Origin of the sequence: Streptomyces sp. NPDC097619 (genome assembly GCF_040302735.1) — a bacterium.
In the GTDB taxonomy this organism is placed as follows: domain Bacteria; phylum Actinomycetota; class Actinomycetes; order Streptomycetales; family Streptomycetaceae; genus Streptomyces.
Genome location: NZ_JBEOSD010000018.1, coordinates 1 through 56827, shown reverse-complemented (window position 1 = coordinate 56827; position 56827 = coordinate 1). Strand labels below are relative to the sequence as shown.

Sequence of the window (56827 nt, the reverse complement as noted above, 5' to 3'; positions counted from 1 at the left end):
ACCCCTCCGACGCCTTCACCGCCTACGGGAGCCTCTGCCTGCTGGTCTGGACGGTGCCCTTCGCGGGGCTCGTCTCGGCGGCCGTGAAGTCCCAGATGGCCAAGGCCGACGTGCACTTGTGGCGTCGCTTCCGCGCCCGGTACCACCTGCCCGCCCTGGCCGTCCTGCTGCTGGGCGCGGGCCTGCTCGTCCCGTACGCGGCCGGATTCACCACCGACCCCCTGTGGCGGTTCGGCATGCCCCTGCTCGCCGCCCTCACCCCGTGGGCGTCGGCCCTCTGGCTGATGCTCGCCACCTCCCGGATCAGAGGGTGAGCCCTCTCGGATCGGAAGGTGAGCACCCCCTGGCCGGAAGGTGAGCACCCCTCGGGTCAGAAGGTGAGCACCCCCCGGGCCACTCGGCCCGCGTGGGCGTCCTCGGCGGCTTCGGCGAACTTCTCCACCGGATAGGTGCGCGTGACCAGTTCGTCGAGGAGCAGCCGCCCGCTCCGGTAGAGCTCCGCGTAGCGGGCGATGTCGCGTTGGGGGCGGGAGGAGCCGTAGCGGCAGCCGAGGATGGACTTGTCCAGGTACATCGAGGACACCTGGAAGGCGGCCTCCTCGCGGAAGCCGGGCACGCCGAGGAGGACGGCCTGCCCGTGCCGGTCGAGGAGGTCGACGGCCTGCCGGATCAGCTTGACGTTGCCCACGCACTCGAAGGCGTGGTCCGCCCCGGTGGGCAGCACCTCCCGGACGGCGGCGGAGGTGTCCTCGACCGAGGAGGCGTCCACGAAGTGGGTGGCACCGAAGAGTCGGGCGGTCTCCTCCTTCGCCGGATTCGCGTCCACGGCGACGATCGGGCCCGCGCCCGCGAGCCGCGCGCCCTGGAGGACGTTCAGCCCGATGCCGCCGGTGCCGATCACGAGGACGGAGTCGCCCTGGTCCACGCGGGCCCGGTTCAGTACGGCGCCGACCCCGGTCAGGACCCCGCAGCCGATCAGGGCGGCGCTGGTCAGCGGGACGTCCTCGGGGATCTTCACGGCCTGCACGGCCTTCACCAGGGTCCGTTCGGCGAAGGCGGAGTCGGAGGCGAACTGGAAGAGCGGCCGGCCCGCCCGGGAGAAGGGCTGCCCCGGCATGCCGATGGCCTTGCGGCACATCGTGGGGCGGCCACGGTCGCAGTCGGCGCAGGCCCCGCAGTTGGCCAGGGTGGACAGGGCCACGTGGTCCCCGGGGGCCACGTGCGTCACTCCCGTACCGACCGCCTCGACGATGCCCGCCCCCTCGTGCCCCAGCACCACCGGCACCGGGAAGGGAATGGTGCCGTCGATCACGGACAGGTCGCTGTGGCAGAGCCCGGCCGCCTTCACCGCGACCAGCACCTCCCCCGGGCCCGGATCGCGGATCTCCAGATCATCGACCACGAGCACCTGCTTGCCGTCGAACACGACGCCTCTCACCGCGACTCCTTAGGCAGGCCGAGCACCCGCTCGGCGATGATGTTCCGCTGGATCTCGTCCGAGCCGCCGTAGATGGTGTCGGCCCGGCTGAACAGGAACAGCCGCTGGTAGCCGTCCAGTTCGTACGGCTCCTCCGGACTCCAGGGCGCCCCGGCCGCGGTCGCCGCCGCCCCGTGCACGGCCACCGCCAACTCGCCCAGCCGCCGGTGCCAGCCGCCCCACAGCAGCTTGGCCACGCTCGGGGCGCCCGGCCCGCCGGAGCCGCCGAGGGTCCGCAGGGCGTTCCAGCGCATGGTGCGCAGTTCGGCCCACTGCCGCACCAGCCGCGCGCGGAGGGCCGGGTCCCCGGCCCGGCCGCCGCGCAGGAAGTCCGCCAGGACCTCCTCCAGTTCGGCGGCGAAGCCGATCTGCTGGACGAGGGTGGACACCCCGCGCTCCAGGGCCAGCAGCCCCATCGCCACCGTCCAGCCGGCGCCCTCGCCGCCCACGGTCTCCGCGGCCACGGCCCCGTCGAAGAAGACCTCGTTGAACTCGGCCGTCCCCGACATCTGCCGGATGGGCCGGACCTCGATCCGCCCCGGCTGGTCCATCGGGACGAGCAGGAAGGACAGCCCGCGGTGGCGCCGCGAACCGGCCTCGGTGCGGGCCAGGACGAAGCACCAGTCGGCCTCCTGGGCGAGGGAGGTCCAGATCTTCTGGCCGGTGACCCGGAACAGGCCGTCGGCCGGGTCCCGCACGGCGGCCGTACGGATGCCCGCGAGGTCCGAGCCGGCCCCGGGCTCGCTGTACCCCTGGCACCACAGCCGCTCGCCGCGGGCGATGCCGGGCAGGTGGCGGGCGCACTGTTCGGGGGTGCCGTGGGCGAGGAGGGTGGGGGCGAGGAGGTTCTCCCCGATGTGGCCGACCCGGCCGGGCGCGCGCAGCCGGGCGTACTCCTCCGCCCAGACCACCTGCCGGGTCAGGCTCGCCGAGCGTTGCCCGTACGCCCCCGGAGGCGCGTCCCAGCCCAGGCCGATCCAGCCTCCGCGGCCCAGCTCGCGCTCCCAGGACCGGCGGACGGGACCGCCCTGGTGCTCGCTGCCGGGCCCGCCGAGGCCGGCGGCGGCCGCGAACGGGCCGGTCAGCCGGGTCGTCAGCCAGTCCCGCGCCTCCTGCCGGAAGCCCTCGTCCCGCTCGCCGGATCCGAGTTCCACGCGTACCCCTTCCTGCACGGTGATCGGTGACACTGCACGGTCCTGGGTGACGGGTGGCACTGCACGGTGATCGGTGACGGGTGACACTGCCCTGTCACGCGTGACACCGCCCGGTCACGCGTGACGCAGCGGGCCGGCGGCCGGAAACCCCGACTCCACGCCCACGCCCACGCCCACACCCGCCCCCATGCCCACACCCACGCCCCGCGCAGCGGCTAGGCGTTGGGGCGGGCCTTCTCCGCCGCGGCCTTCGCCATGGCCTCCAGCTTCGCCAGCATCGGCATCGGGTCGGTGCCGACCGTGCCGGGCAGGAAGTCGGCGATCTTCTCCGGGGTCCAGGCCCCGTCCGCGTACCCGGCGCGGAGCTCGCGGGGCTGCGCCCAGACCGCGATCTTGGGTCCGGCGATCGTGTAGACCTGCCCGGTGATCCCCTCGCCCCGGGCCCGGTCGGAGAGCAGGTAGGTGACCAGGGCGGCCACGTCCTCCGGTTCGCCGATCTCGGCCAGCTCCATGGGGACGTTGGCGGACATCCGGGTGCGGGCCACCGGGGCCACGGCGTTGGCGGTGACCCCGTACTTGTGCAGGCCGAGGGCCGCGCTGCGGACCAGCGAGATGATCCCGCCCTTGGCGGCGGAGTAGTTGGCCTGGGCCACGGAGCCCTGGTGGTTGCCGCTGGTGAAGCCGATGAGGGTGCCGGAGCCCTGCTTGCGCATCACGGCCGAGGCGGCCCGGAAGACGGTGAAGGTGCCCTTGAGGTGGGTGGCGACCACCGGGTCCCATTCCTCCTCGGACATGTTGAACAGCATCCGCTCGCGGAGGATCCCGGCCACGCAGACCACTCCGTCGAGGCGTCCGTACTCGGCGAGCGCGGTGTCCACGATGCGCTGACCGCCCGCCATCGTGGAGATGTCGTCGGCCACGGCCACGGCCCGACCGCCGGCGGCCACGATCTCCTTGACCACCGCCTCGGCGACCTCGCTGGTCGGTTCCCCGCCCTCGATGGAGACGCCGTAGTCGTTCACGACGACCCGGGCGCCCTCGGCGGCGGCGGCCAGGGCCACCGCCCGGCCGATGCCCCGGCCCGCGCCGGTGACCGCGACGACCTTGCCTGCCAAGAAGTTCCCCACGTCCCGCCCCTTCCCGTTTTCTGACGGACCGTTAGATTCTAGGGGCCACCCGGTCCGCCCGCACAAGACCCGAGGAGCCCCCATGTCCTTGCCGCAGGAGTTCCACGAGATCGCCAAGAGGGTCAACAACTGGGGCCGTTGGGGGGCCGAGGACGAGACGGGGACCCTCAACCTGATCACCCCGGAGGTGGTCCGCGAGGCCGTCGCGGAGGTCCGTACCGGCCTGCGGTTCCCCCTCGCCCTGCCCCTCAAGGAGGACGGGGTCCAGGCCGGCCTGATCCCCGGCCGGATCAACCCGCTGCACACGATGGTGCAGATCAACCAGGAGCTCTTCGGCCCCGGCACGGTGGCCTGCAGCGACGACGCCGTGACCATGGGCCTCCAGGCGGGCACCCACTGGGACGCCCTCACCCACGTCTCGCACTCCGGCCGGATCTACAACGGCCGCCCCGCCGCGACCGTGACCCCGCACACCCGGGCGCAGTACAGCGGCATCGACAAGGCCGCGCCGATCCTCTCGCGCGGGGTGCTGCTGGACGTGGCCCGGGCCAAGGGCCTGGACCGGCTGCCCGGGGACCACGCGGTGACCCCGGAGGACCTGGCGGAGGCCGAGGAGTTCGGGCGGGTGCGGGTCCGGGCCGGGGACGTGGTGCTGGTCCGCACCGGGCAGGTGCAGGTCTACCTCGCCGGGGACAAGCACGGGTACGGCTTCCCGTCCCCCGGGCTGTCCGTGCGCACCCCGGAGTGGTTCCACGCCCGGGACGTGGCGGCCGTCGCCAACGACACGCTCACCTTCGAGATCTTCCCGCCGGAGATCGAGGACCTGTGGCTGCCGGTGCACGCCCTCCACCTGGTGGAGATGGGCATGCACCAGGGCCAGAACTGGAACCTGGAAGCGCTGTCCACAGCCTGTGCAGAACTCTCCCGGTACGCGTTCCTGCTCTCCGCGATGCCCGAACCCTTCGTCGGCGGCACGGGCACCCCGGTCGCCCCGGTCGCCGTCCTCTGACCGGGACCCGCCCGCCACCTCTCCCACCTCCCACGCACCCCTCACCCCTCACACCTCACCCCTCTCCCCCTCGCCTTCTCGGCCCGGAGCCACCGGCCGGGCCCGGCGCCCCGCTCCGCTCCCGGCGGGCCGCCGGGCCGCTGTCGCAGCGGTCGACCACAATGCGGGGCATGCCCGAGACACCGAAGACGCCAGAGACGGCAGAGGCACCGGAGACGCCCGAGGCGAAGCCCGCGCACCGTCACCACGCCCTCGACTACGTCGAGTTGACCGTCACCGACCTCCCCTCCGCCCGCCGCTTCTACGCGGCCGCCTTCGGCTGGGAGTTCAACGACTACGGCCCCGGCTACGCGGGCATCCGCGGCCCCGACGCCCCCGAGGTCGGCGGCCTCCGCCTGGACGAGCGGGACGAGCGGCCCGCCGGGCGCGGCGGCCCCCTGGTGCTCCTCTACTCCGAGGACCTGGACCGCTCGGTGTCCGTCGTGCGGGAGGCCGGCGGCACGGTGGTCGCCGGCCCGTACGCCTTCCCCGGCGGCCGCCGCTTCCACTTCACCGACCCCGCCGGCAACGAGCTCGGCGTCTGGTCGCCCCGCTGACCGGTGCCGTACCCGCCCCGTGTCACGATCACGGACCGTCGTCCTTGACCCTGCCCCTGGGGCAGACGGGAGCGTGGAGGCCATGGAGGAGAGGGAAGAACTGCTCGCGATCGGCGCGTTCGCCCGGCGGGCGCGCCTGTCGCAGAAGGCCCTGCGGTTGTACGACCGCCAGGGCCTGCTGCCGCCGGACCACGTCGACCCCATCACCGGCTACCGGTTCTACCGGGAGGGCCGGCTCGGCGCCGCACGCCTGATCGTTCGGCTGCGCGGGCTGGACATGCCGCTGGCGCAGGTCGCCGAGGTCCTGGCGGCCCCGCCCGAGGAGGCGGCCGCTCTGGTGGCCGCGTACTGGGACGGGGTCGAGGAGCGCGTCGCGGCCCAGCGGGAGCTGGCTTCCCACCTCCGCATCCACCTGCTCGGAGACGAAGGGAACCTGGACATGTACGAGATCCTGCAGCGCGAGGTGCCGGAACAGCTGGTGCTCACGGAGCAGCGGCACGTCACCCCGGAGGAGCTGCCGGAGTGGATCGGCGCCGCGATCGGCCGACTGGCCCCGGTCGCGGAGGCCCACGGCGGCTTCTTCGGGCACCCGTTCGTGGTCTACCACGGGGAGGTCGACGAGGACGGCGACGGACCGGTGGAGGTGTGCGTCCCGGTGGACCCGGCCCGCGCCGGCACGTACCCGGTGCCCTCCCGCACCGAGCCGGCCCACACCGCCGCCTACACCCGCATCACCCGCGCCCAGGTCCGGTACCCGCAGATCCTCTCGGCGTACGACGCCGTCCACGCCTGGGCCGCCCGCGAGGGCCGCACCGCCACCGCCGCCCCCCGCGAGGTCTACTTCGCCGACTGGGCCACCCTCACCCCCACCGACCCGGCCTGCGACATCACCGTCCCCGTCACCCCCGCCTGAGCGGCCCGTACCGCCGCCGGTACGGGGGTCCGGCGGCGGACCCGACGCCCGCCCCACCTCTCGGCCCTCCGCCGTGAGCCGCCGGACGTCGGACCTCGGACCTCGGACCTCGGACGTGATTCGTCAGTCGTCAGTCGTCCTTGACGGTCAGGCCCAGGTGGGCGGCCAGGGACGGGGCCAGGTCGAAGAGCTGCGGGGTGCTGATCACGGCGCCCCGCAGCGCTTCGAAGCCCGAGGTGATGCCGAGGGCGCGGGCCTCGCGGAGGTCGGTCTTCGCGAGGCCCGCGCCGTCGAGGCGGACGGACTCCAGGGTGCTGCCGGGGAAGACCACGTCGTTCAGGGCGGCCCCCGCGAAGTCCGCGTCGCGCAGCAGGCAGTCCACGAAGGCGACCTCGCGGAGCCGGGCGGCGCGGAAGTTCACCGAGTCGAACTTGCAGTTCCGGAAGACCACCCGGCGCAGTTCCGCTCCGTGCAGCTGGATGCCCGCGAACAGGCCCGCCGCGCAGTCCACGTCCAGCCAGGCCGTCTCCGCCAGGTCGGTGCCGACCGCGCGGAGCCCCCGGCACCAGACCGAGTCGAGCCGGGCCCGCCGGTAGCGGCCGCCGGTCAGGGTGACCTCTGACAGCGCCGACTCCACGAGCCGGAGCCGCCCGCCGTCCAGGTCCTCGTAGTGGGCCCCGTCCACGTGCACGCAGTCGTGGGCCCCGTCCCGCTCCGGCTCCCCCGCGCAGGGTTCAAGGTGGTGCGCGTAGGGCAGGTCGGCGAGTTCTCGGGGCGGGGCGACGCGCATCGGGGTCCTTTCGGAAGCTACCAGGACGGGCCGCGGAGACAGGCTCCGTGGAGTTCCAGAGTGCAGCACTTGACGCTGCCGCCGCCCTTCAGCAGCTCCGTCAGGTCCATGCCCAGGGGGTTGAACCCCCGCTCGCGCAGCCGGGCGATGAGTCCCGTGGCCGCTTCGGGCAGCAGCACGTTCAGACCGTCGGAGAAGGCGTTGAGTCCGAACACCGCGGCGTCAGCGGCGGTGGCGGTGACGGCGCGGGGGAACATCCGGCGCAGCACCTCTCGGCTGCCGGGGGTGAACGCCTCCGGGTGGTACATGACCTCGGTCGGGGACAGTACCGCCAGCGCCGTGTCCAGGTGGTAATAGTCGGGGTCGGTCAAGGTCAGGCCGACCACCGGCAGACCGAAGAACTCCTGGGCCTCAGCGTGGGCGCGCGGATCCGTGCGGAAGCCGCTGCCCGCCAGGACGGTGCCGCCGACGCGCAGGAAGTCACCCGCGCCCTCGTTGATGTGCTCCGGCCAGAGGATCTCCTCGAAACCGTTGCGGGAGAACCAGTCCAGGTAGGCGGGTCCCTCGGCGGTCCGCTCCCGGTGCCGGAAGCGCGCACCGAGCACCTTGCCGTCGAACACGGTGGCGCCGTTCGCCGCGTACACCATGTCGGGCAGACCCGGCACCGGTTCGATGACGTCCACCGTGTGCCCCAGGGACTCGTACGTCTCCTTCAGCAGCTCCCACTGGGTCAGGGCCAGCGCGGTGTCCACGGGCTTGGCAGGGTCCATCCAGGGGTTGATTCGGTAGGAGACCTCGAAGTGCTCGGGGCGGCACATGAGCAGGCGTCGGGGCAGGGCGGTCCGGGCCGGGCCGGGGGCGGTGCGGGACTCCGGGGCGGCGGTCACGGTCATGTCGGTTCCTCCGGTGCGGGTCGGGCGAGGGTCGGGCGAGGGGCACGGGGGTGACGCGGTCGGGGTCAGAGGGGCGGCACCACCACCGCCGTGCGGATCAGGTCGTCGGCCACGGACCAGCGGCCGCTCATGGAGTCGAGGAGCCGGCCGTCGGAGTGCTCGTGCGTGCGGTGCAGCACGACCTCGAAGGACTCCCGGTCCGGGTCCAGGATCAGACTGGCGTCGTGGAAGCCCAGCCAGCGTCGAGCCAGCGGGAACCACGCCTTGTACACGGACTCCTTGGCGCTGAAGGTGACGCGGTCCCAGTGCACCTGCGGCAGGCGCGCGTACAGCAGGTCCAGTCGTTCGGCCTCCTCCGGGCCGGCGACGGCGGGCAGCATGCCCTCCGGGAGGGCCTCGTGCGGCTCGGCGTCGATGCCGAGCGAGAGCACGTCCCCGCCGTACGCCACGGCCGCGGCCCGGTAGCCGGCGCAGTGGGTCATGCTGCCGACGACGCCCGGGGGCCACTGCGGTTCCCGGCGGGGGCCGGGCAGGACCGGTACCGGCGGGACCCCGAGGCCGCCGAGGGCCCGGCGGGCACACTGCCGCACGGTGCGGAACTCCCGGCGCCGGGCCTCCACGGCTCCCCGGACCACGGCCTCCTCCTCGGGGAAGACGGCCTCCCCGTACAAGAGGTCGCGGAAGGTCTCCGCGGAGACGGCCGAGGGCGGGAGCAGCGCGGCGAAGCCCGTGGGGTCGGGCCGCGGGGCGGGCGGGGATCCGGCGTCCGATCGGGCCCTCCGGTCCGGCGGCCCGGTCCGGCCCCCCTGCGGGGCCGGACGGAGGAGGAGCGGACCGGTCGGTGCGCCGGACCGGACGCTCGTGGGCACCGGGCCGCTCATGGCGTACCGCGCCAGGCGACGGCCGTCGCGCGTCCCTCGGCCAGGAGCCGTACCACGGCGGCACGGAGACCGCGGGCGGCGCGGCGCGGCCGGTCGGCGGACCGGGGCACGGCGCGGGGCTGCGGCGCCGGGTCCCGGGCCGGGCCGGTGGGCGGGCGGGGCCGGGCGGGGGGTGTCATCGCTCCTCCGTACGGGGGCGGGGATCCGGGGTGCCGGGATCCGGTGGGGGCGGGCCGGGGCACGGGTCCGCGGGGCGGGTCGGTCAGAGGACGAGCCGGACGTCGTAGTGGTCCAGCCAACGGTCGAGTTCGAGCAGGTAGGACAGGCTGATGGCAGGGGTGGCGGCGGTGATCGGTCCGGGGAGGGAGCCGAGGTCGCCGCCCGTGACGGCGGTACGGACCGTCTCCCGGTCGAGGAGGTCGAAGACCCGCGCGTGGGGATCGGCGAGCAGGTCGAGGACCTTCCCCCGCATCCGCTCGACGAGCGCGTCGTTGCGGCCCGCCGGATAGGCGCTCTTGGGGCGGTCGACGACCGCGTCGGGGAGGATGCCCCGGGACGCCTCCCGCAGCAGGGCCTTGGGGGTGCCCCCGTGTCGTTTGAGCGCCATGGGGACGTCGAACAGGTACTGGGCCAGCCGGTGGTCGGCGAAGGGCACCCGGACCTCCAGGCCCACGGCCATGCTCAGCCGGTCCTGTCGGTCGAGGAGCCCCGGCAGCCAGCGGGTGATGCCGAGGTGGAAGACCTCCCGTTCGCGGCGTCGGGCCGCGTCCTCGCCGGCGAGCCGCGGCACTTCCGCGAGGGCCCGGCGGTAGCGCTCCGCCTCGTGGCCGCGGGGGTCCACGAGGCGCCGGACGTCCTCGCGGAGCAGCACGTCCGGCCGGCTCCGGCCGTGGGTCCAGGGAAAGGAGTCGTGCCCGGTGAAGTCCGGATCGAGCTGCCACAGGTAGCCGCCGAACATCTCGTCGGCCGCCTCGCCCGACAGGGCCACCGTGCAGTGCCTGCGGACCGTCTCGAACAGCATGTACATGGAGGTGTCCAGGTCTCCCCAGCCGGGGAGGTCCCGGGCGTGGAGGCCGATGTCGAAGCGTTCGACGAGGTCGTCCACGGTCACGTCGGTGACCTCGTGGCGGATGCCGAGCGCGTCGGCCACCAGGGCCGCGTAGGGGCCGTCCTCGCTCGGCCGCCAGGCGTCGGATCCCGCTCCTCCGGCGGAGGGCGGCGAGACCGCGAAGCTCGCCAGCTCCCCGTTGAGGGCCCGGGCGGCGAGGGCGGTGACGGCGCTGGAGTCGATGCCCCCGGAGAGCAGGGTGCCCACGGGCACGTCGGCGACGACCTGGTGTCCGACGATGTCGTGCAGCAGCTCGCGCACGTGGTCGCTGGTGGCGGTGAAGTCCTCCGTGTGCGGGCGGGCCTCCAGCTCCCAGTAGGCCCGTTCGCGGACGCCGTTCTCCCCGGCGACGAGCAGGTGTCCCGGGCGGAGCTCGCGGACCCCGCGGAAGGTGCCGTGCCCCGGGGTCCGGGCGCGGACCACGGCGGTCAGTTCGGCCACGCCCTCGGCGTCGAGTTCGGCGGGCAGCCCGGGGTGCGCGAGTAGGGCCTTGGGTTCGGAGCCGAAGAGCAGGCCCTCGCCGACGCGCGCGTGGTAGAGCGGTTTGACGCCGAACCGGTCCCGTACGAGGAGGAGTTCGCGGGTCCGCTCGTCCCAGATCGCGAAGGCGTACATGCCGTCGAGGCGGCGGGCGCAGTCGGTGCCCCACTGGAGGTAGGCGGTGAGCAGGACCTCGGTGTCCGAGCGGGTCTCGAAGGACCAGCCGTGGGTGCCGAGTTCGGCGCGCAGTTCACGGAAGTTGTAGATCTCTCCGCTGAAGGTGAGGGCGACGCGTCCGCCCGCCCGGTCGGTGCGGACCATCGGCTGGGCGCCGCCGTCGAGGTCGATGACGGCGAGTCGGCTGTGTCCGAGCGTGGCGTGCGGGGACGGCCACACCTCCTGTGCGTCGGGGCCCCGGGGGGCGAGGGTCTTGGTCATGCGCTCGACGACGGGTCCGCTGTCGGTCAGGTCGCGGCTCCAGTCGGCCCAGCCGGCTATTCCACACATGGTCGGCTCCTTCCGAGCCTGTTCTCGGCGAACTCCAGGGAATGCGGGAGCGCCTGGTCGAGGAAGGCGAGGTCGTGCCCGCCGGGTCGTTCGCGGTAGTCGGTGTCGAGGCCCGCCTCGGTCAGCCGTCGGGCGGTGCGGCGGTTCATGCCGAGGATGCGCGGGTAGTCGCCGGTGCCCACGTCGGCGTAGACGGAGAGGGGTGGGTCGGCGGGGCGGTGTCCGGCGAGGAGGGCGGTCAGTTCGTAGCGGGCCCGGACGGGGCTGCCGGACGGGCCCCAGACGCGTTCGTGGGCTTCGGTGGAGGGGATCGCCGTGTCCCGGGCCGTACGCAGTTCGGCGTACGGGTCGCCGGTCCGCAGGGGCGCTTCGAAGGCCCCGGCGTGGCTGAGCGCCGTCGAGAACACGTCGGGGTGGCGGAGGGCCTGCATGAGGGCCGCCGCCCCGCCCATGGAGAAGCCCCCGATACCGCGGACTCCGGGTCGCAAGGTGTCGGCGTACCGGTCGTCGACGAAGGGGACCAACTCGTGCACGAGGTAGTCCTCGTAGCGGACGCCCCGGTCGTCGTTGACGAACCAGCGGCGGCCGCTCTCGGGGAGCACCACGAGGAGGTCACGGCCGGCGAGGTGCTCCGCCAGCCGCGTCCCGGTCAGCCAGGTGCTGCGGCTGCCGCCGAAGCCGTGCAGGAGGTAGAGGGCGGCGAGGGGTCCGGTGCGGTGGTGCGGAACGAGGACGTCGGCGCGTTTGGAGCACCCCAGGGCGGAGCTGGTCCATTCCCAGGTCCGGAGGGTGTGGTGGGGCAGCCGGCGTTCGGCGAGGAGAGTGTGCACGAGGGCTCACCGGGCCGCGACGGCGTCCGGCCGGAGGGCCGCCGGGGAGCCGGGGCGGGGGTCGTCCGTCCCCGCGGCCGCCCGGGCGGTGAGGGAGCCTCGGTCCACCTTGCCGGTGGAGGTGTACGGGAGCGCGGGCAGCAGCACGATCCGTTCGGGGACCATGTAGCCGGGCAGGTGGTCTCGGCAGTGGCGGCGCAGGGACCGCTCTTCGGGGGCCGTGTCCGGGACGGCGGTGGCGAAGGCCGTGAGGCGGCCGGTGCCGTCCGGCCCGGGAGTGGTCACGCAGATCGCCTCCGCGATCTCGGGGTGGCCGTCGAGGACGGCCTCGATCTCGCCGAGTTCGATCCGGTGTCCCTTCAGCTTGACCATGGTGTCCTCGCGGCCCAGGAACAGCAGTCGCCCGTCGGGGAGCCGCCTCACCCGGTCGCCGGTGCGGTGGTGGCGCCTGCCGTCCCGTTCGACGGTGACGGCGGCGGTGCGGGCGGGGTCGTTCCAGTACCCGGCGGTCACGGAGGGTCCGGCGACGCAGAGTTCGCCGGTGGCCTCTCCGGTGTCGGGAAGTGCGGAGCCGTCCGGTCCGAGGAGGAAGGTGTCCGCGTAGGGGCAGGGGCGGCCGATGGGCGGAGCGGCGGGGGCGTCTTCGGCGAGGTCCTCCGGACCGAGGCGGTGGTGGGTGCACACGTTCGTCTCGGTGGGGCCGTAGAGGTTGTACAGGGCCGCTCCGTCGGGGAGGACCGCAGCCAGGTTCCGCAGGTGCCGGGTGGGGTATTCCTCGCCCGCGAAGGCCACCACCCGCAACCGGCCCGCGGCCGGGGTGTCGGCGGCCTCGGCCATCCGGCGCAGCGCGGTGGGCACCGAGTACCAGACGGACACGTCCTGCTCGGCGACGAACCGGAGCAGGGCGGCGCCCATCCCCTGCAGGCTCTCGGGGACCAGGGCGACCCGTCCCGCGCAGGCGGCGGCGGCGAACAGGTCGAGGATCGAGAGGTCGAAGTGGAGCGGGGCGTGGGAGGCGAGGACGTCGGCCGGGGTCAGCTCGAACTCCGTCACGGCCCAGTCCACGAAGGCACGGGCGTTGGCGTGCGTGAGGGCCACGCCCTTGGGGGTGCCGGTGGATCCGGAGGTGTAGAGCAGGTAGGCGGTGTCCCCGGGGGCGACGGCGGTACGGACGGGACCGGCTCCCGCGTGGCGTCGGAGCGCCTCCGCCCAGGTGGTGACCGTACGGCCGGGGGCGGGTGCGGGTGCGGAGGTCGGCACGCTGTCCGGGCCCACGTGGAGGACGGACAGCCGGGCGGCCTGCTCCGGAGCGCGGGCCCGCAGGGCCTCGGCACGGTCGGGGGTGGTGACGAGCCACTCGGCCCCGCAGTCGGCGAGGACGGTGGCGGCGCGCAGGGGCGGGGCAGTGGGGTCGAGGGGGACGTACGCGGCGCCGGTGCGGAGGACCGCGTGGATGGCCGCGACGGCCTCGACGGACTTGTTGAGCCAGATGGCGACGCGAGCCCCGCGCAGGGGGCCGGAGGCGGTGAGGGCGTGGGCGACGCGGTCGGCGGTGTCGTCGAGTTCCGCGTAGTCGAGGGTGCCGTTGCGGTCGCTGACGGCGGGGGCCCCGGGGTGGGCGTGGGCCGCCGCTTCCAGGAGGGCGGTCAGGGTTCCCTCGGTGGTGGTGGTCACGGGTGGGTTCACCTCAGTCCGAGCTTGGCGGCGACGACGTCGCGCTGCATGTCGGAGGTCCCGGAGGAGATCCGGGTCCCCAGGGCGTCGCGGAGCCGTTCCTCGATTCCCGCGTCCTCGGTGTAGCCGTGGCCCCCGAAGATCTGCATGGCGTCCTGGAAGGTGGCGACGGCGGCTTCGCTGACCTGGAGCTTGACGAGTTCGGGAAGGGGGGAGGATCGGCGGTCGCGGTCCGGGCCGGGCCGGTCGAGTTCCCAGGCCGCCGTTCTGAGCAGGGCGCGGGAGGTCTCCAGCCGCAGCCGCATGTCCACGATCCGGTTGGAGACGGACTGGAAGGAGCCGATGCGGCGGCCGAACTGCCGTCGGGTACGGGCCCGTGCCGCGCAGTCCTCGATCTGTCGCTCCATGGCGCCGAGGAGGGGGGCGAGCAGGAGGGTGCGCTCCCAGGCCATCACGGTCGCGAAGACCGCGGAGCCCTGTTTCTCGGCGCCGAGGCGCCGGGCGGCGGGGACTTCGACCCCGTCGAGGACGAGCTGTCCCCAGGCGCAGGAGTTCAGGCCCATCTTGCGCTGTTCGGTCTCCACGCGGACGCCGGGTCGTCCGCGCTCGACGAGGAAGGCGGTGACGCCGGTGAAGCCGAGGCGCGGGTCGAGGGTGGCGTAGACGAGGAAGACGTCCGCGTCGGGGGCGTTGGTGACGAACCGCTTGCGGCCGTCGAGAACGTAGTGGTCTCCTTCGCGGCGGGCCCGGGCGTCCAGTCCGAGGGCGTCGGAGCCCGTGCCCTCCTCGGTGATGGCGTGGGCGCCGACGAGGCGTCCGGAGGCGAGTCCGGGGAGGTAGTGGGCGCGTTGCTCGGGGGTGCCGTACCGGGCCACGGGCACTCCGACGGCCCACATGTGGGCCCCCGCGGAGATCAGGAGGCCCAGGTCGCGGCAGCCGTGACCGAGGGCGTCGAGGGCGAGGGCGCAGGTCAGCGCGGAGTGGCCGAGTCCGCCGTGTTCGGCGGGGGCGTTCAGGGCGAGCACTCCGGCCGCGGCGAGTCCGTCCCAGGTGGCCGGGGGCGGGTCGGTGCGCAGCCGGTCGCGCAGGGCGCGTTGTTCGGGGGTGGGGTCGAGGTCCATGTCCGGCCGCCTAGGCGATCGCCGCGCGGTGCAGCTTGCCGAGGGCCTGTTCCACTTCGGCTTCGGCGGCGGAATCGTCCTCCAGGAGGCCGCCCAGGTACTTCTCGTACGAGCCGAGGTCCATCAGGCCGTGGCCGCTGAGGTTGAACAGGATCGTCTCGGCGGTGCCGGTCTCGCGGGCGCGGACGGCCCGGTCGATGACGTGTCGGATCGCGTGGGCGGACTCGGGTGCGGGGATGACCTGTTCGGCGCGGGCGAAGGTGACGCCGGCTTCGAAGACCTCGTTCTGGCCGTAGGCCACGGCGTCGACGATGCCCTCGTGGTACATCCAGCTGATCGCGGGGGCGGCGCCGTGGTAGCGGAGGCCGCCGGCGTGGATGGGTGAGGGGATGAAGGTGTGGCCGAGGGTGTACATCTTCGACATGGGGGTGTTGCCCAGGGCGTCGTGGTGGTCCCAGGTGTAGACGCCTCGGGTGAGCTTGGGGCAGGACTTGGGTTCGACGGCAACGAGGCGGGTGCGTCGGCCGGTCTCCAGGGAGTCCTTGTAGAAGGGCATGGCGAGCCCGGCGAAGTTGCTGCCCGCGCCGAGGGCCGCGACGACGGTGTCGGGGTGTTCGCCGAGGGCGGCCAGCTGGGCGAGGGCCTCCTGACCGATGACGGTCTGGTGGAGGAGGACGTGGTTGTCGCCGCTGCCGGCCGAGTAGCGGACCCCGTCTCCCTCGTTGGCGTACTCGTGGGCCTCCGAGCTGGCCACGGAGAGGCTGCCCGCGCAGTCGGGGTCGTCGGCGAGGAGCGAACGGCCGGCTTCCGTGGTGACGCTGGGGCTGGGCAGGACGCGCGCCCCGTTGAGTTCCATGAGGGTGCGGCGCTGGGGCTTCTGTTCGTAGCTGCAGCGCACCATGTAGACGGTGCACTCCAGGTCGTAGGCGTGGGTGGCCATGGCGAGGGCGGTGCCCCACTGTCCGGCGCCGGTACCGGTGACCAGCTCTCGCACGCCCGCCTTCTTGTAGTAGTACGCCTGCGGGATGGCCGAGTTGAGCTTGTGGCTGCCGGAGGGGCTGGCGCCCTCGTACTTGTAGTAGATCTTCGCGGGCGTCCCGAGGAGGCGTTCCAACCGGCGGGCCCGCACAAGTGGGGTGGGGCGCCACCGTTCGTACTCGGCGCGGATCTCGGTGGGGATCTCGATGTAGGGCCGGTCACTGACGCTCTGCCGGTAGATGGAGAGCGGGAGTTGGGGGCGCAGGCCCCTCTTGCCGAGCTGCTGTGCGGGCTTGCGGTCCTGGGGTACGTAGCCGGCCAGGTCGGCGATGACGTTGTACCAGTGGGTCGGGACCCGGACCCCGGTGGCGGACCGGGGGTCGAGGCTGGTGTTCACGGTGCTCTCCTTGGGGGGCGGCCTGCGGCCGGCTCGGGCGTGGTCAGAGGGCGGCGGGTACCGGCGCGACCCCGGCGGCCGACAGCTGGGACCGCACCAGGCCGATGAGGCTGCCGACGTCGAAGAGTTCCGCGGTCATCACGGCCTCGTCGTCGATCTCGCAGGAGAAGCTCCGTTCCAGCTCGGTGATGACGCGGAGCAGGGTGAGGGAGTCCAGGCTGATGCCGGTGGAGTAGAGCGACGCCTCGTCGCCGATCTCGGCGGGGTCCAGGTCGAGGTCGAGGACCTCCACGAGGATCTGCTTGACGCGGATGTCGAGGGATTCGGACATGGGGGTGCCTCCGGGTGGCGGCACGCGGGGTGCCGGGGTGTGGGTACCGGGTGGGGGTGTCGGGTGCTCAGGCGGGGAGCGGGGCCGGTGCCGCCCCGGACCCGGTGGGGTCACGGCGGACGACGTGGGCGACGAGACGGCCGTCGCGGGCGGTCACGACGGCCTGCGCGACCTCGGGGTGGGCTTGGAGGACGGCTTCGATCTCCCCCGGTTCCACGCGGTGGCCCCGGATCTTGAGCTGGTGGTCGGTGCGGCCGATGACGACCAGTCGGCCGTCCGGGAGCAGTCGTCCAAGGTCGCCGGTCCGGTAGCGGCGTCCGTCGGGATGTTCCGGGAAGCGGGCGGCGGTGAGGGCCGGGTCGCCGAGGTAGCCGTCGGCGAGGCCGTCGCCGGTGATGTGGACCTCGCCGAGGGTGCCGGCCGGGACGGGGGTGCCGTCCTCGTCCAGGACGAGGATGCCGGTCCCGTCGATGGCGGTCCCCACGGTGACCTCCTCCCCCGGGAGCAGTTCGAGTCCGGTGCACCAGACGGCCGCCTCGGTGGGCCCGTACTCGTTCCACAGCCGGGTGCGGGGCTGGAGCCGGTAGTGGTCTGCGAGGAGCTGCTCGGGGCAGGGTTCTCCGGCGACCATGATGTTGCCGGCGCCGTGGGCGGGGCCGGGAAGGCGCTGCAGGGCGGCGTGGTAGAGCGAGGGGGTCATGGCCGTGTGGGAGACGCGGCCCCGGCCGGTGAGGGCGGCGTCCACCGCGGACATCACGCCGTCGAGGGTGGGCGGGGCCAGCTCCAGGGTGCCGCCGCAGGCCAGTGCCCACCAGGTGCAGCCCACGGCCGCGTCGAAGGTCATCTGCCAGATCAGCAGGAAGCGGCGGACGGTCTCCGGGTAGTGCGTGAAGCGGGCCAGCGTGGTGCTGACGATGGCCCGGTGCGGTACGACCACCCCTTTGGGCTCCCCGGTGGAGCCGGAGGTGAAGACCGTGTAGGCGGGGTCGGCGGCGGTGATGCGGGGGTGGGGCCGTACCGGATCCCGGTCGGTGAGTCCGACCGTCCGGTGCAGCGGGACCAGGGCCCCCCCGAGCGGTGCGGCGGAGTCCGCGGGGCGGTGGGCGGCCGTCAGCAGGGCGGCGGCTGCGGTCCTGGTGGCGAGCAGTCGCAGGCGGTCGAGGGGGGCGGCGGGGTCGACGGGGACGTGGACGGCGCCCGCCTTGAGGACGGCCAGTTGGGCCACCACGGCGGCCGCGCAGCGGGGGAAGGCGCACAGGACGGCCCGGCGGGGGGCGAGGCCGGAGTCGGACAGGTCCCGGGCGAGGGCGTTGGCGGCCTCGTCGAGCTCACGGTAGGTCAGTTCGCCGTCCTCCCCGACGACGGCGGTCCGGTCGGGGTGGAGGTCCGCCTGGCGTTCGAAGAGCGTCACCAGGGTGGGGCCGCCGGTCGGGCCGGGACCGTGGACCAGGGCCTGCACGGCGCTGCTCACGCCGCGGGCTCGGGGGTGCGCAGGCTCAGCGGGGTCATGTCGGTCCAGACGCGCCCGACGTGGCCCAGGCACGCCTGCTTGTCCCCGCCGAACCCCTCGGTGCGCCAGCCGTCCGGAACGGGGCGGTCGGCGGGCCAGATCGAGTACTGCTCCTCGCCGTTGACGACGACAAGATACGTGTCCATGCAACACCTCGGGGCTGTGTCGGGGTCGGGCGGTGCGGGGGGGGCAGGGGCCGGGGCCCGGGGCGCCTCCCCCGCCGGCCGCACCGTGCGGGGGGCGCGGTACGGCCGGCGGGGGTGCGGGTCGCTCAGCGGCCCGGCTTCACGGCCTCGACGAGGATGTGGTAGCCGAGGTAGTTGAACGGCGGCACGTCGCCGAGGTTCTTCTCCAGGGTGCGGACCACGCCCGCCACGCCCGAGTCGGCCAGGACCTCGTCGGCGAGCCAGGCGGAGATCGTGGAGTTGCCCCGCAGGTGGGTGACGATCATGCCGGAGGTGGCGCAGAGGGAGTTCAGCTCCTGCGGGCTGAAGCTGTACCAGGGCGCGGTGAGGTCCTTGCCGCCGCGGGTCTTGGTGAAGAGGAGGGTCTTGGCCTCGACGTCGGTGATGTCGACGGCCGCGAAGCGGTCGCCCTTGAAGAACTGCTCGAAGAGGCTGTTCTTCACGCCGATGACGAGCTTGCCGCCCGGCTTGAGGACGCGGGCGATCTCGGCGAAGACGGCCTGGCGGTCTCCGAGCGGGATGTGCATGAGGGCGAGCATGCTGGTGACGACGTCGAAGGAGGCGTCCTCGAAGGGCAGGTGGGCCATGTCGCCCTCGCGGAGGTCCGCGGTGAGGCCGCGGGCGGCGAGCTTGCCCGCGGTGACGTCCAGCATGGCGCGGGAGATGTCGAGGCCGGAGACCTCGGCTCCCGCCGCGGCCATCGGGACGGTGAACCGGCCGGTGCCGCAGCCGATGTCGAGGACCTTCTGGCCGGCTCGGACCTTGCTGAGGACGAAGTCGTGCTCGGAGGCCGTGAACAGATCGTCGCTGACGCCCTCGCCGGGAATGCGCTCGTCGTACTCGGTGGCGATCTCCTGGTACACGGAGCGAACCTGGGACTTCTGCGCCTCGGCGAGCCCGGAGAGGTCGGCGGGGGCGTTCTCGATGATGGTCATTGAATTCTCCTTGGGGAATGTTCGCCGAGGGCGATTCAAATTCTTTGAGATTCGATGAGATTCGATGAGAAATGACTGCGCGACGTCGCGTGCGCAGGGGGGCGGACGGGGCCTGCCCATCGGGCCGGGGTCCGGGGTCCGATCAACCCCCGAGGCGGGCGCATCGCCCCGATGGGGCCAGAACCTCGGCCCCACCTGGGCTTCGTGGCCTTCGGAGGCGGTTTCCGGCGGTGACCACCGGGCCCGCGACCGGCCCCGTCCTTGATTTTCGCGCGCCACCCCTGGAGGGATCACCGGGGGACGTGGGCGATGGCCCGAACGGCCGGAAAGGCCCGGAGGGCGTTTCAGGAATTCTCGGAGCCTTTTCGGATCCGGGGCTCCCGCCCTTCGCCTGAATGGACAGTATCAGCTTTCTCGAATTTTTCCTCCTGCTCGACCTGGATTTCTTTCCGCAGGGAATTCCGGAGTGCCACGACGAGCGCGGGGACGAGGACGGCGGCACCGGTCACGGCGAAGCACCAGGCCAACGACAGGGGTGCCAGGAGCAGTCCGATCCCCGCGGATCCGGCGGCGTTGCCCGTGTTGAAGGCGGTGTTGACCCAGGTTCCCGCCTCGGTGCTGCGGGCTCCGGAGTCCACCTCTCCGGCGATCAGGTAGGAGGTGGTGAGCGTCGGGGACATCGCGAAGCCCACGCCCGCGGCGAAGGCCACCAGGGCGAGCATGCCGCCGGACTGCCCGGCCAGCAGGCAGAACAGTCCGAGCAGCCCGGCGAGGATCGGCAACCGGGCCCGCAACGGCCTGGTCCAACGGACCGCGCCGTAGAGCAGGCCGCCCAGGGCGCTGCTGATGGCCATGGTCGCCGACACCCAGGAGACGGAAGCCGGATCGCCGTGGTCGTCGGCGAAGGCGACGGCCAGCAGGTTGAAGGCGCCCAGGCAGGCCCCCAGGCCCGCGGTGACGAGCACCGGGTCCAACAGGCCCCGCCACAGGGCGGACCGGTTCCGGCCGGGCCCGTCCCCCGCTCCCGGGTCCCCGACCGGGTCCGGGCCCTCCGGGGCGGGGCCGGACCGGAAGGCGACGGCCGGCGGCGAGGTGGCGAGCACGGCCGTGCCACCGAAGAGCAGGACGGCGCTCACCGCCACGCCCAGTGCCGGCTCGACGGCGGTGGCCATCGCCCCGGCGAGCAACGGACCTACCACGTAGAGGAGTTCCTCGGCGACGGTGTCCAGCGCGTACGCCCGCTGGAGTTCGTCATCTTCCGGGACCAGTACGGTCCACAGGGTCCGCATGAACGGGCCCAGGGGCGGGGCGGTCAGCCCGGCCGCGGCGGCCAGCGCCCACAGGGCGGCCTCGGGTGCACCGGGGTCCCAGGCCACCGCGGCGATCAGCCCGAGGGCGGCGGCGCACAGGGCCGCCATCGGCAGCAGGGCGCGGCGCACACCGTGACGGTCGATCAAGCGGGCCCGGTAGGGCGCGAGGAGCGAGCTGGAGAGGCCGAACACGGCCAGCACGCCGCCCGCGACGGCGTAGGACCCGGTGGCCCCGCTGACCGTGAGGACCAGCGACATGAAGACGATGCCGTAGGCGAAGCGGGCGACGAGCGCGGAAAGGAAGGTTCTCGCCGCGTGGGGGGCCTTCAGGACCCTGAGGTAGGAGGCGGGTTTCTCGGATGACACGGGTGCTCCAGGGGTTCGCGGGGCCCGGGCGGCCCGTGCGGGGGCACGGGCCCCGGCCGGTGTGCCGCGGGACGGGTGCGGGTCGGGGAGGACGGGCCGGAGCCTACGTCCGGGGTGGTGCCGGACGGGCCGGAGGGGTGTCCCGAGGGCCCGGTTCCGGCCGATTCCGCCCGGCCCCCGCGGAGCGGGGCGCCCGGCCCAGGGACAACCGGACGGCCGCGTCGAGGGCTTCGGCGGCGGCCGCGTCCAGTCCGCGTCCGGCGAGCCGCTCCAGGGCCCGTTCGGTCATGCCCCCGGGCGAGGCGACGGCGTCGATGGTGGCGGCGAGTTCCGCGTCCGGTCCGGCCAGGAGGGCTCCGGTGCCCGCGGTCGCCTGACGGGCCAGGTCCTCCGCGAGCTGCGGGGGCAGCCCGAGGGCCGTCGCTCCCCCGGCCAGGGCGGACGCGAACCGGGCGAGGAGGGCGGGACCGGCCCCGGAGAGCGCGCTCACGGTCTCCTGGTGGCGGTCCTCGACCACGTGCACCGGTCCCAGCGCGGCGAAGAGGTCCCGGACGGGCTCCAGCGCGGCCGGGTCCGCACCTTCGGGAACGGACAGCACGGTGGCCCCGGCCCGTACGGCCACGGCCGTGTTGGGCACGGCCCGGACCACGGGGACGCGGTGACCGACCGCCGCCGCGACCTCCGCCGCGGGCCAAGAGGCCACCAGCGAGACCAGGGTCTGCCCCGGCTCCAGATGGGGACCGAGCCCGGCCAGCACACCGGCCGCCTCGTGCGGGTGAACCGCCAGCACCACCGTCTCGGCACCCGCCACGGCTCCGGCGAGGTCCGGCATCGGGACCAGACCGGTCTCCGCGGCCAGGACCCGGGCGCCGGCCCCGTCGCGGGACACTCCGCGCAACGGTCGGGCCGGTCCCTCCGCAGCGCGCAACCCCACGGCCACGGCACGGGCGATCCGACCGCAGCCGACGAAGGCCACCGTCCCCGGAGTCCGGCTCCGCGACGGGTTCACGCCGCTTCCCCGGCCCGGACGGCGGTCTCGTCGATGAGGTCGCAGATCGCGGTGACCCCGCGCAGCAACCGGTCCTCCGGTTCGGCGCCGACCGACACCCGCAGGAAGCCGTCGCAGGACTCGCCGTACGAGATGCCCGCGACGGCGCTGACCCGGTGGCGGCGCAGCAGCACCTCGGCGAACTCGGCCGAGCCGAGCCGGGAGGGGGCGAGCGACGGGAAGAGGTAGAAGGTGGAGTCCCCGGGCATGCTGCGCACCCCCCGGGCCGCGAAGGCCGCGGCCACCCGGTTCCGGCGTTCCACCACGGCCCTGATCTGCGGCCGGGTGTGCGCGAGGACCTGCTCGAAGTTCTCCGCGAGGTACTGGCACAGGATGGTCGGGGCGCAGGTGACCAGATGCTGCTGGAGTTTGGCGAGTTCACGGACGAGGCGCTCGTGGGCGATCACGTAGCCGACCCGCCAGCCGGAGATGCCGAAGTTCTTGGACATGGAGTTGCAGATGACGGTGTGGCGGAGCTCCGGATCGAAGGCCGCCGCGGAGACGAAGGGCGCGCCCTCCGGGGTGAACTCGCTGTAGACCTCGTCGGCCACGAGGAGCAGCCCGTGCTCCTCCGCGAGGGCGTGCAGGGAACGCAGCTCCGCATCGGTGAGCCGCCTGCCGGTGGGGTTGTGTGGGTTGTTGACGATCACGGCCCGGGTGCGCGGGGTGATCCGGGCCGCGATGTCCTCGATCCCGGCGTGCCAGGGGAGAGCGACCGGAACCCCGCGGCACAGGCGCACCTGGTCGGGGTAGCTCACCCACAACGGCTCGGGGATGATCACCTCGTCGCCCGGCTCCAGGACCGCCGCGAGCGTCATGAAAACGGCCGATTTGGAACCTGCCGTCACCATGATCTGGCGGTCGGCGTCCACGGGCACGCCCGAGCAGTCCTCGTGGTACTTGGCGAGTTTCTGCCTCAGCAGGGGCACGCCCCGGGTGTGCGAGTAGTGGTGGGCCGCGGAGGTCAGTTCCTCGAAGGAGGGGACGGGGACGTCGAAGAACGCCTCTCCGAGGGAGAGCGTGATGATGTCCGCCCCGTCCGCCTGCAACGCGTAGACCAGGTTGTTCTGTTTGATCGACGCGGCCTCGCCGATGCTCTGCACCAGGGCGGAGGGCCGAAGGGCTGCCATGGTGTCTCTCCTCTCAGGGGCTCGGATGGGTTGCGGGACACGGAGGCCGGGGACCGGGGCCCGCGGCTCCGGACGCCTCCTCGCGGCCGTCACAGGACGCGGATCTGCCCCTCGCCCCACACCACGTTCTTCACGCAGGTGAGGGACTCCAGCCCCATGGGGCCGCGGGCGTGCAGCTTCTGGGTGGACACGCCGATCTCCACGCCGTACCCGAACTCGCCGCCGTCGGAGAACCGGGTGGAGGTGTTCACGAAGACGCTGCCGGAGTCGGCGGAGAGCGCGAAGCGGCGCGCCACGCTGTAGTCCTGGGCGACGACGGCCTCCGCGTTGCGGGTGCCGTAGCGGTGGATGTGGTCGAGGGCCGCGTCGAGGTCGGGGACCACCTTCACGGCGAGGACCAGGTCCAGGTACTCGGTGGACCAGTCCTCCTCCGTGGCCTCCTCGGCCTTCGGCCAGGCCTCCCGGGTCCGCCCGTCGCCGCGCACCGTCACGCCCTGCGCCGCCAGTTCGTCCAGGACGCCCGGCAGCCAGCCGGCGGCCAGGTCCTCGTGCACGAGGAGGGTCTCCAGGGCGTTGCACACGCTGGGACGGGAGGTCTTGGCGTTGAGGACGATCGCGGTGGCCCGCGCGGGGTCGGCGGAGGCGTCCACGTACACGTGGCAGTTGCCGTCCCCGTCGATGACGGTGGGCACCCGGGCGTTGTCCTTCACGGTCTTGATGAGTCCGGGCCCGCCGCGCGGCACGACGAGGTCCACGTACTCCTCGGCGGCCAGCAGCTCCAACACGGCCTCCCGCGAAGTGTCGGGGACCAGTTGCACGGCCGCGGCCGGTACCTCGTCCTGGGCCTCCAGCACCTCCCGGATGACGGCCGCGATGGCGGTGTTGCTGTGGAGCGCGATGGAGGAGCCCCGCAGTACGGCGGCGTTCCCCGACTTCAGGCAGAGCGCGGCCACGTCCGCGGTGACGTTGGGACGGGCCTCGTACACCACGGCCACCACGCCCAGCGGCTCACGGACCTGCTCGACGCGCAGGCCGTTGGGGCGGGTCCCGCCGCCCGTCACGGCACCCACCGGGTCCGGCAGCCCGATGATGACCCGGATCGCCTCCACCATGCCGGTGATCCTCTTGTCGGTGAGCGTGAGCCGGTCGATCAGGGTGGCGGAGGTGCCGGCGGCCCGGGCGGCCTCGACGTCCCGCGCGTTCGCCTCCTTGAGTCGGGCCCGCTCCGCGTCGATCGCCTCGGCGATCCGGGCGAGGACCCGGTCCTTGACCTCGGTGGGCGTTTCGCGCAGGACGCGGGCCGCGGCGGCGGCGGAGCGGCAGATCTCGGTCACGGACATCAGGGGGCCTCCAGAAGGCTGACGTAGGCGGTGGGGTGAAGAACGGTGGGGGTGCCCGCGGGCCGCGGGCGGGAGTCGCCGAGGTCCGCGGCGCCCAACAGGGTGCGACCGCGCGCGATGACGGGGCCGGTGCCGCCCGTGCCCGACACCGGTCCGGACACGAGGTCGGCCACGTCCCCCGCGGCGAAGGACCCGGTGGCGCCGAGCACCAGGTCCGCGGGGACGGCCAGGCCCGCCGCGACGGCGCGCTCGGCGGCGGGCGAGCAGTACAGGGTGGCGCGCGGAGGCTCGGAGAAGGACCGCCACAGGGCTTCCAGGCCGGGCCCCCGGCCCGTCCGCTCACGCGGACGCACCAGGGTCCCGACCCGTTCACCGGCGAGGATCCGCTCCAGCACCTGCGGCTCCGCGGCGGCGGCGATGGCCGCGGTCACCCCGGAGAGGGCGGCGATCCAGACCGCGCCCAGCTTGCTGACCATGCCGCCGGTACCCGGGCCGCCCGCGGACACCCCGGCCAGCCGCTCCAGTTCCACGGTCATCCCGGCCGCCTCGGGCACCAGGCGGGCTCCCGGGTCGGTGCGGGGGTCACTGCCGTACAGGCCGGGCACGTCCGTGAGGAGCGCCAGGAGCCGGGCGTCGAGGAGAACGGCCAGCAGCGCCGCGAGGATGTCGTTGTTGCGGACCTGCAGGGCGTCGTTCTCGTTCACCACCGGCACGATGCCCCGCTCCAGGGCCCGGTCCAGGGCCGAGCCCAGCCCGTCCCGGTGGGCGGGGTCGCACAGGTCGAGCGGGGTGAACAGGAACTGCGCGGCCGTGAGTCCGCGGCGGGCCAACCCCGCCCGGAAGCTCTCGAACAGGGCCCCCTGACCGACGGCCGCGGCGAGTCGGCGCCCGGCCCCGTCCTCCGGTCCCGCGGCGGCTCCGTCGGCGGCCAGCAGGCTGCGGCCCTGGGCGATGGCGCCCGAGGCCACGAGCACGGGCCTCAGACCCGCGCGGGCGAGTTCGGCCACGGAGTCCGCGAGGGCCTCGGCCTTGGCCGGGTCGATGCGACCCGCCGTGATCAAGGAGGAGGTCCCCGTCTTGATAACGATGCGTTCCGGATGCATGCGCGGTGGCCCTCCCGCCTCAGACCGTGGGGGACGCGACGGGCAGGGCCCGCAGGTCCGCGTGGAAGACGTAGCGGTCGGGCACCAGCTCCTCGGGCACCCCGGCGGCGCGCAGGTCCGCCCGGAGCGAGGCAGTCAACGCCCGCTCCAGCTGCGGGGCGAGCACCCGCACCGGCGGCCGGTCGACCGGGGCGGACCCGCTGCTCCCCGGGTACGGCTCGCTCAGGACGTAGTGGGAGCGGGATCCGGCCGGCAGGAAGGACACCTCCAGGGAGCCGTCGGCGTCGCCGTGCCCCCAGCCGAGCCGGGTGGTCCGGCCGTACCGGGCGCCGAGCCGCCACAGCTCCTCTGGGTGAACGGCTCCGACGGCCTCCGGGGGCGCCGCCGCCTCGCCCGACCCGAAGCCGTGCGCGTCGCGGAGCCGCAGCGCCCGGGTCAGGCGGGCGTTGGGGACACGGCCGAGGCGGAAGCCCTCGGGGGACGCGGCGAGTCGGCGCTCCGCGAGGGCGAGGAGGTCCTCGCCGGGGTCCGCGTGCTCTGCGGGCCGGTCGGATTCGGGAGCGTCGGATTCGGGGGGGCAGCCGACGTGGAGGACCACGTCGTAGCGGAAGAGGGTCATCTCGTTGGACGCGGTGCCCCGGCGCGGGGCGATCTCCACCGCGGTGATCGGCCCCCGGCCGGAGGCCAGTTCGCGGAAGAAGCCCGGATCGACGCTGAGCTCGCTGTCCGTGCGGAGCCCGCGGGACACCGCGGCGGCCACGCGGTCCGGATCGGCTCCGTCCCCCTGTCGGCTGTGTTCGCGCAGGCAGAGGAAGGCCTCCAGCAGCGGGGCGGAGCGGACGTCGCCGACGAAGACGTGGCCGCCCGCGGGCAGGCCGGTCACGGCCCGGTCGATCACCTCGCGCAGGTAGGCCAGTGAGGGGAAGTACTGCACGACCGAGTTGAGGACGACGGTGTCGTACGGGCCGGATGCGGCCGCGGCGGCGTCGAGGGCCTCGGCACGGACGACCGTCGTCTCCGGTGCGCCGGGGCCGGCCGCGAGCGCTTCTTCGGTCCGGCGGAGCATGTCCACGGCGGCGTCGGCGTAGTCGGTGGCGGTGTACCGCTCCACGTGACCACCGGCGCACAGCGGACGGAACAGCAGTCCCGTCCCGGCCCCGATCTCCAGGAGCGCGCGCGGGGCCAGGGCGCGGACGCGGTCCACGGTCCCCGTGACCCATGCGGACATCTCCGCGGCCGGGAGGGTGCCGCCGGTGAAGCTGTCGGTCCAGCCGAGCAGGGCGTCACCGGACGGGTCGGCGCCGTCGGGGACGTAGGTGCTCTCGAAGACGGAGCGCCAGGAGTCCATGAAGGTCTCGAAATCGTCCGCGCGGATGCCGTCGGCGGGCACGAGATGGGCCACGGGACGCGGGGAGCCCGTCGTCCCGCCCGCCGGTACGAGCACGGCCCCGTGGATCTGCGGGTGGGCCCGCAGGACGGCCTCGGCCTCGGCCCGTCCGGTCGGGTCGGGGGCGGGGAGCGGGTGGGGGTCGGGGTGCGGCACGGCGTCCTCCTGGGCGGGTGGGGCGAGGGGCAGCGGGACCCGGTGGACACGGGTGCCGGTGTCACCGGCGACCGCCGTGGTGAACGCGGTGAACGCCTCGGCCAGGGCCGTGACCGTCTCCCGGTCGTACAGGTCGGTGTCGTAGACCAGCTCCGCGGAGAGGGCGGCGCCGTCGCGGGTGAGGTCGAGGGACAGGTCGAAGCGGCTGGCCGGTACGTCCAGCGGCACCGACTCGGCGGTCACCCCGGCCAGGTCCAGCCCGGCCGCGCCGGATTCCTCGAAGAGCTGGCAGGTCACCTGGACCAGGGGGTTGAGGCCCAGGTCCCGGGTCGGGTTGACGGCTTCGACGATCCGCTCGAAGGGCGCGGCTTGGTGGGCGTATCCGGCGAGGGCTGTGTCGCGCACCCGGTGGAGCAGTTCCTCGAAGGTGGGGTCGCCGGTCAGGTCGGCGCGCAGCGGCAGGATGTTGACGAACAGCCCGATCAGACCTTCCAGTTCGGTCCGGGTGCGGCCGGCGACGGGCACCCCGGTCAGGAGGTCCCGCTGCCCGCTCCACCGGCCCAGCACCGCCTGGAAGGCGGCGAGGAGGGCGGTGAAGAGAGTGGTCCGGTGCTGCCGGGCCGACTCGGAGAGGGCAGTGGTGACCTCCTCGGAGAGGGCGAAGCGGACGGTGTCCCCTCGGCCAGCGCCGACCTCGGCCCGGTCGGCCCGCCGGGGCAGGTCCAGTTCGGTGGGCGCGCCCGCCAGCTGCTCCCGCCAGTAGGCGAGGTCCTCGGCGAGCCCCCGTTCGTGATCGGCGCCGCGCTCCCACGCGGCGAAGTCCTGGTACTGGAGCGCCGGGGCGGGCAGCGTGGAGGATCGGCCGGCGGTCAGGTCCCGGTAGTGCGCGGACACCTCGGTGAACAGGACCTTCACCGACCAGCCGTCGGCGGCCAGGTGGTGCACCCCGAAGGCGAGCAGGTGGTCCGCAGGGCCGAGGGTGATCACCGCCGCCTCGAAGAGCGGCCCGTTCTCCAGGTCGTGACGACGGGCGGCGATCCGGCGGACGAGGTCCGAGGCCTGCCGCAGGGCCTCGTCCGCCGGGAGCCCGGAGAGGTCGATCGGCACGGTGGTCCCGCCCCGGGGCGGATCCACGGTGACCAGCAGCCGGTCCTCGCCGAGGTGGTAGCGGGTGCGCAGCACGTCGTGGCGGCCCACCACGGCCTCGACGGAGTCGACGAGGGCCCGGGTGTCCACGGGACCGCGCAGCCGGACCGCCTCGACCATGTTGTAGCCGGTGTTCTCCGGGGCCACCTGCTGGAGGAACCACAGCCGCTGCTGGGCCGTGGAGGCGGGCGCGGGGGCTCCGGGGGCCAGTGGGGGGATGCCGCCCTCGCCCCGCCCGCCCGCCCGGAGCGCGGCGGCCAGGCCGGCCGGGGTGGGTTGTTCGAACAGGGACGTGAGGGACAGCTCGGCACCGAGCCGCTCGCGGATCCTCGCAATGAGGCGGACCGCGCTCAACGAGTGCCCGCCCAGCCGGAAGAAGTCGTCGTGGCGGCCCGCCGCCGTGACGCCCAGGACCTCCCCGAACATCGCCGCCAGGGCCGTCTCCACGCCGGGCCGCGGCGCGGTGTACTCGCCCACGCCGAGGGCCGTGGCCTCGGGCTCGGGGAGCAGGGCGATGGCGATCTTGCTGCTGATGTTCCGCGGGATGGCGTCGAGTTCCACCAGTGCCGCGGGGACCATGTAGTCGGGCAGCAGCCGCGCGAGGTGCCCGCGCAGCCCGCGGGTGGCGCCCGGTTCCCCGGTCGGGACCAGGTAGCCGACCAGTCGGGCGTGCCCGTGGGCGTCGGGGCGGGCCACCACGGCGGCGTCGCGCACTCCGTGGTGGGCGAGCAGCGCGGACTCCACCTCGCCGGGGTCGATGCGGTAACCGCGGATCTTGAGCTGTCCGTCGATGCGGCCGGCGAACTCGACCAGGCCGTCCCCGCGGAGCCGGCCGAGGTCCCCGGTGCGGTACATCCGTCCCCCGGGCACGGCCAGGTGCGGGTCGGTGGTGAAGCGTTCGGCCGTCCGGTCCGGGTCGTCGAGGTAGCCGACGGCCAGCTGGGGACCGGACAGGCAGATCTCGCCCGTCACGCCGACCGGTACGGGGCGGCCGGTCGGATCGAGCACGGCCACCGCGCAGTTGGCCAGGGGACGGCCGATGACGGGGCCGGTGGCCGCCGTGACGGGGGCGACCAGCGCGTCCACGGTGAACTCGGTGGGGCCGTACATGTTGACGGCCGTGACGGCGGGATGCTCGGCGAGCCGGGTCCACAGGGACGGCCGCACGGCCTCGCCGCCGAGGACGAACAGGCGCGGTCCGCCGTGTCCGGCGCCGGTCCCTTCGTCCGGGTCCAGCAGTCCGAGGCCGACCAGCTGCTCCAGGAAGGAGGGGGTGGCCTCCAGGACGTCCGTCCGCCGGGCCCGGACGGCGTCGAGGAGCTTCACCGCGTCCCGGCTGGTGTCGTCGTCGAAGACGTCGAGGAGGTGTCCGTCCACCATCCACAGCAGCTGGTCCCAGCAGGCGTCGAAGGCCATCGACATGGTCAGGGCCACCCGGAGGCGCCGGCCCGGCACGGTGGCGGCCATCTCCGCGTAGTGGGAGGCGCGGTGGGAGTGGTAAAGGTTGGCGAGGGAGCCGTGCCGGACGACCACACCCTTGGGGGTGGCGGTGGAGCCGGAGGTGAACACCACGTAGGCGGGATCCTCCGGGCCGGGCGGGGCGGGCGGCGGGGCGGGGACCTCGGGGCCCGGGTCGGCGGGGTCGAGCAGCGGCAGCCCCAGTGCGGCGGCCCGGTCGCGGACGGCGGTGTCCGCGACGAGCAGCCGGAGGCCGGCCTCGCGGGCGATGGAGTGCAGCCGCTCCGGCGGGTTGGCCGGGTCGAGCGGCACCAGGACGGCGCCGGCCCGCAGCACCCCGAAGACCCCCACGGGCTGTCGGGCGGACCGGCTGGTGAGCAGGCCCACCCGGTCGCCGCGGCCGATGCCGTGGGCGGCGAGCCCGGCGGCCACCGCGTCCACGGCCGCGCCGAATTCGCGGTAGCTGAGGCTTTCCGTGGCGTCGGTGACGGCGGTCTCCTCGGGCATCGAGGCGATCCGGTCCGCCAGGGCGGTCAGCACGGTCGCGCCCCCGGGAACGGGCACCACCGGTCCGCGCCCCAGTTCGTGCAGGATCCGGTGCTCCTCCGCCGGTGTGAGCAGGGGCAGTTCGGATACGGGGAGGTCCGGGTCGGCGGTCGCGGCGGCGAGCAGCACGGCGAAGCCCTCGGCGAGCCGGGCCACCGTCTCCGGGTCGAACAGGTCCCGGCTGTAGTCGAAGCAGGCGGTCATGCCGCCGCCGCGGGCGTACACGTCGAGGGAGAGGTCGAAGGTGGTCGTGGGCTGTTCCGCGGTCAGGGCCCGGGTGGTGGCGCCGGGCAGCCGCAGCGTGCCCGCGAAGTCCTCCTCCAGCAGCTGGAACATGACCTGGACGAGAGGGTTCACGCCCTGGGTCCGGTCGGGGTTGACCTCCTCCACGATCCTCTCGAAGGGCAGCTCGCCGTATTCCCGGCCGTCGAGGACGGCGGCCCGGATCCGCTGGAGGAGTTCTCCGAACGAGGGGTCGTCGCGCAGGTCGCCGCGGAGGGGGAGCGTGTTGACCAGCATCCCGACCAGTTGCTCGGTACCCGCCTGGGAGCGGCTCCCGACCGGGTGGCCGACCACGACGTCGCGTTCGCCGGTGATCCGGGAGAGGAAGGCGTGGAAGGCGGCCAGGAGCACGGTGGCCGGAGTGGACCTGGCGGAGCGGGCCAGTTCCCGGACCCGGTCCACGGTCGGCTGCGGCAGGGGCAGCCGATGGACCCCGGATGCCGGGAAGGTGGTGGCGCCGCGGGGCCGGTCTCCGGGCAGGTGCAGGACGGTGGGGGCGCCCGCGAGGTGCGCGCGCCAGTACTTCAGGCATTCCGAGGTGCGTTCCTCGTCCAGCCACTCCCGTTCCCACACCGTGTAGTCGGGGTACTGGAGCTCCGGTTCGGGCAGGTCCGCGGGGGTGCCGGCGACCCGGCCCGCGTACAGGGCGGACAGCTCGTCGAGGAGCAGCCGCATCGACCAGCCGTCGCACACGATGTGGTGGGCGGTGACGGCCACGGCGTGGTCCTCCTCTCCCGGCCCGCCGAGGGTGGCCACGTGGATCCGCACCAGCGGGCCGGTCCCCAGGTCGAAGGGGGTGGCCAGGACCTCGCGGTGGAAGCCGGCGACGGTCGCGTCCCGCTCGGCGCCGGCGGGGGCGGGTCGGCGGGTGTGGTGGAAGCCGGGCCGGGCCGCCTCGGTGCCCGGATCGGCGACGATCTGGCGGATCTCCCCGGCGTCCTGCTCGAAGCGCGTGCGCAGGGCGTCGTGCCGGTCGCACAGATCCCGGGCGGCCCGCGAGAGGGCCTCGGTGTCCAGGGGCCCGGTCACCCGGAACGCCTCGGTGAGGTGGTAGGCGGTGCCCTCCGGTTCGAGGGCCTGGAGAAGCCACAGCCGCTGCTGCGCGAAGGCGGCCGCGTACCGCTGTTCTGCCATGTCGGAAAACCCTTCGTGGGGGGGCTGGGGGCCGCCGCTCCCTCTCGGTGGGGGAGCGGCGGTGCGGTCGGGGAGGATCAGGACCGGGCCGGTCGGCCCGTGCGACGGGTGAGCCGGGGGCGGCTGCGGGCCAACGGGACGAGGCGGCGGGCGACGCCCTCCACGGTGGGCTCGTCGAAGAAGGCGCGGACGGGCAGTTCCATCCCGAGGGCGGCGCGGATCTCGTCGATGAGCCGGGTGACCAGAAGGGAGTGGCCCCCGATCTCGAAGAACTCGTCGGTGGCCCCGACTTCCGGGAGGCCCAGTACGGCGGCGAACACCACGGCGAGCTCGTGTTCCCGGCCGGGGGCGGGTGCCCGGCCGGTCCCCGCCGGGGCGGGGCCGGGGGTGGGCAGGGCCCGGAGGTCCACCTTGCCGTGCGGGCCGACCGGCATCCGTTCCAGGACGGTGATCACTGCGGGGACCATGTAGCCGGGAAGGGTCCCGGCCAGGTGCTCGCGGACGCGGGCCGGTTCGACGGTCGTGCCCGGCAGGGGGACGACGTACCCGCACAGCCGGACGCCGGTGTGGTGGCCGGGGTCCGCGGCGACGACGGCCTCGGCCACGCCGGGTGCGGCACGCAGAGCCTCCTCGACCTCGCCCGGTTCGATCCGGAATCCCCGGATCTTGACCTGGAAGTCGTTGCGGCCGAGGTAGTCGAGGCGGCCGTCGGAGCGCAGCCGGGCGAGGTCGCCGGTGCGGTACATGCGGCTTCCGGGCGGGGAGGCGGGGTCCGGGTCGGGGAGGAACCGCTCGGCCGTCTCGACCGGGCGGCCCGCGTAGCCCCGGGCGACGGCGGCGCCCGCGACGAACACCTCTCCGGTCACGCCGAGGGGCACGGGGCGGAGGTGTTCGTCGAGCAGCAGGATCCGGGTGTTCCAGATCGGTTCCCCGAGGGGGACTCGGGCCGGCTGGTCGGTGACCGGACGAGCCACTGTGTGGCCGGTGGCCGCATGGGTCTCGGTGGGTCCGTAGTAGTTGTGGAGGCGGCGTTCCGGTACCGCGTCGAAGAAGGAGCGGACGGCGTCGGTGAGGACGAGGGCCTCGCCGCCCTGGGCCACGTGGCGCAGGTCGGGCAGGTCCAGCCCCTGCCCGAGCGCCTCCCGGCAGAGCTGTTCGATCAGCGCGGTGGGCGCGAAGAGCTCGGTGACCCGGTTCGCCGCCAGCCAGTGGGCCAGGTCCCCGGGGCTGCGTCGGACTTCCTCGGCGGGTACGGCGAGGGTCTTGCCGGTGGTGCCGGCCGAGAGGATCTCCTGGGCGGCCGGGTCGAAGGAGAGGGCCGCGAACTGGGCGGTGACGGAGTCCGGTGCGGCGGGCATCTTCGAGGCGTGCCAGGCCAGCAGGTTCACGATGGGGGCGGCGGGCATGACCACGCCCTTGGGCCGGCCGGTGGAGCCGGAGGTGTAGATGAGGTAGAGGGGGTGGCCGGGCCGCAGCGGTACGGGCCGGTCGGCGTCGGTGGGGGCGGACGGGTCGAGGGCGTCGACGTGGGCGCGCAGGTCGGGGTCGTCGACGGCGAGCGGTGCCACGGCGGCGGGCAGTCCGTCGGCGGCTTTCGCGGTGGTGAGGACGAGGAGCGGGAGGGCGTCCTCCAGCATGGCGTGGACGCGGGCGGGCGGGTGGGAGAGGTCCACGGGCAGGTAGGCGGCGCCCGTCTTGACCACGGCCCACAGCGCCACGACCAGCTCCGCGGAGCGGGGCATGGCCAGGGCCACCGTCCGCTCCGGACCCGCCCCGAGGCGCAGCAGGTGGCGGGCCAGCCGGTTGGCCCGGGCGTCCAGTTCCGCGAAGGTGAGCGCTCCGGTGTCGTCCGTCACGGCGGTGCGGTCCGGGGTCCGTGCGACCTGGGCCTCGAAGAGCGCGGGCAGCGTGGTGTCGGGTACGGGGTGGTCGGTGTCGTTGAAGGAGTCGAAGAAGTCCAGTTCGGCCGGGGAACGGGTCTCGTGGCGACTCAGCGGCAGGTCCGGTTCCGACAGGCCCTGTTCGAGGGTGGCGAGGAGGTGGCCGACGATGCGTTCGACGGTGGCCCGGTCGAAGAGCGCGGTGGCGTACTCGACGTGTCCGAGGGTTTCGCCGGTTCCGCCGGGGGGTGGTGGTGTCAGGTCGAAGACCAGGTCGAAGCGGGCCGCGTCGAGGCGGGGGCGCTCCCGGGTGACGTCCAGGCCGGTCAGGGCCGGTGGTCCGGGGTCGCTGTCCTCGAAGACGAGCATCACCTGGAAGAGCGGGTGCCGGGCCGGGGAGCGGGGTGGGTTGAGGGCCTCGACGAGGAGGTCGAAGGGGAGGTCCTGGTGGGCGAAGGCCCGGAAGGTGAATTCCTTCACCCGGTCGACCAGTTCGCCGAATCCGGGATCGCCGGAGGTGTCGGTGCGCAGGACGAGCGTGTTGACGAAGAATCCGACCAGTTCGTCGAGGTCCGCGTCGGCGCGGCCCGCGACGGGGGTTCCGACGGGGAGGTCGTGGCCCGCGCCGAGCCGGGTCAGGGTGGCGGCGAGTGCCGCCTGCACCACCATGAAGGGGCTGGCGCCGCGGGCGGCGGCGAAGCCTTCCAGGGCTCGGGTGAGGGGGGCGCCGAGCCGGAAGTGCACGGTGTCCCCGCGGTGCCCGGCCCGGGCGGGGCGCGGCCGGTCGGTGGGCAGGTCGAGTTGTGCGGGGAGGTCCCGCAGGGCCTCGGTCCAGAAGTCGAGCTGCCGGGCGAGGGGGCTGCCGGGGGTGTCCGGGTCGCCGAGCAACTCGTGCTGCCAGTGCGTGAAGTCGCGGTACTGGACGGGCAATGGGGGGAGCGGGGCGGTTCCGGACTTCCGGTGGGCGGCGTAGGCCTCGGACAGGTCGCGGGCGAGCGGGGTCATGGAGCGGCCGTCGCAGGCGATGTGGTGCACGACGAGGAGCAGGACGTGTTCCTCCGGGCCGAGGGAGACCAGTCGGGCCCGCAGGGGCGGATCGGTGCGCAGATCGAAGCCGCGCCGCTCGAACTCCTCCTGGTGCGCGGGCAGTTCCTCGGGGGTGAGGCGGACGTGGTCGGGTCGGGGGTGGGCTTCGGCCGGTTCGAGGACCACTTGGCGGGGTTCTCCGGCGGTCTCGGGGAAGAGGGTGCGCAGGGATTCGTGGCGGGTGACGAGGGCGGCCAGCGCGGCCCAGAGCGCCTCCTCGTCGAGCGGGCCGCGCAGCCGGAGCGGCACGGGGATGTTGTAGGTGGCGGCGCCGTCCTCCAGGCGGTTGAGGAACCAGAGGCGGCGCTGGGCCGGGGAGAGCGGATCCGGTCCTCCGGAGGAGCGGGGCGCCAGGGCGGGTACGGGGTCCCCGGAGAGGACGAGCCGGGGGGTGAGCGCGGCCACGGTGGGGAAGTCGTAGACATCGCGGACGCTCAGTTCCCGGCCGAGCCGCAGGCGGACCGACCAGGCCAGGCGCATGGCCAGCAGGGAGTCGCCGCCCGCTTCGAAGAAGTCGGTGTCGAGGCCCGCCGCGGGGATCCGGAGCACCTCGGTGAAGAGCGCGCACAAGGCGCGTTCGTCCTCCGTGCGCGGGGCCGGTCCGGTGGGTACGGCCGTCACGGGCGCGGCGGCCAGGGCCTTCCGGTCGATCTTCCCGTTGGGGGTCGTCGGCAGCTCGTCGAGGACCGCGATCACATCGGGGACGAGGTAGGCGGGGAGGCGGGCGGCGGCGTACTGCTTGAGTTCCAGTGCCCAGTCCCGGTGGTCGGGGGCGGGCGGGGAGGGGCGCGGGCCGGCGGGTGGGTGCTGGGGCACGTGGGTTCCCTGGGGTGCAGCGGGCGGGGCGGCCCGGGACGGGGGTGCGGCGGCCTGGTCAGCCGGCGATCTCGATGGGCATCGAGGTGAAGCCGAGGATGAAGTTGGACCGCAGCCGGACCGGGTCCCCCGCGGTGCGGAAGGCGGATCCGCTTTCGATCAGGGCGGTGAACGCCTCGGCGAGTTCCGCGTTTCCGGTGGGCGCTCCGATGCAGCGGTGCACTCCGCTGCCGAAGGACAGGTGCCGGTTGGGGTCGCGCGTGATGTCGAAGCGGTCGGGCTCCCGGAACTGCCCGGGGTCCCGGTTGGCCGACACGTTCCAGAGGGTGACGATCTCGCCCGCCGGGATCTCCACTCCGTGGATCCGGGTGTCCCGCAGGGTGACCCTCTGGACGTAGGCGTTGGTGGAGCTCCAGCGGAGGATCTCCTCCAGCGCGCCGGGCAGCAGGCCCGGGTCCTCGCGCAGGCGGCGCCATTCGCCGGGGTTGCGCAGGAGGGCGAGGAACCCGGCGCAGGTGGTGTAGGAGGAGGTCTCGTTGCCGCCCACGGCGATGTTCATGCAGTTGTAGAGGATCTGGGTGTCGTCCAGGGGAAGGCCGTTGAGGCGGGCGCGGAGCAGCATGCCGAGCACGTCGTCCCGGTCGGGTTCGTCGCGACGTTCGTCGAGGAGGTCGGCGAAGTACTCGAAGATGTCCGCCTGGGCGTGAGCCAGGCGGAGCCGTTCGTCGTCGTCCTGGGGGCAGAGGGCGGGGTCCCGGTAGCCGACCATGCGCCGGGTGAGGCCGACGATGTGCCGGGCGTCGGAGGCGCCGACCCCGAAGAGGGCCATGAGCGCGCCGACGGGCAGCAGCGGGGCGAAGTCGAGGGCGAAGTCACAGCCACCTTCCTGCCGCATGCGGGCCACGCCCTCCGCCAAGAGGCTCCGGACCTGCGTGGAGACCCGGGCGACCATGGACGGGCTGAACGGGGGGTGCATGAGTCGGCGCAGCATCCGGTGCCGGGGCGGGTCGGAGGCGACGAGCATGTCCCCGGAGGCCGTGTCGCCGCCGGTGCGGAAGGAACCGCCGAGGATGGCCCCGTGGGCGGAGCTGTACGTGTCGTGGTCGCGGTAGGCGGCCAGCACGTCCTCGTAACGGGTGAGGGCCCAGAACCCGCTGCCGTCGGGGCCGGGGTTGCGGTAGACGGGTGCGTGGGCGCGGAGTTCGCGGAAGGCCGCGTGATGGCCCTCCGAGGCGAAGAGCTCCACGTCGTTGAGGTCGATGACGCCGGTCGAGGTCACGGTCACACCGCCGTCCGCAGCTGGGGCTCCAGGGCCCGGGCCAGGTCGCGGAGCACCGGCTTCTCCAGGATCTCCCGGAAGTCGAGGGCGGCGCCGGTCTCGCGCCTGACCTTCTGGCGGACCCGGAAGGCGAGCATGGAGTTCCCGCCGAGGACGAAGAAGTCGTCCCCCGCGCCGACGTTCTCCACGGCGAGCAGCTCGGACCAGACGGCCGCGAGGATCCGCTCGCTCTCGGTGCCGGGGGCCTCGTAGCCGCGGGCCCTGGCCTCGTCGGACTCGAGGACCTCCAGGAGTGCGGCGCGGTCGCGCTTGCCGTTGTCGGTGGCCGGGATGCCGGCGACGACGAGGATCTTCGCGGGGACCATGTGGTCGGGAAGGTTCTCCTCGGCGTACCGCCTGAGCTCCTCGGGTTGGACGGGGCCGCGCCGCACCACGAACGCCGCGAGGGCACGGTCCTGACCGTTGCCGACGGGTAGCACGGCTGCCTCGCGGACCTGCGGGTGGCGGGTCAGGACGCGCTCCACCTCGCCGGGCTCGACCCGGTAGCCGCGGATCTTCACCTGGTGGTCGGCGCGGCCCACGAAGTCGAGCTCGCCGTCGGGTCGCCGTCGGACGAGGTCTCCCGTGGCGTACATGCGGCTGCCGTCGGCGGCGGTGGGGTCGGGCAGGAACCTCTCCGCGGTCCGGGCCGGATCCCCGTGGTAGCCGCGGGCCACGCCGTAGCCGCCGACGAAGAGCTGGCCGGTCTCCCCCTCGGGCACCGGGAGCAGGTCCTCGCCGAGGACGTGGAGGCGGGCGCCTTCGAAGGCGGTGCCGATCGGCACGCCGACGGCGTCCGCGTCCAACCGACCGACCTCGTGCGCGGAGCAGGCGGTGGTGGCCTCGGTGGGCCCGTACAGGTTGAACAGGCGGCCGGAGAACTCGCCGGCGAGCAGTTCCCGGCAGGTGTCGGCGAGGATCGCGTCGCCGCCGGTGTGGAGGATCCGCAGCGGGGCGAAGGCGTCGCGGTCCTCGCGGACCACGTGCCCGACGGCCATCGTGGGCACCAGCATGGCCGTGATCCGCAGTCTGCGCAGGGTCCGTTGGAGGTCGGAGGCGAGCAGGTCGGGGAGGGCGGGCAGGACGACGATCTCCGCGCCCTGGGCGAGCGCGCACCAGGTCTCGAAATGGAAGGCGTCGAAGGACAGGCTGGAGATCTGGCCGACCCGGTCCTCCCCGGTCAGCGGCGGCAGGGCGCTGTTGAGGGCGAAGCCGACGACGCTGTGGTGTTCCAGGACGGTGGCCTTGGGCAGGCCGGAGGAGCCGGAGGTGAACAGCACGCAGGCGGCGCTCCGGGGCCGGGGGGCCGCGGCCGGTCGGGCGGGGCCGCCGCCCGCTTCCGGAGGGGGCAGGGTCAGCACCCGGGAGGCCGGGACGTCGTCCCGCCACTCGGGTTCGGCGAGGACCACGTCGGCTCCGCCGGCCCGGATCATCAGGTCGCGGCGGGCGGCCGGGTAGCGGGGGTCCACGGCGAGGTAGGCGCCGCCCGCCTTGAGGACGCCGAGCAGGGCGGCGAACATTCCGGTGCCGCGCCGGAGGCAGATGCCGACGCGGTCCTCGGCCCGCACCCCGGCGTCGAGGAGGTGGCGGGCCACGGTGTCCGACCAGGCGTCGAGTTCGGCGTAGGTGAGGGACCGGTGGTCGTCACGGACGGCCGGTGCCTCCGGGTGCCGGGCGACCGAGGCGGCCCAGATCCCGGTGAGGGTGCCGGCCGGGGGTCGTTGCGCGTGCTGGGTCATCGGGCTCCTGCCTCGCTGATCGCACCGTCTCGGCGGTGGGTTTCCAGTGCCTCCAGGACGAGGCTTCGGGTGGGGGCGGCGGCCGGGAGCTCCTCGCGGGGCACGTCGAGGCGTACCGACCGGGTGGTCGCGGCGCCGGGCCAGGAGTGGATCTCCGGCTGTGACCGGGAGAGGAAGTTGACGGCGGTACCCGGCCAGGAGGGGTGGTCGGTGCGGTGGGCGGCCACCAGGTAGGCCATCCAGTCCAGGAAGCTTCCGACCAGCGGGGCCAGCGCCTCCGCGGCGTCCTCCTCTTCGAAGTCGGGGTCCTCCTGAGCGGCGAGGGCCTCCCTGATCTCTTCGGTGAGGTGGCGACCGGCGTGCTCCAGGAAGGCCCCCGAGCGTTCGGCGACCAGCCCGCCGGTCCACCAGGCGGGCAGGGCGGGCGGGGCACCGACCGAGCCGAGCAGCCCCCGGTATTCCCGCTCCACGGCGGCCGGGGTGGCGGGTTCCCCGTCGAACAGCAGCAGGAGGGGGGCGCCGGTGCGGGCGGCGGCTTCCTGGGCGAGCGGGGCGGCCATGCAGTAGCCGAGGACCGCCCTGACGGGTCCGGTCAGGGGTCCACCCACCTCCAGGGCCCTCCCCGCGTACGCGGCGGCCGAGGGTTCCCGGGGCAGTGGGGGCACCATGAGGCTCCGGACCTCGTAGCCGGCTTCCTGGAGTGCCAGGTCCGCCAGTCGGGCTTCGCGGCGGGGCCCGGGGTAGTCGAAGACCAGCAGGACGGGCTTGGTCATGCGCTGCCTCCGGAGACAGGGGTCAGGCCGCGGACGAGTTCGGCGACGACGGCCCCCGGGGACTCCTGGACGAAGAAGTGCGAGCCGGGCAGCACCCGGCAGTGCGCGGTTCCGGTGGTCTCGGCGGTCCAGGGCAGCGCCCCGACGGTGTCGCCGTCGCCGTAGAGCGCCCAGATGTCGCAGTCCAGGGGGCCCTCGGGGGCACGGTAGGTCGCCAACAGGCCGATGTCCGCGGCGAGGATGGGGGCGGTGAGGTCGGCCAGTTCGTCCAAGAGCGCGGCGTCGTCGGGGGCCGACGCCCGGAGCACTCCGGCAACCTCGCGGCGCAGCTCCTCGTGGTCGGGCGGTACCTCGTCGTCCTCGGCGGGGGTGCGGGAGGCCGGGGGCGGGCAGGCGGCGACGAAGAGGGCCCGGGCGGGCACCCGATGGGCGACGAGCTGGGCGATCAGGCCGCCCATGCTGTGTCCGAAGAGCACCAGGGGCAGTGCGGGGCCGGTGGCGCGGCGGGCGAGCAGGCCGGCCGCGATCTCGTCGGCCAGTCGTTCCATGTCCTCGGCGAAGGGCTGCCCGTACCCGGCTTCGCGTCCGGGCAGGCAGACCGGGGTGAAGCGCCAGTCGGCGGGGAGGAGACGGCGCCAGCCGCGGAGTGCCGCCGACCCCGAACCGGCGCACGGGAAGGCCACGAGGTCGAGCACGGGGCTGGTTCCGGTGTCCGGCGGCTCGGGGAGGAGGGTCGAGGCGGGCACGGTCACAGCGCCTTCTGCAGCGGCTGGATGCGGAGGGCCAGGCCCTGCGGTGTCGGCGCGACGAAGATGTCCTGGATGGACAGGGCGATCCCCTGTTTGCGCAGGTCGGCGGTGACGAGGGCGGCGGTGAAGGAGGAGCCGCCCTGTTCGAAGAAATCCTCGTCCGGGCCGAGGCCGGGGCTGTCCAGACGGCGCTCGAAGGCGGCGAGGATCCGGGGGGTCAGCTCCGCGGCCCCGAGGGCTTCGGAGGCGTGGGCACCGGCCTCGGGGGCGGTTCCGGCGTGTTCATCCGCCCCCGACTCGGGGTGGGTTTCGGCGGGACGGGACAAGGCAACCCCTCAGTGGAAGCGGACGGGAGTGTCGGCGTGCACGCGCCCGGCGCCGCCGGGCAGGGCGGTGGGGGCGGGGAAGGCTCCCGGCGGGCGCCCGCGGCCGGTCACGGCCGCGGCGGGTGCCGGGTGTGCGACGGGCCGGAACGGTCCGTCGGGCGGTGCGGTGGGAGCGGCGGGCCGTGGTTCCCGTGCCCGCGGGTGTCGTCCCGCCACCGGGGCGGGATCCGGGCCGGGACACCGGCCGGGACCGGCCGGGACGGCCCGGAGATTTTCTATCCGTGGCCGTCGCGGACCGTCAATCGCTCAGGTTCCGGGCGGGATCGGCGGACGCCCGCTCAGCCGCCGGCCGCTGCTCGACCGACCACCGCGTGCAGTCGAACAGGGGTGGCGCCGGAGTGCAGTCCGTCGGCGAACTCGCGGTAGAGCGTGGCGTAGTCGAGGAAGAGTTCGGCCAGTTGGACGCGGCAGTGCCGGGGCAGGGCCGCGGCGATGCTCTCGTGTTCCCGCGCGAACACCCCGCAGACGCTGAGCATCCGCAGCAGTGAGCGTCCCTCGTCGCTCTGCCGGAGCGAGGGGTCCCGGTGCAGGGCGCGCACGGCCCGTGACAGTTCGTCCCCGGATCTCGCATGCCGGTCCACCGGTTCCCGCGCCGGCTGTCGTCGGACCGCACCGGAGGGTTCGCCGGTGGCCCGCAGCGGGACCACGCTCTCGCCCCTCCGCAGTCGGTCGCGGACGTCCGCGACGGTGGCCGCGGAGATGCCGGCCTCCCGGGCGATCTGGCGGAGCGAGGTGTCGGGCCTGCTCTCCAGCAACTGTCGGGCGCGTTCGCGGCCGGCGGCGGCGTCGACGGGGCGGGCCCGTCCGTCCCGGCCGATGCGCAGTCCGCCCTGAGCCCCGGCCCCCTCCCGGCGCAGGGCGGCGACCTTGGTGGCCGACAGCCCCGCGAGGAGGGCCACCGCCCGGTCGGACCAGTGCGGGTGCGAGTCGAAGATCCGGTGGGCCGCGGCGACTCGGTCCTCCAGGGTCAGGGGCCGGCCGTGGGTGATGTTCATGGCCACGGCCAGCAGGTCGGCCTCCTGGCGCGTGCCGTCGAAGAAGCGGACCGCCACGGTGCTCCGGCCGGTCTCCCGTGCCGCCCGGAGTCGGGCTATCCCGTCGATGACGCGCGAGGTGGCGCGGTGGACCAGCAGCGGGGGAAGTTCCCCTTCGGCCTCCGCCAGGGCCCGCACGTGTTCGGGGTCCTCTCCCGCCAGCCGGGGGCTGTCCCCGATGACGAGCCGTGCCAGGGGGACCGTCTCCACGGGGGCCCGGGTCAGGACCTCGTCGCGGAGCCTGATCAGCCCGTGGGCGTCGGTCGGAGCCGCGCCGGCGACAGGGGCGGACCCTGCTGCGGTGGCGGTGTCCACGACGCTCACTGCCAGCCGGAGTCGTCCTGGGGACCGTCCTGGACGGTCACCGGGGCGGTGGTCCCGACAGGGCCGTCGGCGAGGATCGTGGACGGCCCGCCGAGGCCGAGGACGAGGGCGGTGGCGGTGCCGGCCAGGGTGAGGGCCAGAGCCTTCGCGATGCGCATGGGGTTCCTCCGTGGCGCCGTTCGTTCATCTGTCGTTGACGATTCTGGTAGGCGCTCCGGAGCACTTGAAGACGATCCGGTACGGGAAAAGTGTCCATGGCCGAAGTGGCCACTTCCCTCACCCGGGACCTCCCTCCGGACCCTCCGGAACGTCTCCCACCTGTGCGAACGCCAGGGCCCTGAGCCGTACGACGGTCCAGTCCGCCCAGCCGGTCCCGTCGGCCGCTTCCTGCCACGCGCGCGCCGCGAAACCGGCCGCGTCGGCCAGGGAACGGCACCGGGCGTACAGGGCGAGGACGGGATAGGGGCGCTCCGCGGGGTGCAGGCTGGCATGCTCGACGCCCGCCACCCTCGCGACGGCGACGGCCGCCGCCGGGGGCGGGGAGCCGCCGCCGGGGTGGTGCAGTTCGACGTGGACCAGATACATGGGGCCTGCCTCGGTGAACGACTGCGGCGGCCCGTACGGCACAGCCCACGGCACCTCGGCCCTGATCAGGGCGGTGGTGGCTGACTACACTGACGCGACCTGCGCGTGGCTGCCGAGAGGACCACTATCCCGGGATCCGGCGCGCAACGGAACTGCTCAAGGGGGAGGGTCTTCGATGTCCAGCCAACTGGGTCTGGATCCCGCCGTGGAAGCCGTCTACCGGTCGATGCTCGCACGGCCCAACGACAGCGTCACCGATACCGCCGAACACCTCGGCATGCCGGTGGAGCACGTACGAAGAGCCCTGGACTCCCTGACCGAACTGACCCTCGTGCGCGGCGGCGCCGGTGCGGCCGCGCGTGCCGTGAGCCCTCCGTTGGCCATGCAGATCCTGCTCGCCCGGCAGGAGGCGGAGGTGGCCGCGAAGCAGCAGCGCCTGGAAGCGACCCGCGCCGCGGCGGCCGAGCTGATCGCCGACTACGCCCACCTGCAGGACGTCGCCCCGGGCCTCGGCCTGCAGTACGTGGAGGGCGTGGAAGCCGTCCGCGACCATCTGGAACTCCTCAACAGCGAGGTGGAGGAGGAGTTCTGGACCTTCGCACCGGGCGGGCCGCAGACACCGGACAACATGCGGTCCTCCCGTCCGCTGAACCTGCGGCTGCTCGACCGCGGGGTCCGGATGCGGACGGTGTACGTCGACAGCATCCGCCGGGACGCCCCGACCATGACGCACGTCCGCTGGTTGGAGGAGCACGGCGCCCACATACGCACCGCGCCCACCCTGCCGAACCGCATGATCATCTTTGATCGGCGGACGGCCCTGGTCGCCGCCGACGCCGGCGACACGGGCGCCGGGGCCTACATCATCAACGGTCCCGGCCTGATCACCATGTTGGTCAGCCTGTTCGAGCACGTGTGGTCGGGCGCCGCGCCGATCGGGGACACCCCGCGCCCTACGCCCGAAGGGCTGACCCGCGCCCAACAGGAGGCCCTGCGGCTGATGGCCCAGGGACGCACGGACGAGAGCATCGCCTCGAGTCTGGGGGTCTCCGTGCGCACGGCCCGCCGGCTGGCCAACGGCGTGATCACCACCCTGGAGGCCCGCAGCCGCTTCCAGGCCGGGGTGCACGCGGTACAGCGCGGCCACCTGCCCACCGAGCCGGATTGACGGGCGGGCAACCGTCCGTCACGCGCGGTTGAGCCCCGCGGGTCCCGGCCCCCGCGGCCGGACCCGCGGGGCGCCCTTGCCCGCGCCCCCCGGCACCGAAAGAGTGGCCGCATGACCTTCACACCGGCCGAGCTGCTGACCGCCTTCGCCCGTACCCGGGCCTCCCTGGACGGGCGGGAGACCGTCTACGCGTGGATGGGGGACGTGTACGCGCACGGCCCCGCGGAGCCGTACCGGCGGATCTTCGGCTTCGAGGGGTTCAACGTCTCGCGGCTGGTCCCGGCCGCGGAGGAGGACGGCGGGGGGCTGCGGCTGCTGAGCCGGGAGGCGGCCTTCTACCTGGACCCGTCGGACCGGCGGATCCTGGAGGAGTGGGAGGGCAGGCCCGTGGAGCACGTGTGGAACGACCCGGTGAACCAGCACTGGCGCCCCTTCCCCGTGCCGTACACCCTCCTCGGCGACCAGGTCTGCTTCTCCCTGGAGATCCCGCTGGCCTACCCCTCGCCGCTGCCGGTGGCGCAGTACCCGGAGAACTCGGCGGACGACACCTACCGGGCGCTGGAGATGTTCCAGTTCTTCGCCCCGGCCGAGGTGTTCGACACCACCGCGCCCGGTGTCCCCGCCACGATGTCCTGGACCCGGATGTCGCCGTGGCTGCCGTGGATGGCGCGGGGGCAGCGCCCCGGCGGGCTGGTCTTCCAGTGCCGGGGCCGCAAGCTGGAGGGGTACGGGGAGCTGCCGGAGCGGATCCGCGCCCACGTGGCCGCGCACCGCCCCGAGTACGCCGCGGCCCCCGAGGAGTGGTCGGCGCCCAACGAGTCCACCTGGACCGCCTTCCGCCGCACCCACCCGCCCCGGGAGTCCTGACCGGAACGCGCGGGCCCGGCCACGGTCACGGCCCGACCCCGGCCCCCACACGGCCCGGCCGTCAGCCCACCCGACCGTCCAGGGTCCGAGGGTGACATATGCGGTACCATATGTGCATGACTCTCAAGCGCACGACGGTGTACGTCGACGCCGAGGACCTCCAGGTCATCAAGGAGGCAGCGGCTCGCGAAGGCGTCTCGGAGGCGGAGATCATCCGCCAGGCCGTCCACAGAGCCGCACTGGCTCGCCGGGCGTGGAACGAGCCCTTCTTCAGTCGCACCTATCCGCCCCTCTCGGGCAACCCCACCGACACCGCGGAGGCACGCGCGGCGATGTGGGACGAGAAGGCCCAGCGGTACAGGGATTCCAAGGACGACGCCGCGTGATCGTCCTCGTGGCGGACACCTCGGGGCTGCTCGCCGCGCTGGAGGACGGGCACCCCGGCGGGCCCGGCGCCCGCGAGGCGCTGGACCGGGCGAGCGTACTGATCGTCTCCCCGGTCATCCTGAGCGAGCTGGACCATCTGGCCACCCGGGAACTCGGCCGTCGGGCCGCCGTCGAGGCGGTGGACGACCTCTGCCGCCGGATGCGGGCGGGGCGGGCGGAAGCGGCTCCGGTGACGGTGTCCACGCTCGAAGAGGCTCAGATCGTCCGCGCCCACTACGCAGCCCTCGACCTGGACCTGACGGACGCCGTGAACGTCGTCCTGGCCCGGGACTACGACACCGACGCCATCCTGACCCTGGACAGGCGGGACTTCAGGGCCATCACACCGCTCAGCCCCCACAAGGCCTTCCGAGTGCTGCCGGACGACCTCTGACCCGCACACCCGCCGAGCGGCACCCCTCCTCGGGAACCCGGGCACCACGCGAACCCGGGCGCCGAGGGAACTGCGGGTGGCGGCGAGCAGGCGTGCGCGCCCCGAGCACGGCACGTGCGGCCGCCACCCCACGACCCGCACTCGTCAAGGTCAACCCTTGGCGTCCCCTCGCGACGCGTCGCTCCCCTCAAGAGTGATCAAGAGTTGACGGTCCGTCAACACCTCGTCAGAGGTACATCCGCGGTTCCGGAGTTTTCTCGTCCATTTTTTCCTCGCGGTCGATCTCGCACCAGATGCTCTTGCCGGTGCCCTCCCGCTGCCAGCCCCAGCGGTCCGCGAGGCCGTCCACCAGCTCCAGGCCGCGCCCGTTGGTGGCGCAGTCGTCGGCGTGCCGGCGGGCGGGGGCCCGGTCACTGACGTCCGCGACCTCGACGCGCACCCGGGGCCCGCCGAACAGCATGCGCAGCACGGCCGGACAGCCGGTGTGCACGACGGCGTTGGTGACGAGCTCGGAGACGATCAGGATCAGCGTGTCCGTGAGGGGTTCGTCGGCTCCTATGCCGCATCCCGCCAGCCTGGACCGCGCCCATCTGCGCGCCCGGCCGACCTCCGCGGGATCGGGACCGACCTCCAGCTGAACCTGAAGCACCTGCACCGCTCACACCATCCGAACCGGCGGACACTTCGCCTCACGACGGGACGGGATCACTGATTGTGAACCTCTTGCGGAGCAGCATGGTTGACACATAGTCACCACAACAAGCGCTTCGGGCATATTCCATCGCGAAGGAGTGGGCGTGGTGCATACTGTGCGGCGCCCACGCCGCTCAACCGCTCGCATTTGTCGGAGCGTACCGGAGCACACGGGCCGCTCCGGTGCGTAACCAGGGGAGCGAAGGACACAAACCGATATCAACTCTCCGTAATCGGACGTGCGTCCCGCGGCGTCCCCCCGTTTCCTTCCGCCGTCCCCTCCGCCGCCTGCGGGAACGCCCCCGGGACGGCCCTCCGGTACCCCGCCGCCCCGGCGCACGGCCGCACCTCCCACGCCCCCGCCTACGCCCCCGTCCCGGGGGACCCGCCCGCGAGCAGGTCCGCCGCGAGGAGCTCCTCCGCCCGCGCCGCCGTGCACCACTGCCCGGCCCGGACCCAGGCCCGCTTCAGGTGGAGGTGGACGTCGGCCTCCCAGGTGAAGCCCATCCCGCCGTGCACCTGGAGGCAGTCCCGGGCATTGCGGACCGCCGCCCCGTCGGCCAGCAGCTTCGCCCCCACCACCTCCGTCCGGACGCCGGTCACCGCGGCCGCGTAGACGGCCGCGCGGGCCACCTCCGCCCGCGCCAGCATGTCCGCGCACAGGTGCTTGACCGCCTGGAAGCCGCCGACGGGCTGCCCGAACTGCTCCCGCTCCTTCGCGTACCGCACCGCCAGCTCGCAGGTGCGCAGGGCCCCGCCGAGCTGGAGCGCGGCCGTGAGCAGGGCGCCCTCCAGGGCCCGCCGGCCGACCGGGGAGTCCTCGAAGCCCGCTCCCCCGCCCGCCCCGTCCCCGGCCGTCGGCACCGCCCACAGCGGGGTCAGCGGGTCCACCGACCGCACCGCGGCACCAGTTCCCGGGGCCGCGCCCGGGGCCGCGCCCAGCAGCCCGTCCGCCTCCCCGAGGAAGGCCGTGTGGCCGGGCAGGTCCTCGGCCGCGATCACGGCCAGGCCCTCCCCCGCCTCCGGGTGCGCCCCGGTGGCCGCCGCCAGCTCGGTGGCCACCAGCGGACCGGGCAGCAGCGCGCGGCCCGCCTCCTCGAAGACGAGGACGACCTCCGGCAGGCCCAGCCCGAGTCCGCCGTCCGCCTCCGGGACCCGCAGCGCGAAGAAGCCGGCCGCGCCCAGCTCCCGCCAGAGCGCCCGGTCCACCACGGGCTTGCCCGCCTCGGCGGCGTCCACGGCGGCGCGCAGGGCCTCCCGGTCGAAGCGGGCGGCCAGCAGTTCCCGGACCCCCGCCTTGAGGTCCCGTTGGTCCGCGGTCAACTGGAAGTCCATCGGCCCTCACCGGCCCTTCGGGAGGCCGAGGATCCGCTCGGCGACGATGTTCCGCTGGATCTGCGAGGTGCCCGCCGCGATCGTGTAGGAGAGGGAGGACAGTCGGTCCTGCACCCAGTCCGCGCCCTCGCCGTCCAGGACGAGGGAATCCGCCCCGAGGACGGCGGCGGCCGTGTCGAAGAGCTCCTGCCGGGCGTGCGAGTAGCGGAGCTTGAAGACGGAGCCGCCGGTGCCGGGTATGCCCCCGGTGCGCTGGGATTCGGAGACGTTCCACTGGGTGAGCCGCCACAGCGCGGCGAACTCGGCGGCCAGCCGGCCCAGGGTCCGGCGCAGCGGTACGTCGTCCCAGGCCCCGGTCCGCAGGGCGTGCGCGGCCAGTTCGGCGAGGACCCGGCGGCAGGCGACGACCTCGCCGACGAAGGCGGTGCCCCGCTCGAAGGAGAGGGTGACCATGGTGACCCGCCAGCCGTCGTTCTCGGCGCCGATCCGGTGGTCGACGGGGATGCGCACCTCGTCGAGGAAGACCTCGGCGAACTCGGTGGACCCGGCGAGGGTGCGCAGCGGCCGCACGGTGACGCCGGGGGCGTCCATGGGCATCGCGAGCCAGCTGATGCCGCGGTGTCGGGGGGCCCGCGGGTCGGTGCGCACGAGGAGTTCGCACCAGTCGGCGACCTCGGCGTGGGAGGTCCAGATCTTGGATCCGGAGACCACGTAGGCGTCGCCGTCGCGGACGGCGCGGGTCCGCAGGGCGGCCAGGTCGGAGCCGGCGTCGGGCTCGGAGAAGCCCTGGCACCAGACCTCCTCGCCGCGGAGGACGGGGGGCAGCCAGCGGGCGCGCTGGTCCGGGGTGCCCTCGGCGGCGATGGTGGGGCCGGCGTGCAGCAGGCCGACGAAGTTGGCCCCGACGTAGGGGGCCCCGGCCCGTTCGGTCTCCTCCAGGAAGATCAGGTGCTCGGTGGGGGTGGCGCCCTGTCCGCCGGCGTCCACGGGCCAGTGCAGTCCCGCGTACCCGGCCTCGTACAGGCGGCGCTGCCAGCCCAGGTCGTAGGCGCGGCGCCCGGGCCAGTCCGCGGGCTCGGGGCGCGCCGGCAGCTCGGGCAGGGTCCGGGCCAGCCAGGCGCGCAGCCGGGCCCGGAACTCCCGCTCCTCCTCGGTGGGGGTCAGGTCCACTGGCGGGCCCCGCCCGGCACGCGGTCCCGGTCGAGGTCGAGCCCGAGCATGCGGATGGCGTTGCCGCGCATCAGCTTGTAGACGGTCTCCTCGTCGAGTCCGCCGACGTGGTCGAGGGCGACTTCCCTGGTGTGCGGGAAGGTGGAGTCCACGTGCGGGTAGTCGGTCTCGAAGGTGGCGTTGTCCCGGCCGACGACGTCGAGGGCGGCGATGCCGTGCTTGTCGCGGAAGAAGCAGCAGAAGATCTGCCGGTAGTAGTAGGTGGAGGGCGGTTCGGGGATGAGGCCGCGGACCCCGCCCCAGGCGCGGTGCTCCCGCCAGACGTCGTCGGCGCGTTCCAGGGCGTACGGGATCCAGCCCATCTGGCCCTCGCTGTAGGCCAGCTTGAGCCGCGGAAACTTCACCAGGACCCCGCTGAAGAGGAAGTCCATCATCGAGGCCATGGCGTTGTTGAAGCTGAGGGAGGCCTGGACGGCGGGCGGGGCGTCGGGGGAGGCGGCGGGCATCTGGGAGGAGGACCCGATGTGCATGTTGACGACGGTGCCGGTCTCCTGGCAGACGGCGAAGAACGGGTCCCAGTAGCCGGAGTGGATCGAGGGCAGGCCCAGGTGGGTGGGGATCTCGGAGAAGGTGACCGCGCGGACCCCGCGGGCGGCGTTGCGGCGGATCTCCGCGACCGCCAGGTCGATGTCCCAGAGCGGGATGATGCACAGCGGGATCAGCCGGCCGCCGCTGTCCCCGCACCATTCCTCGACCATCCAGTCGTTGTAGGCGCGGACGCAGGCGAGGGCGACCTCCTTGTCCTTGGCCTCGGCGAAGGTCTGGCCGCAGAAGCGGGGGAACGTCGGGAAGCAGAGGCTGGCCTCGACGTGGTTGAGGTCCATGTCGGCGAGCCGGGCCTTGGGGTCCCAGCAGCCGCGGCGCATCTCGGCGCGGGTGATGCCCTCCAGGGTCATGTCGTCCCGGTCGAAGCCGACGGCGGCGATGTTCCGCTTGTACGGGAACTTCAGGTCCTCGTAGATCCACCAGTCGGTGGGCGGCCCGTCGGGGTCCATGGAGATCACGTACTTGCCGCCGGTGTAGACGAGCTCTCCGATGCCCGCCGTGAGCGGCCGGGGTCCGCGGTCCCGGTACCGGGCGGGCAGCCACGTGTCGAAGAGGTGCGCGGGTTCGATCACGTGGTCGTCGACGCTGACGATCCGGGGCAGTTCGGGCTGTGCCGGCTGTTCCGGCGGTTCCGGCCTGTGCATGCGTTCTCCTCGACTCACGGCGCAGAGTTTCCGGCGGGCGGAGAGCTTCCTGAGGTCGGGTTCCCGGCGGTCCGTCTCCAATGGATCTGATGGATCGTCAGAAACACAGCACCACGCTAGCCTCGCGACCCCTGGACCGACAAGCGGCAGCGCCCTACGCTCTGCACTCGATCTGACGAAGCGTCAGCCCACACGTCAGCCCGCATCCCCGGAGGTCGGCCATGACGGACACCGGCACCGAGACCGCGACCGGGACCCCGCCCGAAAGCGGCGGCACGACCGGCACGGACCCCGGCGGCACGACCGGCACGGAATCCGCCGCGCGCCCCGCCGCCGGCGGCGGACCGGCCCTCGCCGAGGCCCACGAGCTGTCCCGCTCCCACACCCTGTGGGAACTGGTCGCCCGCCGGGCCCGCCGCACCCCCACCGCCCCGGTCCTCATCGAGGCCGACACCGGCCGCACCCTCACCTTCGGCGCCCTCCACGACCGCGCCGAACGCACCGCCGCCGGACTCCACGCCCGCGGCATCGGCCCCGGCACCGTGGTCGCCTGGCAGCTGCCCACCCGCATCGAGACGGTGCTGCTCTCCCTGGCCCTGGCCCGACTGGGCGCCGTACAGACCCCGGTGATCCCCTTCTACCGCGACCGCGAGACGGGCTTCGCCCTCCGCGAGTCCGGAGCCGAGCACTTCGCTGTCCCGGGCACCTGGCGCGGCTTCGACCACACCGCCATGGCGGCCCGGCTCGGCGCCCGCGGGGTCTTCGAGGCGTACGGGGAACTCCCCGAGGGCGATCCGGCCGCCCTGCCCGCCCCGCCCTCCTCCGGCACCGAGGTCCGCTGGATCTACTGGACCTCCGGCACCACCTCGGACCCCAAGGGCGTGCTCCACACCGACCGCTCCCTGATCGCCGGCGGCTCCTGCCTGGCCCACGCCCTGCGGCTGCGCCCCGAGGACGTGGGCTCCATCGCCTTCCCGTACGCCCACATCGGCGGCCCCGACTACCTGGTGATGCTGCTGCTGTACGGCTTCCCGGCGGTGCTCTTCGAGAAGTTCGAGCTACCCGCCGCGCTGGCGGGCTACCGGGCGCACGGGGTCACGGTGGCGGGCGGCTCCACCGCCTTCTACTCCATGTTCCTGACCGAACAGCGCAAGGACCCCGGCACCCCGCTGATCCCTACCCTGCGGCTGCTCGCGGGCGGCGGCGCCCCCAAACCCCCGGAGGTCTACCACGCGGTGGTCCGGGAGCTGGGCTGCGAGCTCACCCACGGCTACGGCATGACCGAGGTCCCCATGATCACCATGGGTTTCCCCGGGGACACCGCGGACCACCTGGCCGGCACCGAGGGCCGACCGCCCGCGGGCATGTCGATACGGATCACGGACGCCGCCGGCACCCCGCTCCCGGCCGGGACCGACGGGGAGGTCCGACTCCGCGGCGAGGCGGTCTGCCGGGGCTACCTGGACCCGAAGCAGACGGCCGAGGTCTTCGACCCCGAGGGCTACCTGATCACCGGGGACCTGGGGCACCTGACGGCCGAGGGCTACCTGGTCCTCACCGGGCGCAGCAAGGACGTGATCATCCGCAAGGGGGAGAACGTCTCGGCGAAGGAGATCGAGGACCTGCTGCACCGGCTCCCGGGCGTGGCCGACGCGGCCGTGATCGGACTGCCCGACCCGGAGCGCGGGGAACGGGTCTGCGCGGTGGTGGAACAGCGCGCCGACGCCGATCCGCTGACGCTGGAGCAGGTCACGGCGTACCTGCGGGCGGAGGGGCTCGCCACGCACAAGTTGCCGGAGCAGCTGGAGCTGCTCGACGCCCTCCCCCGCAACGAGACCCTGCGCAAGGTCCTGAAGTACAAGCTCAGGGAGCGGTTCGGGCGGGGGTGAGGGGCGTCGCGGCAGTGCTCAGGCGTCCGGGGGCTCCACCCCGCAGTAGCCCGCGAAGGCGGTGATGATGGTGTTCTCGGCGACCCGGCCGTCCTCGCCCACGGGGAGCCCCGCGGCGAGCCGGTCGGCGTCCTCCTCGGGAGCGCCGAGCACCTTCATCACGCGGGCCAGGACCCGCGGGTCGGCGCCGGACCGGGAGCGGTCCTCGTCGGCCGCGGCCAGCACCGCGTGCAGGAAGGGCCGGGCGATCTCCCCGAACCGGGCCGGGCTGTCCCGCAGCCGCTTCGCGGCCCCGGTGACGAACTCCTCGCGGGTGACGCGCTGGTCCCCGTCCACGTCGGCGATCCCGGCCATGCCCTGCCAGAACGCCTCGGCCCCGTCGTACAGGGCCTGTCCCCGGTCGGAGCGCGCGGCCACCCCGAATTCGGCGAGGACCGCCTTGGCCGCCGCGTTGAAGTCCTGCCGGTCGATGTACCCGTTGCCGTCCTGGTCGAAGGAGGCGAATCGGGAAGCGATCTTGCGCTCGTACTCTGCGCTGTCCATGGTCGGCGTTCCGCCTTCACGTGTGCGGTGGGGTGCAGTTCAAGACAGGCGGCAGCGTAAGCCCTCGATGGCCGGGACGTTAAGCGAAGCGGACGGTCAAGTGGCCGCACCCGCCCCGCGCAGGGGGCGCGCGCCGGGGCGCGTCACAGGAGGCGCACTAACACGGAGGATTACGCTCCGCTGCACCTTCGGCCAAAGAAGGCGCAAGAGGGCCGTTGCCGACTACATTCAACGGGTCGGCAGAGACCGCTACGGAAGGCGGGGGGACTCCATGGCCAAGGACGCGCCACCGCGCTGGGACCACCGGATGCAACAGCGCCTCGCCCGCGGCGAGGCGGCCGCCCTCGGCGAGCTGTACGACCGCTTCGCCTCACTGGTCCACGGCCTGGCCCACCGGGTCCTCGGCGACGAGAAGGCCGCCGACCACCTCACCCGCGAGGTCTTCGGCTACATCTGGGAGAACCCGGACGCCTTCGACCCCCACCAGGGCTCGCTGCGCTCCTGGGTGGCCCGGATCACCCAGGGCCGGGCGGTGGCCCGGCTCCGGGAGGCGGAATCCGGCCGACCCGGCTCCTCCCGCGAGGAGTTGGAGCAGAAGGTGCGCCGGGCCTCCGCCGCCGCCCGCGCCGACTACATCGTGACCTCGATGCCCGCCCCGCTGCGGGCCGCCCTCGAACTGGCGTACTTCCAGCGCCGGGACTACCGCCAGACCGCCGAGGACCTCGGCGTCACCGAGGACGAGGCCCGGCGCCGACTCCGCCTGGGCCTCCAGCTCCTGTCCACCGCGAACCTCGTCCCCGGTGAGGGGTCGGCCCCGCCCGGCTACGGAACCACCCGATGAACTCTGCCGCTCCCGCCCCGTCCCCCTCCGGCCCCTCCCACGCCCTGCTGAAGTCCCTGCTCGGCGCGTGGGCCCTGGCGGCCTGCTCGGCGGAGGAGACCGAGGCCGTGGAGGGGCACCTCACCACCTGCGCCCCCTGCGCCGAAGAGGCCCTGCGGCTGCGCGACGCCGTCGCTTTACTGCACCGCGAGGAATCCCTCGACCTGGACCCGGTCCTGCGCTCCCGGGTCCTCGAAGGCTGCCTGGGCCGCCGCCCGGCCCGCACCCCGGTGCCGACCTGGGCCGCCCCGTACGACGCGGAGACCGCCCGACTGGACGCCCTCCTCGCCGACATCGGCGACGCGGACTGGCACGCCCCGGTGCGGCTGCGCTGGTTCGACGAACCGGATCCGGGCTCGCGGCGCACCACGGTGGCCGGCGTGATCGGCCACCTGCTGGCCGTGGACGGGCTGGTGGCGCGGGCCCTCGGCCTCGACGACCCGCTCGGCCCCGGCGCGCCCACCGCCGCGGGGCCGGCCGAGCGCACCGAACTGCTGTGGACGGCGGGCGGGCGGCCGTTGACCCGTCGGGTGCGGAGCGCCTGGCGGGAGCAGGGCCACACCCTGGTCCGCACGGTCTCCTTCGCCCCGGGCGCCTCCGACCTGACCGTCCCCTACGGGGAGTTCGCGCTGCCGCTGGCCGACGCCCTGCTGGAGCGGGCCTTCGAGTGCTGGGTGCACGCGGAGGACATCGCGGAGGCGGTGGCCTACCCGTACGACCCGCCGGCGGGGGCCCACCTGCACCAGCTGGTGGACCTGGCGGCCCGGCTGCTGCCCGGCACCCTCGCGGCCCGGCGCCGGGCGGGGCTGGCCTCCCCGGCTCGGTCCCTGGTGGCGGCCGGGGCCCCGGGCCGGACACTGCGGCTGGAGATCGAGGGCGCGGGCGGCGGCACCTGGGACATCCCGTTGGACTCCCCGGCCGCGGCCCCCTCCGCCACCGAGGAGCATCTGGTGGCGGAGGTCGCCCTGGAAGGGGTGGAGTTCTGCCGGCTGGCCGCCGGGCACGTGCCGCCGCGGGAGGCCGCCGCCGGTCAGCACGGGGACCGCGAGGCCGTCCACGAGGTCCTGACCGCCCTCGCCTCCCTCAGCCGCCTCTGAGCCGGGCCCCGCCGGGCCGCCGTTCCGGCGAAGCACCGGCGGGGGCGCCTCAGGCGAAGACGACGGTGCGGGCGCCGTTGAGCAGCACCCGGTGCTCGCTGTGCCACTTCACCGCGCGCGCCAGGGCCTGGCACTCCACGTCCCGCCCGATGGCGACGAGCTGGTCGGGGGTGACCTCGTGGCCGACCCGCTCGACCTCCTGCTCGATGATCGGGCCCTCGTCGAGGTCCGCGGTCACGTAGTGCGCGGTGGCCCCGATCAGCTTCACCCCGCGGGCGTGGGCCTGGTGGTAGGGCTTGGCGCCCTTGAAGCTCGGCAGGAACGAGTGGTGGATGTTGATGATCCGGCCGCTGAGCGCCTTGCAGAGGTCGTCGGAGAGGACCTGCATGTAGCGGGCCAGGACCACCAGGTCGACGTTCTCGGCGCGCACCAGCTCCAGCAGGGCCGCCTCGGCCTCGGCCTTGTTGGCCTTGGTCACCGGGATGTGGTGGAAGGGCACGTCGTACGAGCCCGACAGCTCCGCGAAGTCCGTGTGGTTGGAGACCACGGCCGCGATCTCCACGGGCAGCGCGCCGATGCTGGAGCGGAACAGCAGGTCGTTCAGGCAGTGCCCGAACTTCGAAACCATCAGGATGATCCGCATCCGCTCGTCGGAGCGGTGGATCTGCCAGTCCATCCGGAAGGAGTCGCCGATCGCCGCGAAGCTGGCCCGCAGCTTGTCCACGGTCACCGGGGCGTCGGCGGAGAAGTGGACCCGCATGAAGAAGAGTCCGGTGTCCCGGTCTCCGAACTGCTGGCTGTCCTCGATGTTGCAGCCGGTCATGAAGAGATAACTCGACACGGCGTGCACGATGCCCTGCTTGTCGGGGCAGGACAGCGTCAGGACGTACTGCTGGGGCTGGGCCTCGGTGGCCTCGTGCGGGGCGCTCATGACCCCAGAGACTTTCACATTCCGCGGGCCGGTCAGCAGTCCGTCAGGCGCCGTGGGTCGCCAGGCGCAGCGCGTCGAGGGTCCGCGGGGGGAGGTCGGGGTCCTCGCCGTCGGCCGTGGCAAGGCGCACGTGGGCGTCACGGGCGGCCCGGACGGCCTCCGGCCAACCGTGGTGGTCCAGGTAGGCGGACACCTCGGCGTCCGGCCCGACCTGGTGCAGGATCCGGAGCACGCGCAGGACGGCCACGTCCACGAGGGCGGCCTCCTGGGAGTCCCGGAAGATCGTCCCGACGTACTTCTCGGCGGACCAGCTGTCCAGCCAGGTGTCCTCGACGAGCCGGTAGACCGCGTCGGTGACGTCCCCGTACCCCTCCTGGCCCGCGAGCCAGCACTGCTCGTGGAAGGCGGGGTCGGAGAGCATGTGCAGCGCCGAGCGCACGTTGCTGCGCCAGCGCCACCAGGGCATGTCGTTCAGCGGCATGCCGCCCATGGTGGAGGAGCGGCCGCCCCGACGGGAGGGGTTCTTCGAAGCTTGGACGAATGTCACGGTCGTCGATCGTACGTTCCCCCGGCGCCCGCCTTGACTCCCCGGCCGTTCACCGTGATGTCACTCACTGATCACCGCGCCGCGCTCGGCCGTTACCGGCGGCGCGGAATTGTGCGTGCACATGACCGGTAGGCGACGCATCCTTCCTCCTCGCTCCACCACCTCCGCGGCCCTCGGGGCGGCGCTGTGTACGGCGATCGGGGCGTCGCTCCTCACCGGCTGCGGGGCGCTCCCCGGCGAACCGGGGGGAGCCGGGGAGCCCCTCACCGTCATGACCTGGGCACCGGAGCAGACCAACGCCACCAACATGCCGGGCATGCCCGCCATGGCCAAGGCGTACGCGCGCTGGGTGAACTCCAACGGCGGGCTGAACGGCCGCACCCTGCGCGTCCTGACCTGCAACGAGCGGAACACCCCGGCGGGGGCGGCCGAGTGCGCCCGACGGGCCGTCCGCGAGGAGGCGGTGGCCGTCGTCGGCTCGTACAGCCAACACGGCCGGGCCTTCCTGGCCCCGCTGGAGACCGCGGGCATCCCCTACGTCGGCGGCTACGGGGCCTCCCCGGAGGAGTTCCAGTCCTCCCTGTCGTACCCGGTCAACGGCGGCCAACCGGCCCTGCTCGCCGGTACGGGACGCCAGCTCGCCCGCGTCTGCGACAAGGTCGCCCTGGTCCGGCCCGACACCCAGCCCGGGGACGTGCTGCCGCTGCTCCTGAACGCGGGGCTGCGCTCCGGCGAGGGGGAGCAGGCCGCGGACGTCCGGGCCGCGGAGGACGCCACCGACTACAGCGCGGTGGCCCGCGAGGCCCTGCGCAAGTCGGGGCGGTCCGACGGCTCCGGCTCGGGATCCGGCTCGGGATCCGGCTCGGGATCCGGCTCCGGGGGCAAGAGCTGCGTCACGGCCACGCTCGGGGAGCGCACCGAGACCTTCTTCGACTCCTTCCGCCGGGTGGCCGGGGAGGACCGGGTCCAGGTGGCCTCCGTGCTCGGCAGCGTCAGCCAGGGCCTCGTGAACCGCACCGGCGGCAAGGACGGCCCCTTCGAGGGCGCCTACGTCACCGGCTGGTACCCGGTGGCCACGGACCCGCTGTGGAAGCCGATGCGCGACGTGATCACCAAGGAGGCGTTCGCCGACGACCGCGTGGACCCGGCGGACACCGGCACCCAGACCACCTGGATCGCCTACACCGTGCTCGCCGAGGTCGTCCGCTCCCTCGGCGACGAGGAGATCACCGCCAGGCGCCTGGCCCGCGCCCTGGACCGCGCGGAGGGCGTCAAGACCGGCGGCCTGACCCCCGACCTCAGCTGGCGCTACCAGGACATGCGCGCGGTCGGCGGCTTCCCCCGCATCGTCAACGGCCGCGTCACCTTCCAACGCGTCCAGGGCGGCGTCCTGGTGGCCGACGGCGAACGCGCCCTGGACATGACCACCACCCTGGAATCCGCCCCGACCTCCAGTTGACCCGACCTTCCCCGGGGGGGGCGAGGCTCGCGGATGGTGGCGGGGGCCGGGGGTCCGCGAGAGGCCGGGTTCCGGGGCGCAGCCCCGTGGGGGGTCCGGGGCGCAGCCCCGTGGGGGGTCCGGGGCGCAGCCCCGGGGGGGGTCGGGTGGGCAGCGCGATAGGAGGAGCACTCGTGTGAACTCCAG

The 56827-nt window shown here is 73.9% G+C and carries 49 protein-coding genes (1 of these 49 cut by a window edge); 12 read left to right on the top strand and 37 right to left on the bottom strand.

Features of this window, described 5'->3' with window-relative positions; all coding sequences use genetic code 11:
* Window positions 1-314, top strand: the end of a protein-coding gene (locus ABTZ17_RS07830; protein WP_352194634.1) for a hypothetical protein. Its footprint begins 601 nt before the window's first position; only the last 314 of its 915 coding nucleotides appear in the window; its start codon lies beyond the left edge, outside the window; the stop codon is at window positions 312-314.
* Window positions 315-370: 56 nt separating this feature from the next.
* Here ABTZ17_RS07830 and ABTZ17_RS07825 read toward each other — a convergent pair whose 3' ends face one another.
* The 3 genes from ABTZ17_RS07825 to ABTZ17_RS07815 form a co-directional block, all read right to left on the bottom strand.
* Complete coding sequence (locus ABTZ17_RS07825; RefSeq protein WP_352194633.1) at window positions 371-1438, bottom strand: Zn-dependent alcohol dehydrogenase; 1068 nt, start codon at window positions 1436-1438, stop codon at window positions 371-373.
* Window positions 1435-2631, bottom strand: a complete 1197-nt coding sequence (locus tag ABTZ17_RS07820; protein ID WP_352194632.1) for an acyl-CoA dehydrogenase family protein — start codon at window positions 2629-2631, stop codon at window positions 1435-1437. The genes ABTZ17_RS07825 and ABTZ17_RS07820 overlap by 4 nt, the downstream gene beginning before the upstream one ends.
* Before the next feature lie 215 nt (window positions 2632-2846).
* Entirely contained in the window at window positions 2847-3758 is a 912-nt protein-coding gene (locus tag ABTZ17_RS07815; protein WP_352194631.1) for an SDR family NAD(P)-dependent oxidoreductase, read from the bottom strand.
* A gap of 82 nt (window positions 3759-3840) precedes the next feature.
* Here ABTZ17_RS07815 and ABTZ17_RS07810 point away from each other — a divergent pair, with 82 nt between their 5' ends.
* The 3 genes from ABTZ17_RS07810 to ABTZ17_RS07800 all read left to right on the top strand — a co-directional run bounded on the left by ABTZ17_RS07810 (window position 3841) and on the right by ABTZ17_RS07800 (window position 6276).
* Window positions 3841-4767: a cyclase family protein gene (locus ABTZ17_RS07810; protein WP_352194630.1), complete on the top strand. Its 927-nt coding sequence runs from the start codon at window positions 3841-3843 to the stop codon at window positions 4765-4767.
* Window positions 4768-4937: 170 nt separating this feature from the next.
* Window positions 4938-5363 carry a VOC family protein gene (locus ABTZ17_RS07805; protein WP_352194629.1) on the top strand — a complete coding sequence of 142 codons (426 nt, stop codon included), beginning with the start codon at window positions 4938-4940 and terminating at the stop codon, window positions 5361-5363.
* Window positions 5364-5445: 82 nt separating this feature from the next.
* Window positions 5446-6276: a MerR family transcriptional regulator gene (locus ABTZ17_RS07800; protein ID WP_352194628.1), complete on the top strand. Its 831-nt coding sequence runs from the start codon at window positions 5446-5448 to the stop codon at window positions 6274-6276.
* A gap of 130 nt (window positions 6277-6406) precedes the next feature.
* Here ABTZ17_RS07800 and ABTZ17_RS07795 read toward each other — a convergent pair whose 3' ends face one another.
* The 27 genes from ABTZ17_RS07795 to ABTZ17_RS07665 all read right to left on the bottom strand — a co-directional run bounded on the left by ABTZ17_RS07795 (window position 6407) and on the right by ABTZ17_RS07665 (window position 41992).
* On the bottom strand, window positions 6407-7066 hold the full coding sequence (locus ABTZ17_RS07795; RefSeq protein WP_352194627.1) for a pentapeptide repeat-containing protein: 660 nt from the start codon (window positions 7064-7066) through the stop codon (window positions 6407-6409).
* A gap of 17 nt (window positions 7067-7083) precedes the next feature.
* Entirely contained in the window at window positions 7084-7959 is an 876-nt protein-coding gene (gene ddaH / locus ABTZ17_RS07790) for a dimethylargininase (RefSeq protein ID WP_352194626.1), read from the bottom strand.
* A gap of 65 nt (window positions 7960-8024) precedes the next feature.
* The gene (locus ABTZ17_RS07785; protein ID WP_352194625.1) at window positions 8025-8828 is read right to left on the bottom strand and encodes a 4'-phosphopantetheinyl transferase family protein; all 804 of its coding nucleotides are present in this window, start codon (window positions 8826-8828) and stop codon (window positions 8025-8027) included.
* Between the two features lie 274 nt (window positions 8829-9102).
* Window positions 9103-10935, bottom strand: coding sequence for an asparagine synthase (glutamine-hydrolyzing) (gene asnB / locus ABTZ17_RS07780; RefSeq protein ID WP_352194624.1), 1833 nt, complete (start codon window positions 10933-10935; stop codon window positions 9103-9105).
* Window positions 10923-11765, bottom strand: a complete 843-nt coding sequence (locus ABTZ17_RS07775; protein WP_352194623.1) for an alpha/beta hydrolase — start codon at window positions 11763-11765, stop codon at window positions 10923-10925. The genes asnB and ABTZ17_RS07775 overlap by 13 nt, the downstream gene beginning before the upstream one ends.
* A gap of 6 nt (window positions 11766-11771) precedes the next feature.
* On the bottom strand, window positions 11772-13439 hold the full coding sequence (locus ABTZ17_RS07770) for an amino acid adenylation domain-containing protein (RefSeq protein WP_352194622.1): 1668 nt from the start codon (window positions 13437-13439) through the stop codon (window positions 11772-11774).
* 8 nt (window positions 13440-13447) lie between these two features.
* On the bottom strand, window positions 13448-14560 hold the full coding sequence (locus tag ABTZ17_RS07765) for an acyl-CoA dehydrogenase family protein (protein WP_352194621.1): 1113 nt from the start codon (window positions 14558-14560) through the stop codon (window positions 13448-13450).
* Between the two features lie 10 nt (window positions 14561-14570).
* Window positions 14571-15935: a TrpB-like pyridoxal phosphate-dependent enzyme gene (locus ABTZ17_RS07760; protein ID WP_352194620.1), complete on the bottom strand. Its 1365-nt coding sequence runs from the start codon at window positions 15933-15935 to the stop codon at window positions 14571-14573.
* A 43-nt stretch (window positions 15936-15978) separates the two neighbouring features.
* On the bottom strand, window positions 15979-16266 hold the full coding sequence (locus ABTZ17_RS07755; RefSeq protein WP_352194619.1) for an acyl carrier protein: 288 nt from the start codon (window positions 16264-16266) through the stop codon (window positions 15979-15981).
* Window positions 16267-16333: 67 nt separating this feature from the next.
* The gene (locus tag ABTZ17_RS07750; protein WP_352194618.1) at window positions 16334-17737 is read right to left on the bottom strand and encodes an amino acid adenylation domain-containing protein; all 1404 of its coding nucleotides are present in this window, start codon (window positions 17735-17737) and stop codon (window positions 16334-16336) included.
* Window positions 17734-17922: an MbtH family protein gene (locus tag ABTZ17_RS07745; protein ID WP_352194617.1), complete on the bottom strand. Its 189-nt coding sequence runs from the start codon at window positions 17920-17922 to the stop codon at window positions 17734-17736. Before ABTZ17_RS07745 ends, ABTZ17_RS07750 begins: the two co-directional genes overlap by 4 nt.
* Before the next feature lie 125 nt (window positions 17923-18047).
* Window positions 18048-18896, bottom strand: coding sequence for a class I SAM-dependent methyltransferase (locus tag ABTZ17_RS07740; protein WP_352194616.1), 849 nt, complete (start codon window positions 18894-18896; stop codon window positions 18048-18050).
* Between the two features lie 344 nt (window positions 18897-19240).
* Window positions 19241-20572 carry an MFS transporter gene (locus ABTZ17_RS07735; RefSeq protein WP_352194615.1) on the bottom strand — a complete coding sequence of 444 codons (1332 nt, stop codon included), beginning with the start codon at window positions 20570-20572 and terminating at the stop codon, window positions 19241-19243.
* Window positions 20573-20675: 103 nt separating this feature from the next.
* Window positions 20676-21548 carry a pyrroline-5-carboxylate reductase family protein gene (locus tag ABTZ17_RS07730; RefSeq protein WP_352194651.1) on the bottom strand — a complete coding sequence of 291 codons (873 nt, stop codon included), beginning with the start codon at window positions 21546-21548 and terminating at the stop codon, window positions 20676-20678.
* Between the two features lie 29 nt (window positions 21549-21577).
* Complete coding sequence (locus ABTZ17_RS07725) at window positions 21578-22750, bottom strand: pyridoxal phosphate-dependent aminotransferase (protein ID WP_352194614.1); 1173 nt, start codon at window positions 22748-22750, stop codon at window positions 21578-21580.
* 89 nt (window positions 22751-22839) lie between these two features.
* Complete coding sequence (locus tag ABTZ17_RS07720; RefSeq protein ID WP_352194613.1) at window positions 22840-24090, bottom strand: glutamate-5-semialdehyde dehydrogenase; 1251 nt, start codon at window positions 24088-24090, stop codon at window positions 22840-22842.
* Window positions 24090-25193, bottom strand: coding sequence for a glutamate 5-kinase (proB, locus tag ABTZ17_RS07715; protein WP_352194612.1), 1104 nt, complete (start codon window positions 25191-25193; stop codon window positions 24090-24092). Before proB ends, ABTZ17_RS07720 begins: the two co-directional genes overlap by 1 nt.
* A gap of 19 nt (window positions 25194-25212) precedes the next feature.
* The gene (locus ABTZ17_RS07710; protein ID WP_352194611.1) at window positions 25213-31302 is read right to left on the bottom strand and encodes a non-ribosomal peptide synthetase; all 6090 of its coding nucleotides are present in this window, start codon (window positions 31300-31302) and stop codon (window positions 25213-25215) included.
* Window positions 31303-31379: 77 nt separating this feature from the next.
* Entirely contained in the window at window positions 31380-35084 is a 3705-nt protein-coding gene (locus ABTZ17_RS07705) for a non-ribosomal peptide synthetase (protein ID WP_352194610.1), read from the bottom strand.
* Between the two features lie 58 nt (window positions 35085-35142).
* Entirely contained in the window at window positions 35143-36363 is a 1221-nt protein-coding gene (locus tag ABTZ17_RS07700) for a cytochrome P450 (RefSeq protein ID WP_352194609.1), read from the bottom strand.
* Window positions 36364-36365: 2 nt separating this feature from the next.
* A complete protein-coding gene (locus ABTZ17_RS07695; protein ID WP_352194608.1) occupies window positions 36366-38141 on the bottom strand; it encodes a non-ribosomal peptide synthetase in 1776 nt (591 codons plus the stop codon).
* A complete protein-coding gene (locus ABTZ17_RS07690; RefSeq protein WP_352194607.1) occupies window positions 38138-38914 on the bottom strand; it encodes a hypothetical protein in 777 nt (258 codons plus the stop codon). Before ABTZ17_RS07690 ends, ABTZ17_RS07695 begins: the two co-directional genes overlap by 4 nt.
* On the bottom strand, window positions 38911-39660 hold the full coding sequence (locus ABTZ17_RS07685) for a thioesterase II family protein (RefSeq protein WP_352194606.1): 750 nt from the start codon (window positions 39658-39660) through the stop codon (window positions 38911-38913). Before ABTZ17_RS07685 ends, ABTZ17_RS07690 begins: the two co-directional genes overlap by 4 nt.
* A 2-nt stretch (window positions 39661-39662) precedes the next feature.
* Entirely contained in the window at window positions 39663-39989 is a 327-nt protein-coding gene (locus ABTZ17_RS07680) for an acyl carrier protein (RefSeq protein ID WP_352194605.1), read from the bottom strand.
* A gap of 338 nt (window positions 39990-40327) precedes the next feature.
* Window positions 40328-41398, bottom strand: a complete 1071-nt coding sequence (locus ABTZ17_RS07675) for a ParB/RepB/Spo0J family partition protein (protein WP_352194604.1) — start codon at window positions 41396-41398, stop codon at window positions 40328-40330.
* 5 nt (window positions 41399-41403) lie between these two features.
* Complete coding sequence (locus ABTZ17_RS07670) at window positions 41404-41565, bottom strand: hypothetical protein (RefSeq protein ID WP_352194603.1); 162 nt, start codon at window positions 41563-41565, stop codon at window positions 41404-41406.
* A gap of 118 nt (window positions 41566-41683) precedes the next feature.
* Complete coding sequence (locus tag ABTZ17_RS07665; RefSeq protein ID WP_352194602.1) at window positions 41684-41992, bottom strand: hypothetical protein; 309 nt, start codon at window positions 41990-41992, stop codon at window positions 41684-41686.
* 175 nt (window positions 41993-42167) lie between these two features.
* Here ABTZ17_RS07665 and ABTZ17_RS07660 point away from each other — a divergent pair, with 175 nt between their 5' ends.
* From ABTZ17_RS07660 to ABTZ17_RS07645, 4 genes are all read left to right on the top strand, one after another.
* Window positions 42168-43160, top strand: coding sequence for a helix-turn-helix transcriptional regulator (locus tag ABTZ17_RS07660; protein ID WP_352194601.1), 993 nt, complete (start codon window positions 42168-42170; stop codon window positions 43158-43160).
* A gap of 111 nt (window positions 43161-43271) precedes the next feature.
* Entirely contained in the window at window positions 43272-44027 is a 756-nt protein-coding gene (locus tag ABTZ17_RS07655; RefSeq protein WP_352194600.1) for a DUF1838 family protein, read from the top strand.
* A gap of 116 nt (window positions 44028-44143) precedes the next feature.
* Window positions 44144-44413: a ribbon-helix-helix domain-containing protein gene (locus tag ABTZ17_RS07650; RefSeq protein WP_352194599.1), complete on the top strand. Its 270-nt coding sequence runs from the start codon at window positions 44144-44146 to the stop codon at window positions 44411-44413.
* A complete protein-coding gene (locus tag ABTZ17_RS07645; protein WP_352194598.1) occupies window positions 44410-44847 on the top strand; it encodes a PIN domain-containing protein in 438 nt (145 codons plus the stop codon). The genes ABTZ17_RS07650 and ABTZ17_RS07645 overlap by 4 nt, the downstream gene beginning before the upstream one ends.
* Before the next feature lie 226 nt (window positions 44848-45073).
* Here the strand turns inward: ABTZ17_RS07645 and ABTZ17_RS07640 are convergent, their stop codons facing one another.
* From ABTZ17_RS07640 to ABTZ17_RS07625, 4 genes are all read right to left on the bottom strand, one after another.
* A complete protein-coding gene (locus ABTZ17_RS07640; RefSeq protein WP_352194597.1) occupies window positions 45074-45502 on the bottom strand; it encodes an ATP-binding protein in 429 nt (142 codons plus the stop codon).
* A gap of 401 nt (window positions 45503-45903) precedes the next feature.
* Entirely contained in the window at window positions 45904-46875 is a 972-nt protein-coding gene (locus ABTZ17_RS07635; protein WP_352194596.1) for an acyl-CoA dehydrogenase family protein, read from the bottom strand.
* A 6-nt stretch (window positions 46876-46881) separates the two neighbouring features.
* Window positions 46882-48045 (bottom strand): acyl-CoA dehydrogenase family protein, encoded by a 1164-nt coding sequence (locus ABTZ17_RS07630; protein ID WP_352194595.1) that lies wholly within the window; start codon window positions 48043-48045, stop codon window positions 46882-46884.
* Window positions 48036-49295: an amidohydrolase family protein gene (locus tag ABTZ17_RS07625; protein WP_352194594.1), complete on the bottom strand. Its 1260-nt coding sequence runs from the start codon at window positions 49293-49295 to the stop codon at window positions 48036-48038. Before ABTZ17_RS07625 ends, ABTZ17_RS07630 begins: the two co-directional genes overlap by 10 nt.
* Before the next feature lie 221 nt (window positions 49296-49516).
* Between ABTZ17_RS07625 and ABTZ17_RS07620 the strand changes: the two genes are divergently transcribed.
* Window positions 49517-51184 (top strand): class I adenylate-forming enzyme family protein, encoded by a 1668-nt coding sequence (locus tag ABTZ17_RS07620; RefSeq protein WP_352194593.1) that lies wholly within the window; start codon window positions 49517-49519, stop codon window positions 51182-51184.
* 18 nt (window positions 51185-51202) lie between these two features.
* Here ABTZ17_RS07620 and ABTZ17_RS07615 read toward each other — a convergent pair whose 3' ends face one another.
* On the bottom strand, window positions 51203-51727 hold the full coding sequence (locus tag ABTZ17_RS07615) for an EF-hand domain-containing protein (protein WP_352194592.1): 525 nt from the start codon (window positions 51725-51727) through the stop codon (window positions 51203-51205).
* A 271-nt stretch (window positions 51728-51998) separates the two neighbouring features.
* Between ABTZ17_RS07615 and ABTZ17_RS07610 the strand changes: the two genes are divergently transcribed.
* The gene (locus ABTZ17_RS07610) at window positions 51999-52568 is read left to right on the top strand and encodes a sigma-70 family RNA polymerase sigma factor (RefSeq protein WP_352194591.1); all 570 of its coding nucleotides are present in this window, start codon (window positions 51999-52001) and stop codon (window positions 52566-52568) included.
* The gene (locus ABTZ17_RS07605; protein ID WP_352194590.1) at window positions 52565-53704 is read left to right on the top strand and encodes a maleylpyruvate isomerase N-terminal domain-containing protein; all 1140 of its coding nucleotides are present in this window, start codon (window positions 52565-52567) and stop codon (window positions 53702-53704) included. Before ABTZ17_RS07610 ends, ABTZ17_RS07605 begins: the two co-directional genes overlap by 4 nt.
* Window positions 53705-53753: 49 nt before the next feature.
* Here ABTZ17_RS07605 and purU read toward each other — a convergent pair whose 3' ends face one another.
* Together purU and ABTZ17_RS07595 are read right to left on the bottom strand one after the other, a co-directional pair.
* Window positions 53754-54635, bottom strand: a complete 882-nt coding sequence (gene purU / locus ABTZ17_RS07600; protein ID WP_352194589.1) for a formyltetrahydrofolate deformylase — start codon at window positions 54633-54635, stop codon at window positions 53754-53756.
* 43 nt (window positions 54636-54678) lie between these two features.
* Entirely contained in the window at window positions 54679-55125 is a 447-nt protein-coding gene (locus ABTZ17_RS07595) for an SCO4402 family protein (protein WP_352194650.1), read from the bottom strand.
* Between the two features lie 178 nt (window positions 55126-55303).
* On the opposite strand from ABTZ17_RS07595, the gene ABTZ17_RS07590 reads away from it, so the two are divergent.
* Entirely contained in the window at window positions 55304-56641 is a 1338-nt protein-coding gene (locus ABTZ17_RS07590; RefSeq protein WP_352194588.1) for an ABC transporter substrate-binding protein, read from the top strand.
* Window positions 56642-56827: the final 186 nt, after the last annotated feature.

Excerpts from the sequence above, each read along its gene's own strand:
- ABTZ17_RS07635 (WP_352194596.1), bottom strand. The coding sequence starts at position 46,875 with ATGGACTTCCAGTTGACCGCGGACCAACGGGACCTCAAGGCGGGGGTC.
- ABTZ17_RS07665 (WP_352194602.1), bottom strand. The coding sequence starts at position 41,992 with ATGTATCTGGTCCACGTCGAACTGCACCACCCCGGCGGCGGCTCCCCG.
- ABTZ17_RS07805 (WP_352194629.1), top strand. The coding sequence starts at position 4,938 with ATGCCCGAGACACCGAAGACGCCAGAGACGGCAGAGGCACCGGAGACG.
- ABTZ17_RS07605 (WP_352194590.1), top strand. The coding sequence starts at position 52,565 with ATGAACTCTGCCGCTCCCGCCCCGTCCCCCTCCGGCCCCTCCCACGCC.
- ABTZ17_RS07745 (WP_352194617.1), bottom strand. The coding sequence starts at position 17,922 with ATGGACACGTATCTTGTCGTCGTCAACGGCGAGGAGCAGTACTCGATC.
- purU (WP_352194589.1), bottom strand. The coding sequence starts at position 54,635 with ATGAGCGCCCCGCACGAGGCCACCGAGGCCCAGCCCCAGCAGTACGTC.
- ABTZ17_RS07650 (WP_352194599.1), top strand. The coding sequence starts at position 44,144 with ATGACTCTCAAGCGCACGACGGTGTACGTCGACGCCGAGGACCTCCAG.
- ABTZ17_RS07595 (WP_352194650.1), bottom strand. The coding sequence starts at position 55,125 with ATGGGCGGCATGCCGCTGAACGACATGCCCTGGTGGCGCTGGCGCAGC.
- proB (WP_352194612.1), bottom strand. The coding sequence starts at position 25,193 with ATGCATCCGGAACGCATCGTTATCAAGACGGGGACCTCCTCCTTGATC.
- ABTZ17_RS07800 (WP_352194628.1), top strand. The coding sequence starts at position 5,446 with ATGGAGGAGAGGGAAGAACTGCTCGCGATCGGCGCGTTCGCCCGGCGG.
- ABTZ17_RS07655 (WP_352194600.1), top strand. The coding sequence starts at position 43,272 with ATGACCTTCACACCGGCCGAGCTGCTGACCGCCTTCGCCCGTACCCGG.
- ABTZ17_RS07695 (WP_352194608.1), bottom strand. The coding sequence starts at position 38,141 with ATGACCCAGCACGCGCAACGACCCCCGGCCGGCACCCTCACCGGGATC.
- ABTZ17_RS07620 (WP_352194593.1), top strand. The coding sequence starts at position 49,517 with ATGACGGACACCGGCACCGAGACCGCGACCGGGACCCCGCCCGAAAGC.
- ABTZ17_RS07710 (WP_352194611.1), bottom strand. The coding sequence starts at position 31,302 with ATGGCAGAACAGCGGTACGCGGCCGCCTTCGCGCAGCAGCGGCTGTGG.
- ABTZ17_RS07725 (WP_352194614.1), bottom strand. The coding sequence starts at position 22,750 with ATGGCAGCCCTTCGGCCCTCCGCCCTGGTGCAGAGCATCGGCGAGGCC.
- ABTZ17_RS07690 (WP_352194607.1), bottom strand. The coding sequence starts at position 38,914 with ATGACCAAGCCCGTCCTGCTGGTCTTCGACTACCCCGGGCCCCGCCGC.
- ABTZ17_RS07615 (WP_352194592.1), bottom strand. The coding sequence starts at position 51,727 with ATGGACAGCGCAGAGTACGAGCGCAAGATCGCTTCCCGATTCGCCTCC.
- ABTZ17_RS07625 (WP_352194594.1), bottom strand. The coding sequence starts at position 49,295 with ATGCACAGGCCGGAACCGCCGGAACAGCCGGCACAGCCCGAACTGCCC.
- ABTZ17_RS07610 (WP_352194591.1), top strand. The coding sequence starts at position 51,999 with ATGGCCAAGGACGCGCCACCGCGCTGGGACCACCGGATGCAACAGCGC.
- ABTZ17_RS07660 (WP_352194601.1), top strand. The coding sequence starts at position 42,168 with ATGTCCAGCCAACTGGGTCTGGATCCCGCCGTGGAAGCCGTCTACCGG.
- ABTZ17_RS07765 (WP_352194621.1), bottom strand. The coding sequence starts at position 14,560 with ATGGACCTCGACCCCACCCCCGAACAACGCGCCCTGCGCGACCGGCTG.
- ABTZ17_RS07740 (WP_352194616.1), bottom strand. The coding sequence starts at position 18,896 with ATGACCATCATCGAGAACGCCCCCGCCGACCTCTCCGGGCTCGCCGAG.
- ABTZ17_RS07670 (WP_352194603.1), bottom strand. The coding sequence starts at position 41,565 with ATGCGCATCGCGAAGGCTCTGGCCCTCACCCTGGCCGGCACCGCCACC.
- ABTZ17_RS07810 (WP_352194630.1), top strand. The coding sequence starts at position 3,841 with ATGTCCTTGCCGCAGGAGTTCCACGAGATCGCCAAGAGGGTCAACAAC.
- ABTZ17_RS07720 (WP_352194613.1), bottom strand. The coding sequence starts at position 24,090 with ATGTCCGTGACCGAGATCTGCCGCTCCGCCGCCGCCGCGGCCCGCGTC.
- ABTZ17_RS07795 (WP_352194627.1), bottom strand. The coding sequence starts at position 7,066 with ATGCGCGTCGCCCCGCCCCGAGAACTCGCCGACCTGCCCTACGCGCAC.
- asnB (WP_352194624.1), bottom strand. The coding sequence starts at position 10,935 with ATGTGTGGAATAGCCGGCTGGGCCGACTGGAGCCGCGACCTGACCGAC.
- ddaH (WP_352194626.1), bottom strand. The coding sequence starts at position 7,959 with ATGACCGTGACCGCCGCCCCGGAGTCCCGCACCGCCCCCGGCCCGGCC.
- ABTZ17_RS07755 (WP_352194619.1), bottom strand. The coding sequence starts at position 16,266 with ATGTCCGAATCCCTCGACATCCGCGTCAAGCAGATCCTCGTGGAGGTC.
- ABTZ17_RS07590 (WP_352194588.1), top strand. The coding sequence starts at position 55,304 with ATGACCGGTAGGCGACGCATCCTTCCTCCTCGCTCCACCACCTCCGCG.